General features: G+C 29.5%; 50 protein-coding genes and 8 tRNA genes (2 of these 58 cut by a window edge). 42 read left to right on the top strand and 16 right to left on the bottom strand.

Annotated features, from left to right (window positions below; translation table 11 throughout):
- Nucleotides 1-290: the 5' portion of a PASTA domain-containing protein gene (locus ACEG17_RS02105; protein ID WP_299573711.1), read on the bottom strand. The gene continues 661 nt to the left of window position 1, outside the view; the window shows 290 of its 951 coding nt (coding positions 1-290); the start codon lies at nucleotides 288-290; its stop codon lies off the left edge, out of view.
- A 207-nt stretch (nucleotides 291-497) separates the two neighbouring features.
- On the opposite strand from ACEG17_RS02105, the gene ACEG17_RS02100 reads away from it, so the two are divergent.
- The gene (locus ACEG17_RS02100; protein ID WP_299573612.1) at nucleotides 498-1,751 is read left to right on the top strand and encodes a Glu/Leu/Phe/Val family dehydrogenase; all 1,254 of its coding nucleotides are present in this window, start codon (nucleotides 498-500) and stop codon (nucleotides 1,749-1,751) included.
- A gap of 139 nt (nucleotides 1,752-1,890) precedes the next feature.
- On the opposite strand, the gene ACEG17_RS02095 is transcribed toward ACEG17_RS02100, so the two are convergent.
- The gene (locus tag ACEG17_RS02095; protein WP_372582372.1) at nucleotides 1,891-2,190 is read right to left on the bottom strand and encodes a YciI family protein; all 300 of its coding nucleotides are present in this window, start codon (nucleotides 2,188-2,190) and stop codon (nucleotides 1,891-1,893) included.
- Between the two features lie 242 nt (nucleotides 2,191-2,432).
- Here ACEG17_RS02095 and ACEG17_RS02090 point away from each other — a divergent pair, with 242 nt between their 5' ends.
- From ACEG17_RS02090 to ACEG17_RS02015, 16 genes are all read left to right on the top strand, one after another.
- Nucleotides 2,433-4,913 (top strand): AMP-binding protein, encoded by a 2,481-nt coding sequence (locus ACEG17_RS02090; protein ID WP_372582371.1) that lies wholly within the window; start codon nucleotides 2,433-2,435, stop codon nucleotides 4,911-4,913.
- A gap of 352 nt (nucleotides 4,914-5,265) precedes the next feature.
- A tRNA-Leu gene (locus tag ACEG17_RS02085) sits at nucleotides 5,266-5,353 on the top strand.
- Between the two features lie 12 nt (nucleotides 5,354-5,365).
- Nucleotides 5,366-5,438, top strand: a tRNA-Gly gene (locus ACEG17_RS02080).
- 9 nt (nucleotides 5,439-5,447) lie between these two features.
- Nucleotides 5,448-5,523, top strand: a tRNA-Lys gene (locus ACEG17_RS02075).
- 17 nt (nucleotides 5,524-5,540) lie between these two features.
- Nucleotides 5,541-5,617: transfer RNA gene (locus tag ACEG17_RS02070), tRNA-Arg, on the top strand.
- 3 nt (nucleotides 5,618-5,620) lie between these two features.
- Nucleotides 5,621-5,697, top strand: a tRNA-Ile gene (locus tag ACEG17_RS02065).
- Between the two features lie 13 nt (nucleotides 5,698-5,710).
- Nucleotides 5,711-5,785: transfer RNA gene (locus ACEG17_RS02060), tRNA-Glu, on the top strand.
- Between the two features lie 82 nt (nucleotides 5,786-5,867).
- Nucleotides 5,868-5,954: transfer RNA gene (locus tag ACEG17_RS02055), tRNA-Ser, on the top strand.
- 4 nt (nucleotides 5,955-5,958) lie between these two features.
- Nucleotides 5,959-6,034: transfer RNA gene (locus ACEG17_RS02050), tRNA-Phe, on the top strand.
- Between the two features lie 696 nt (nucleotides 6,035-6,730).
- Nucleotides 6,731-7,708, top strand: coding sequence for a type I phosphomannose isomerase catalytic subunit (locus ACEG17_RS02045; RefSeq protein WP_372582370.1), 978 nt, complete (start codon nucleotides 6,731-6,733; stop codon nucleotides 7,706-7,708).
- 414 nt (nucleotides 7,709-8,122) lie between these two features.
- Entirely contained in the window at nucleotides 8,123-8,659 is a 537-nt protein-coding gene (locus ACEG17_RS02040; RefSeq protein ID WP_372582369.1) for an FxLYD domain-containing protein, read from the top strand.
- Nucleotides 8,660-8,675: 16 nt separating this feature from the next.
- A complete protein-coding gene (locus ACEG17_RS02035; RefSeq protein WP_372582368.1) occupies nucleotides 8,676-9,350 on the top strand; it encodes a 5'-methylthioadenosine/adenosylhomocysteine nucleosidase in 675 nt (224 codons plus the stop codon).
- A gap of 32 nt (nucleotides 9,351-9,382) precedes the next feature.
- Complete coding sequence (locus ACEG17_RS02030) at nucleotides 9,383-10,234, top strand: SPOR domain-containing protein (RefSeq protein WP_372582367.1); 852 nt, start codon at nucleotides 9,383-9,385, stop codon at nucleotides 10,232-10,234.
- A 47-nt stretch (nucleotides 10,235-10,281) separates the two neighbouring features.
- The gene (locus ACEG17_RS02025; protein ID WP_372582366.1) at nucleotides 10,282-11,298 is read left to right on the top strand and encodes a DHH family phosphoesterase; all 1,017 of its coding nucleotides are present in this window, start codon (nucleotides 10,282-10,284) and stop codon (nucleotides 11,296-11,298) included.
- Between the two features lie 38 nt (nucleotides 11,299-11,336).
- Nucleotides 11,337-11,555 carry a hypothetical protein gene (locus ACEG17_RS02020; protein ID WP_147004837.1) on the top strand — a complete coding sequence of 73 codons (219 nt, stop codon included), beginning with the start codon at nucleotides 11,337-11,339 and terminating at the stop codon, nucleotides 11,553-11,555.
- Complete coding sequence (locus ACEG17_RS02015) at nucleotides 11,555-11,857, top strand: hypothetical protein (protein ID WP_147004838.1); 303 nt, start codon at nucleotides 11,555-11,557, stop codon at nucleotides 11,855-11,857. Before ACEG17_RS02020 ends, ACEG17_RS02015 begins: the two co-directional genes overlap by 1 nt.
- A 44-nt stretch (nucleotides 11,858-11,901) precedes the next feature.
- Here the strand turns inward: ACEG17_RS02015 and ACEG17_RS02010 are convergent, their stop codons facing one another.
- A complete protein-coding gene (locus ACEG17_RS02010) occupies nucleotides 11,902-12,810 on the bottom strand; it encodes a TetR/AcrR family transcriptional regulator (protein WP_372582365.1) in 909 nt (302 codons plus the stop codon).
- A 100-nt stretch (nucleotides 12,811-12,910) separates the two neighbouring features.
- Here ACEG17_RS02010 and ACEG17_RS02005 point away from each other — a divergent pair, with 100 nt between their 5' ends.
- A complete protein-coding gene (locus tag ACEG17_RS02005; protein ID WP_372582364.1) occupies nucleotides 12,911-14,101 on the top strand; it encodes a MalY/PatB family protein in 1,191 nt (396 codons plus the stop codon).
- Between the two features lie 192 nt (nucleotides 14,102-14,293).
- Nucleotides 14,294-14,815 carry a peptide-methionine (S)-S-oxide reductase MsrA gene (msrA, locus tag ACEG17_RS02000; protein ID WP_372582363.1) on the top strand — a complete coding sequence of 174 codons (522 nt, stop codon included), beginning with the start codon at nucleotides 14,294-14,296 and terminating at the stop codon, nucleotides 14,813-14,815.
- A 9-nt stretch (nucleotides 14,816-14,824) separates the two neighbouring features.
- Here msrA and ACEG17_RS01995 read toward each other — a convergent pair whose 3' ends face one another.
- The 3 genes from ACEG17_RS01995 to ACEG17_RS01985 form a co-directional block, all read right to left on the bottom strand.
- A complete protein-coding gene (locus tag ACEG17_RS01995) occupies nucleotides 14,825-16,663 on the bottom strand; it encodes an acyltransferase family protein (RefSeq protein WP_372582362.1) in 1,839 nt (612 codons plus the stop codon).
- Nucleotides 16,664-16,977: 314 nt separating this feature from the next.
- Nucleotides 16,978-17,565 carry an SGNH/GDSL hydrolase family protein gene (locus tag ACEG17_RS01990; RefSeq protein ID WP_372582361.1) on the bottom strand — a complete coding sequence of 196 codons (588 nt, stop codon included), beginning with the start codon at nucleotides 17,563-17,565 and terminating at the stop codon, nucleotides 16,978-16,980.
- A 572-nt stretch (nucleotides 17,566-18,137) separates the two neighbouring features.
- Nucleotides 18,138-18,608 carry a pantothenate kinase gene (locus ACEG17_RS01985; RefSeq protein ID WP_372582360.1) on the bottom strand — a complete coding sequence of 157 codons (471 nt, stop codon included), beginning with the start codon at nucleotides 18,606-18,608 and terminating at the stop codon, nucleotides 18,138-18,140.
- Nucleotides 18,609-18,864: 256 nt separating this feature from the next.
- On the opposite strand from ACEG17_RS01985, the gene ACEG17_RS01980 reads away from it, so the two are divergent.
- From ACEG17_RS01980 to ACEG17_RS01935, 10 genes are all read left to right on the top strand, one after another.
- Nucleotides 18,865-21,030, top strand: coding sequence for a Tex family protein (locus ACEG17_RS01980; protein ID WP_372582359.1), 2,166 nt, complete (start codon nucleotides 18,865-18,867; stop codon nucleotides 21,028-21,030).
- Nucleotides 21,031-21,214: 184 nt separating this feature from the next.
- A complete protein-coding gene (locus ACEG17_RS01975) occupies nucleotides 21,215-22,792 on the top strand; it encodes an L-lactate permease (protein WP_372582358.1) in 1,578 nt (525 codons plus the stop codon).
- A 216-nt stretch (nucleotides 22,793-23,008) separates the two neighbouring features.
- Nucleotides 23,009-25,801, top strand: a complete 2,793-nt coding sequence (gene ileS / locus ACEG17_RS01970; protein ID WP_372582357.1) for an isoleucine--tRNA ligase — start codon at nucleotides 23,009-23,011, stop codon at nucleotides 25,799-25,801.
- A gap of 73 nt (nucleotides 25,802-25,874) precedes the next feature.
- Nucleotides 25,875-26,375 carry a signal peptidase II gene (gene lspA, locus ACEG17_RS01965; protein WP_372582446.1) on the top strand — a complete coding sequence of 167 codons (501 nt, stop codon included), beginning with the start codon at nucleotides 25,875-25,877 and terminating at the stop codon, nucleotides 26,373-26,375.
- Nucleotides 26,376-26,979: 604 nt separating this feature from the next.
- A complete protein-coding gene (gene glyQ / locus ACEG17_RS01960) occupies nucleotides 26,980-27,852 on the top strand; it encodes a glycine--tRNA ligase subunit alpha (RefSeq protein WP_071123992.1) in 873 nt (290 codons plus the stop codon).
- A gap of 137 nt (nucleotides 27,853-27,989) precedes the next feature.
- Entirely contained in the window at nucleotides 27,990-30,026 is a 2,037-nt protein-coding gene (gene glyS, locus ACEG17_RS01955) for a glycine--tRNA ligase subunit beta (RefSeq protein WP_372582356.1), read from the top strand.
- Nucleotides 30,027-30,372: 346 nt separating this feature from the next.
- Nucleotides 30,373-31,473 carry an OmpA family protein gene (locus ACEG17_RS01950; RefSeq protein WP_372582355.1) on the top strand — a complete coding sequence of 367 codons (1,101 nt, stop codon included), beginning with the start codon at nucleotides 30,373-30,375 and terminating at the stop codon, nucleotides 31,471-31,473.
- Nucleotides 31,474-32,125: 652 nt separating this feature from the next.
- A complete protein-coding gene (locus ACEG17_RS01945) occupies nucleotides 32,126-32,419 on the top strand; it encodes an HPr family phosphocarrier protein (protein WP_372582354.1) in 294 nt (97 codons plus the stop codon).
- Between the two features lie 61 nt (nucleotides 32,420-32,480).
- Entirely contained in the window at nucleotides 32,481-34,283 is a 1,803-nt protein-coding gene (locus tag ACEG17_RS01940; protein WP_372582353.1) for a S1 RNA-binding domain-containing protein, read from the top strand.
- 168 nt (nucleotides 34,284-34,451) lie between these two features.
- Nucleotides 34,452-35,390, top strand: a complete 939-nt coding sequence (locus tag ACEG17_RS01935) for a branched-chain amino acid transaminase (protein WP_372582352.1) — start codon at nucleotides 34,452-34,454, stop codon at nucleotides 35,388-35,390.
- Between the two features lie 329 nt (nucleotides 35,391-35,719).
- On the opposite strand, the gene ACEG17_RS01930 is transcribed toward ACEG17_RS01935, so the two are convergent.
- The 3 genes from ACEG17_RS01930 to ACEG17_RS01920 form a co-directional block, all read right to left on the bottom strand.
- Nucleotides 35,720-37,174: a glycoside hydrolase family 1 protein gene (locus tag ACEG17_RS01930; RefSeq protein ID WP_372582351.1), complete on the bottom strand. Its 1,455-nt coding sequence runs from the start codon at nucleotides 37,172-37,174 to the stop codon at nucleotides 35,720-35,722.
- 68 nt (nucleotides 37,175-37,242) lie between these two features.
- Nucleotides 37,243-38,475 (bottom strand): PTS transporter subunit EIIC, encoded by a 1,233-nt coding sequence (locus tag ACEG17_RS01925; protein ID WP_372582350.1) that lies wholly within the window; start codon nucleotides 38,473-38,475, stop codon nucleotides 37,243-37,245.
- Nucleotides 38,408-38,629: a PTS sugar transporter subunit IIB gene (locus tag ACEG17_RS01920; protein ID WP_372582349.1), complete on the bottom strand. Its 222-nt coding sequence runs from the start codon at nucleotides 38,627-38,629 to the stop codon at nucleotides 38,408-38,410. Before ACEG17_RS01920 ends, ACEG17_RS01925 begins: the two co-directional genes overlap by 68 nt.
- Before the next feature lie 152 nt (nucleotides 38,630-38,781).
- Between ACEG17_RS01920 and ACEG17_RS01915 the strand changes: the two genes are divergently transcribed.
- On the top strand, nucleotides 38,782-39,774 hold the full coding sequence (locus ACEG17_RS01915) for an AraC family transcriptional regulator (protein ID WP_372582348.1): 993 nt from the start codon (nucleotides 38,782-38,784) through the stop codon (nucleotides 39,772-39,774).
- 86 nt (nucleotides 39,775-39,860) lie between these two features.
- Here the strand turns inward: ACEG17_RS01915 and ACEG17_RS01910 are convergent, their stop codons facing one another.
- From ACEG17_RS01910 to trxA, 6 genes are all read right to left on the bottom strand, one after another.
- Nucleotides 39,861-40,325 (bottom strand): low molecular weight protein-tyrosine-phosphatase, encoded by a 465-nt coding sequence (locus tag ACEG17_RS01910; protein ID WP_372582347.1) that lies wholly within the window; start codon nucleotides 40,323-40,325, stop codon nucleotides 39,861-39,863.
- 21 nt (nucleotides 40,326-40,346) lie between these two features.
- Entirely contained in the window at nucleotides 40,347-41,081 is a 735-nt protein-coding gene (locus ACEG17_RS01905) for an NAD-dependent protein deacylase (protein ID WP_372582346.1), read from the bottom strand.
- 81 nt (nucleotides 41,082-41,162) lie between these two features.
- The gene (locus tag ACEG17_RS01900) at nucleotides 41,163-42,095 is read right to left on the bottom strand and encodes a dihydroorotate oxidase (protein ID WP_372582345.1); all 933 of its coding nucleotides are present in this window, start codon (nucleotides 42,093-42,095) and stop codon (nucleotides 41,163-41,165) included.
- 37 nt (nucleotides 42,096-42,132) lie between these two features.
- Entirely contained in the window at nucleotides 42,133-43,173 is a 1,041-nt protein-coding gene (locus tag ACEG17_RS01895) for a tetratricopeptide repeat protein (protein WP_372582344.1), read from the bottom strand.
- Between the two features lie 348 nt (nucleotides 43,174-43,521).
- Entirely contained in the window at nucleotides 43,522-44,469 is a 948-nt protein-coding gene (trxB, locus tag ACEG17_RS01890; protein ID WP_372582343.1) for a thioredoxin-disulfide reductase, read from the bottom strand.
- Between the two features lie 142 nt (nucleotides 44,470-44,611).
- Nucleotides 44,612-44,923, bottom strand: a complete 312-nt coding sequence (gene trxA, locus ACEG17_RS01885) for a thioredoxin (protein WP_372582342.1) — start codon at nucleotides 44,921-44,923, stop codon at nucleotides 44,612-44,614.
- A 300-nt stretch (nucleotides 44,924-45,223) separates the two neighbouring features.
- On the opposite strand from trxA, the gene ACEG17_RS01880 reads away from it, so the two are divergent.
- The 4 genes from ACEG17_RS01880 (at nucleotide 45,224) to ruvA (ending at nucleotide 49,015) form a co-directional block, all read left to right on the top strand.
- On the top strand, nucleotides 45,224-45,880 hold the full coding sequence (locus ACEG17_RS01880) for a metalloregulator ArsR/SmtB family transcription factor (RefSeq protein WP_147004860.1): 657 nt from the start codon (nucleotides 45,224-45,226) through the stop codon (nucleotides 45,878-45,880).
- A 354-nt stretch (nucleotides 45,881-46,234) separates the two neighbouring features.
- Complete coding sequence (locus tag ACEG17_RS01875) at nucleotides 46,235-47,488, top strand: D-alanyl-D-alanine carboxypeptidase family protein (protein WP_372582341.1); 1,254 nt, start codon at nucleotides 46,235-46,237, stop codon at nucleotides 47,486-47,488.
- A 71-nt stretch (nucleotides 47,489-47,559) separates the two neighbouring features.
- Nucleotides 47,560-48,345: a glutamate racemase gene (murI, locus tag ACEG17_RS01870; protein ID WP_147004862.1), complete on the top strand. Its 786-nt coding sequence runs from the start codon at nucleotides 47,560-47,562 to the stop codon at nucleotides 48,343-48,345.
- Nucleotides 48,346-48,373: 28 nt separating this feature from the next.
- Nucleotides 48,374-49,015 (top strand): Holliday junction branch migration protein RuvA, encoded by a 642-nt coding sequence (gene ruvA / locus ACEG17_RS01865; RefSeq protein WP_147004863.1) that lies wholly within the window; start codon nucleotides 48,374-48,376, stop codon nucleotides 49,013-49,015.
- A gap of 317 nt (nucleotides 49,016-49,332) precedes the next feature.
- Here the strand turns inward: ruvA and ACEG17_RS01860 are convergent, their stop codons facing one another.
- The gene (locus ACEG17_RS01860; protein WP_372582340.1) at nucleotides 49,333-49,545 is read right to left on the bottom strand and encodes a hypothetical protein; all 213 of its coding nucleotides are present in this window, start codon (nucleotides 49,543-49,545) and stop codon (nucleotides 49,333-49,335) included.
- A 209-nt stretch (nucleotides 49,546-49,754) separates the two neighbouring features.
- On the opposite strand from ACEG17_RS01860, the gene ACEG17_RS01855 reads away from it, so the two are divergent.
- The 8 genes from ACEG17_RS01855 to ACEG17_RS01820 all read left to right on the top strand — a co-directional run.
- The gene (locus tag ACEG17_RS01855; RefSeq protein ID WP_372582339.1) at nucleotides 49,755-50,189 is read left to right on the top strand and encodes a DnaJ domain-containing protein; all 435 of its coding nucleotides are present in this window, start codon (nucleotides 49,755-49,757) and stop codon (nucleotides 50,187-50,189) included.
- A 16-nt stretch (nucleotides 50,190-50,205) separates the two neighbouring features.
- On the top strand, nucleotides 50,206-51,033 hold the full coding sequence (locus tag ACEG17_RS01850) for an FHA domain-containing protein (protein WP_372582338.1): 828 nt from the start codon (nucleotides 50,206-50,208) through the stop codon (nucleotides 51,031-51,033).
- A gap of 34 nt (nucleotides 51,034-51,067) precedes the next feature.
- The gene (locus ACEG17_RS01845; protein WP_372582337.1) at nucleotides 51,068-51,712 is read left to right on the top strand and encodes an FHA domain-containing protein; all 645 of its coding nucleotides are present in this window, start codon (nucleotides 51,068-51,070) and stop codon (nucleotides 51,710-51,712) included.
- A gap of 150 nt (nucleotides 51,713-51,862) precedes the next feature.
- Nucleotides 51,863-51,991, top strand: coding sequence for a hypothetical protein (locus ACEG17_RS01840; protein WP_021744732.1), 129 nt, complete (start codon nucleotides 51,863-51,865; stop codon nucleotides 51,989-51,991).
- Nucleotides 51,992-52,154: 163 nt separating this feature from the next.
- Nucleotides 52,155-54,524 carry a PP2C family protein-serine/threonine phosphatase gene (locus tag ACEG17_RS01835; RefSeq protein WP_372582336.1) on the top strand — a complete coding sequence of 790 codons (2,370 nt, stop codon included), beginning with the start codon at nucleotides 52,155-52,157 and terminating at the stop codon, nucleotides 54,522-54,524.
- A 15-nt stretch (nucleotides 54,525-54,539) separates the two neighbouring features.
- Nucleotides 54,540-55,955, top strand: a complete 1,416-nt coding sequence (locus ACEG17_RS01830) for a hypothetical protein (RefSeq protein ID WP_372582335.1) — start codon at nucleotides 54,540-54,542, stop codon at nucleotides 55,953-55,955.
- Entirely contained in the window at nucleotides 55,912-56,811 is a 900-nt protein-coding gene (locus tag ACEG17_RS01825) for a serine/threonine protein kinase (RefSeq protein ID WP_372582334.1), read from the top strand. Before ACEG17_RS01830 ends, ACEG17_RS01825 begins: the two co-directional genes overlap by 44 nt.
- 164 nt (nucleotides 56,812-56,975) lie before the next feature.
- Nucleotides 56,976-57,671, top strand: partial view of a molecular chaperone gene (locus ACEG17_RS01820; RefSeq protein WP_372582333.1) — the 5' portion only. 1,968 nt of this gene lie beyond the right edge of the window; only the first 696 of its 2,664 coding nucleotides appear in the window; its start codon is at nucleotides 56,976-56,978; its stop codon lies off the right edge, out of view.

Raw genomic sequence — 57,671 nt, 5'->3', positions numbered from 1 at the left:
CTGTTTACTTTAACTTCCTTACCTGGACGTGGATCTTGGTTATAAACCGTATCCAGTGGTACTTTTTCTGTTTTGGAATTAATAACTTTGACTTTCAACCCAGCTTTTTTCAAATATTTTACAGCATCCTTCTTGTCAAGGTTCATAACATCAGGAATAACTGTAAGCCTAGTGTTAAAAAAATGACGTTCAAAAACATCTTTTCCAAATCTTATTAATGCCACTAAACAAAGCAGTACAATAATAGTTCTAAAAAATTTTCCATAATTAAATTTATATCTTGTGGCCATTTTTCACCTCATTATTTTTATTGTTAATTCTTTACTCTATATAATATCATAAATATTGAAAAAATGATATAAATTATTTTTCTTTATCTTACTAACAAAAAACACTTGCAATTTTATATAGAATTGTAGTATGATGTAACAGTAGAGAAGATTTTTAACAGAGAGTTTAAAAATCAGAACAGACTAGAGAAAAGTGAGGTAGAAACAATGGCAAAAGAAACATTAAATCCATTTGAGATTGCTCAAAAACAAATCAAATCAGCTTGTGATAAATTAAATGCAGATCCAGCTGTTTATGAAATTTTAAAAAATCCAATGAGAGTATTGGAAGTATCGTTCCCAGTAAAATTAGACGACGGAACAGTTAAAACATTTGTAGGATACAGATCGCAGCACAACAATGCAGTAGGTCCTTTTAAAGGTGGACTTAGATTTCATCCAGGTGTAACAAGAGATGAAGTAAAGGCATTGTCTACTTGGATGACATTTAAATGTTCAGTAGCAGGAATCCCTTATGGTGGTGGAAAAGGTGGAATGGCAATTAACCCTAAAGAATATTCTAAAGCTGAGTTAGAAAGAATCTCTAAAGGTTTTGCAAAAGCAATTTCACCAATCATTGGAGAAAAAGTTGACATACCAGCTCCAGACGTTAACACAAATGGACAAATCATGTCCTGGATGGTTGACGCTTATGAAGAAGTTGCAGGAAAATCAACAAAAGGTGTATTCACAGGAAAACCTTTAGAATTTGGAGGATCACTTGCAAGAACAGAAGCCACTGGATACGGAGTTCATTTAACAGCTAAAAAAGCATTAGCAAAATTAAACATTGATGTTAAAGGAGCAACATATGCTGTACAAGGATTTGGAAATGTTGGATTCTATACAGCTTATTATGCATATAAAGATGGTGCAAAAATTGTAGCATTTTCGAATTCAAATGTTGCAGTTTACAATGAAAATGGAATCGACATGGAAGCTGTAATAAAAGATTTTGAAGAAAATGGACGTATTGCAGCAAACAAAGGATATGGAAAAGATATTACAAATAATGAATTGTTAGAATTAGAAGTTGATGTTTTAGCACCATGTGCCTTAGAAAATCAAATTACTTCTGAAAATGCTGATAGAATTAAAGCAAAAGTAATAACAGAAGGAGCAAATGGACCAACTACTCCAGAAGCTGATGAAATCTTATTCAAAAAAGGAATTATAGTTATTCCTGACATTCTAGCAAACTCAGGTGGAGTTGTAGTTTCATACTTTGAATGGGTACAAAACTTACAAAGTTACTACTGGCCATTTGAAGAAGTTCAACAAAAAGAAGATGTATTATTGTCAACAGCATTTGAAGATGTATGGAACTTAGCGGATGAATACAAAGTAGATTTAAGAAATGCTGCTTATATGAAGAGTATCGAAAGAATTTCAAAAGCAATGAAATTAAGAGGATGGTATTAATTTTTTAAATTCTTGATTTAAGTTAAATGTAAAAAAAGAACCTATTTCTATTTTATTGATTATAGAGTAGGTTCTTTTTTTATTAAATTAATGCATATTAGATAATTTAAATTCTATAATTGACAATCTAAATTAATAATTATTTTTCTTGTAATTTTTTTAAATCCTCATCAAATAGTGCAGGTGTAAATTCAGTTATTACAGTTTCTATTAAATCATTTTTATAATAAGGGTCTTCTTTTAATATTTCCTCAAGTTCTGATTTTGTTACATTGTATGCTAAAATAAGTCCGCCAGTTGGTGGATTTTGTCTCCCTCCAGCCATAAATTTTCCAGCATCAATATTTTTTTGAATAAAATTAAAATGTTCCTGTCTAAATTTTCCCACTTCTTCAAGCGATTTTGTATAAGTTGTAGATATAACAAAAATTGGTTTCATAGTTTATTTTCCTTTCTTAAATTATTTTTTTCACGCTATTATAATTATATTTTACAGTATATTTCAAAATAATCAATAAAAATATTTAATTTGTTAATAAAACTATAGTAAAAATTTCTTCCAAAATCATATTTTATGAACAAAATTTTTTATACACAAAGTAATGTGAAATTGAATTTTATTTATGATTATGGTATACTAAATTGAATTTTGGATATGCCAATAAAAAGAGGAGGCAAATTATGTTTTTAGAGAGAACGGAGCGACTGGCATTAGTTGACTTTGACAATAAACATATTAATTATATTGATTTGATAAATAATATAAAGTATTTTTCTGAATATGTAGTTGAATTGGAAAAAGAAAAATTTGGGCTGATTGTTATGGAAAATCGTCCAGAATGGATTTACAGTTTTTTTGCAGTATGGGATAAAAAATCAGCTGGAATAGCCCTTGATGCTAATAGTAATTCAGATGAAATTTTATATGTTTTAGAAGATTCACATCCAAACCTAATTTTCTGCTCAAATGAAACAGAAGCAACTATTTTTGAAGCAGTTGAAAAATATAGTTCAAAAAATACTGTAAAAGTAATAAATGTGGATAAAATTACAATTGAACAGGAAAAAATGAATGTTATAAAAAATATGCAGTTTGAGCTTGAAAATCCAACTGGAGATGAAACAGCGGCTATGCTTTATACTTCAGGGACAACTGGAAGTCCAAAAGGTGTAATGCTGTCTTTTAATAATTTAAATACTGAAATGGAAGGACTTTATGAAAAGGGAATATTTGATCATAGAGATCAGATTTTGGCAATATTGCCGTTTCACCATGTTCTGCCATTGACGGCAACTGTACTTTTGATGTTAAAATATCAAACTTCAATTGTATTTGTAGAAAAAATTGCAAGCAAGGAAATATTTGACGCTCTTGAAAAAAATAGAGTAACTGCAATAATAGGTGTGCCAAGAGTATTCAAGCTATTTTATGATGGAATAAAGCAGCAAATTGACGCAAAATTTATTACACGATTTATTTACAAAATGATGAGCAATGTCAAATCATTGAAGATAAAAAGAAAAGTCTTTGCAAAAGTCCATAAAAAATTCGGTGGACATCTTGACTTCATTGTTGTCGGTGGAGCAAAAATGGATCCTGAAATTTCAAAGTTTTATGAAACATTGGGATTTTATGCTCTTGAAGGTTATGGACTTACAGAGACTTCACCAGTTATTGCTGTAAATTCAAAAAAAGAAAGAAAAATTGGAACAGTTGGGAAAAAATTATACAATGTTGATGTAAAAATTGTAGATGAAGAATTGTGGGTTAAAGGCCCAATTGTTATGAAAGGTTACTATAATAAACCTGATAAGACGGCGGAAGTTATTACTGAAGACGGATGGTTCAAGACAGGAGATTTAGCAACAATTGACGAAGAAGGATATGTTACAATTCGTGGAAGAAAAAATACAATGATTGTCCTTTCAAATGGTAAGAATATTGACCCTGAAACGCTTGAAAATAGAGTAATTGCACAAAGTAATGGATTAATCAAGGAAATTGGTATTTTTAATTACAAGAACAAGTTAGCTGCAATAATTGTTCCAGATTTATTAGAGCTTAGAAAACGTGGAATTACAAATACAAAAGCCTACATCAAAAATATTGTAGAGGACTATAATTTAAAGGCACATAACTATGAGAAAGTACTTGATTACAAACTGTTTGAAGAAGAACTGCCAAAAACACGTGTTGGGAAGGCACGTAGATTTATGTTGCCAGATTTATACGAAAAAAATGAAATTGTAAAAAAAGAAAAAACACCTGAACCTACAGACGAAGCATATAAAATTTTAAAAGAATATGTCAAGAAAAATAAAGGGATTGAACCACAGCCCGAAGAAAATCTGGAACTTGAAATCGGAATGGATTCACTTGACATTGTAGAATTTTTTGCATTTATAGAAAATAGTTTTGGAATTCAGCTAGATGAAGAAAAATTTGCTGAAATGCCAAACCTGAAACTATTATCAGAGTACATTAATCAAAAAGCAACAAAATTTGAAGATAGTGATGTAGACTGGAAACAGATTATAAGTGAAACAAAACCTATACAAGATGATAAAAACCGATGGGTAACAAAACTGTTGAAAGTATTTCAGCCAATAGTTGACTTATATTTCAGAGTAAAAAAAGTTGATAGAAAAAAATTAACAGACAATCCGCAAATCTTTGTATCAAACCATCAAAGTTTTATAGATCCATTGATTTTAGGATCACTTTTTCCAAATAAAATTGTTTTCAATACATTGTTTTTAGCAATTGACTGGTATTTTAAAAAAGGTGTAATGAAACTTCTTGTTTCAAATGGAAATGTTGTTTTAATTGATATTAATAAAAATATTAGAAAAAGTGTAGAAGAAATAGTTGGATATCTAAAAAGTGGTAAAAGCATCGTAATTTTCCCAGAAGGAGCAAGGACAAAAGATGGAAAAGTTGCTCAATTTAAAAAAGTATTTGCTATAATTGCAAAGGAACTAAATGTAGATGTTCAATGTCTTGGAATAAAAGGAGCATTTGAAGCATATTCAAGATACATGAAGTTCCCAAAACCGAAAAAAATCGAAGTATCAGTGCTGGAAAAATTCTCGCCAGAAGGAAGCTATGATGAAATTACACAAAAAGCAGAAAAAATTATAAGAGAGTATGTTGAGAACTAATAAAAGTTAGTACAAGAGAATGTCTTGCAAGATAGAAGAATCCAATTGTAAATTTTATATATCTGCTGTTTTATAAAATCAGTAAAAATAATATTTTTTAATTTTTATAAAATATATGATATTTAGTCAGTAAAATTATTTCTAGGTGTGAGACATTCTTTTATTGCAAAAACAAGAGAAAGAACGGCAAGCCTTAGTTTTTGTTATATATTTTAGCGTTGTATTTGAGTATGCGGTAAACCCAAATGAGAAAATAAGAAAAATTTTAAAAAAGGTGTTGACAATAAAAATTAATTATGATATACTAATTGAGTACTTGTGAGTTAAAAAACAACAACAAATACTTATAAATGCCTTGGTGGCGAAATCGGTAGACGCACAGGACTTAAAATCCTGTGGGAATTTATCCCGTGCCGGTTCAAGTCCGGCCCGAGGCACCACAATCATATTATGCGGGAGTAGCTCAGTTGGTAGAGCGTCAGCCTTCCAAGCTGAATGTCGCGAGTTCGACCCTCGTCTCCCGCTTCAAAATATGAGCCATTAGCTCAGTCGGTAGAGCACTTGACTTTTAATCAAGGTGTCACTGGTTCGATCCCAGTATGGCTCACCATTTAAATTTAACCATATGTGCCTGTAGCTCAGTTGGATAGAGCAACGGCCTTCTAAGCCGTGGGCCAGGAGTTCGAATCTCTTCAGGCACGCCATATGGATCCATAGCTCAGCTGGTTAGAGCACTCGGCTCATAACCGAGCGGTCGCTGGTTCAAGTCCAGCTGGATCCACCATTGAAAAACTTGTGCGGCCTTCGTCTAGTGGTTAGGACCTCGGGTTTTCATCCCGGTAACAGGGGTTCGATCCCCCTAGGCCGTACCATTTATTTTTTTAGAACCATAATTTAAAATTGTGGTATTTTTTTTAGAAAATTTATAATATTTAATTATTTGATTAAAGTTGTGGGTGGATGTCCGAACGGCTAAGGGACCGGTCTTGAAAACCGGCGAAATCGCAAGATGTCTGGGTTCGAATCCCAGTTCACCCGCCATTATGCCCAGATAGCTCAGTCGGTAGAGCAAGGGACTGAAAATCCCTGTGTCCGTGGTTCGATTCCGCGTCTGGGCACCATTAGAATAACTAAAAATGTGATATATAGTGCAAGTCAGTGTTTATGCTGAAATGCACTTTTTTCTTTTATTTATGGTACTTTACGGTTTTATCTTGTTTTAATCTGTTTCTATTTATTTCAATACATTAAAAATTTATTGGCAACTTACTGGCAACTTACTGGCAACTTACTGGCAACTTATTGGCAACTATTCTAATAAACTAATTTATTTATAACGTTTCTTAATTCTTTAATAGTTCAATGAGTATGTATACTAATTATTTAAATAGTAAGAAATATCTATTTTTATTAAGTTTGATATTGTTTCAATAGAGATATTTTTAAATAAATTTTTGTAAAAAAATCTATTTTATATATTTTTAAAATATGTATTGATTTGTTGACACACATACATGTATAAATGTATAATGTACTTATATCAAGACAGGAGGAAGTAGGGATAATGGCAAAAAAGAGCAGTAAAGGAAATTACATTGGAAATCAGTTTGTTTCTTTTAAAAGCTCTGCGTAAAAACTATTTTCAAGTAGGTTTTAGGACAAAAATCTTATCATAAACATGAAGGTTGTTGAAGTATATTTAAACATAGTGTAGTAAAATATTAATATTAAAATTATTGTAAAATTTAATTCAAAATGTTATTATAGAATAAATAAGTTATTGGAAATTAATTCTATAAATAAAGGAGAGATTTTTTATGTTATATCCAATGAAGTTTAAAAAATTTTTTGTGGAAAAAGTGTGGGGCGGACGTGAATTTGAAACAAAGTTAGGAATGAAACTGCCTGAAGGTAAAAAAATTGGAGAATCTTGGGAAGTGTCAGCACATCCGCATGGAATGGGAATTGTCGAAAATGGTGCTTTAACTGGACAAAGGCTAGATAATATTTATAAGAAATATAAAGGGGAGCTTGCTGGAAAAAAAGTTTATGAAAAATATCCAGATAAATTTCCACTTCTTATAAAATATTTGGACGTAAATGACAGACTTTCTATCCAAGTGCATCCAAGTGATGAAGTTGCCCTAAAAAAACACAATGAATTTGGGAAAAGTGAATCTTGGTATATAATGGAGGCAAGTGATGATGCAACTTTAATTATGGGAATGAAGCCTGGTATCACAAAAGAAAAATTTTTGGAAAAAGTAGAAAAAAATGATTTTGACGGACTATTTGAAGAAAAAATTGTTAAAAAAGGTGATTTTATTGATATTACACCAGGAACAGTCCATGCCTCATTAAAAGGAAGCATACTTTTCGCAGAAGTTCAGCAAAACTCAGATGTAACTTATAGAATCTATGATTTTGATAGAATTGATGAAAATGGGAAAAAAAGAGAACTGCATTTACAGGATTCGGCAGATGTAATTGATTTTGGAAAAGAAGTGGAAATTAAAAATACTGATTTTAATGATTCTGAAAACAGAAAAAGTATTTTGAGAAAACATATTATAAAAAAAGAATATTACTCAATTGATAAATTAAAATTTTCTGATTCTTTTGAAGATGTGAACAATGAAAGCATGACAATTTATTCTATATTGGAAGGAGAAGGAAAAATTGTATGGGGAGAAAATGAAAAGCTTTCAATTAGAAAAGGAGAAACAGTTTTAATCCCTGTTGGAATTAATACAAAAACTATCGGAAACTTTGAAATTTTAAGAACTGTAATTTAAATAGATAAAGGCAAGGATTCTAGTTTACTTTTTAGGTAAAATTGGATGATTTGCCTTGTTTTTTTAGTAGGAATATGATATTCTAATGTTATACTAATATCGTTTTATAATCATATATTGTATAATATATAGAATTTTCGAAAAATGTGTTATTGTTAGTAAATATTTTTTATAGTTTTTATATTATTAAATTAAAGAGGAACAATTACTATTTTTTCGGCATATTTCACTTTTATTTTCAAGCAGTAATCAATTAGATATGTAAAAATAAGGCATAGTGAACTCGGATATTAAAATAAATTAAAGATATAAAATAAACACATTTATTAATTAAAATAAAAAAGCTAGATGATTAAATAAATATAGCTAGGGAAAATTTTATAAAAAATAAAAAAGGAATAAGGATTAAGAACAGTGAAAAGAAGAATTTTGTTGATTGGAATAATGGTTTTGACTTCATCTTGCGGAATTATTGGTGGAGTTGGAAGTGTAGTCGGAGGGACTATAAAAGCTGCTGGTGGAGTTACTGGGGCAGTTATTGGGACAACTGGAAAATTGATTGGGGGTATTATTGGTGGAAATGATGGAGAAATAAAGGCTAAAAATACAAAATATAAGTTTTCGAATGCAGAAGTAGAAGTGACTGGAGGAAAAACTATTGTTACAGGAATTTTGATGCATAATGGAGTAGGAAAAAGAAATCTGACAATAGAAATCCCATGTTTTGATGAAAATGGAGCAAAAATAGGAGATGCAGTTGACAGTATAAGCTCTCTTGGAAAAAATGAAAAATGGGAATTTCAGGCAGTTCTTAATACAAACGAAACAAAAACTTGTAAACTTAAAGATACATATATTTATGAGGGAAATATAAATACAACTATTGAAAACAAAGATAGTGATACTGAAAATGTTAATCATGAAAGTAATAATATTGAAAATGAAAAATAAAAACGGGAGGAAATAAATGATAGGAATTATTGGGGCAGTAATTGAAGAGGCTGAGGCTATAAAAAAGGAAATTAAGGATATTAAAGAAAACATTATAAACGGAATATCGTTTTTTACTGGGAAATTTAATGATAAAGATGTTGTTTTTGTACAATCTGGAATTGGGAAGGTAAATGCTGCGATTACTGCTACTTTATTAATTGAGAGATTTGGTGTAAGTGAGGTTATTTTTTCAGGAGTTGCAGGTTCGCTGGATGAAAGACTGAAAGTTGGAGATGTTGTTATTGGACGAGATGTTGTTCAACACGATGTTGATGCCACAGCATTTGGATATAGAATGGGACAGATTCCTCAAATGAAGGAATGGGCATTTGAGTCAGATAAGGGACTTATTGAAAAAACTGGAACTATAACTAATTTTGAACATCAGATATTGCTAGGAAGAATTTTGACTGGGGATCAGTTTGTGAGTCAAAAAGATGTAAAACTTCAACTTGGAAAGGATTTTGAAGCACTTTGTGTGGATATGGAAAGTGGAGCTGTAGCTCAGGTTTGTACAAGACTAGGTATAAAATTCTTAATAATCCGTTCAATTTCAGATTCGATTACAGATGATTCTGGAATGGAATACACAAGTTTTGTAAAACTTGCAGCAGAAAATTCTAAAAGGATATTAAAAGAGATTATTTAATAAAAATAAAAAGGTAAAAGAAGGGAGAAAAAATGAGTTTTCGATTAAATCCGTTTAAAGTAATGAGAGCAGTTGGAATTGTTGCAGTTGTTACTTATGGTGTGGTGCTTGCAACAGGCTATAAAAAATCAAAAGAAACTACGACTGAAAGTATTACAAAAGAAATGAAAATTAGAAATAAGAATTTTTATAATTCCAAAGATTATAAGAATAATCTGACTTTACCAAATCAGGTTGTAGAAAATAATAACGAAACAGTTACAAAAGAACTTGAGCAGACAAAAAGTTCACAGCCAATTAATTTACAGCAAGATCAAGCAGAAATTAATCAGAAAAATACATCATCGCAACTACAAACAAATGAAAAAACAACAGAGGATGTAAAAAAGAAAAAAGAGCATGCTAAGCAGGAAGCTAGAAAATTGGAACAGAAAAAAAAGGAAGAAGCTAGGCTAATCGAACAAAAACGTAAGGAAGAGGCAAGGGCAGAAGCACATCAGGCTGAAATACGAAAACAGCAACAAGAGGAGACTAGAAAGGAACAAGCAAGAGCAGAAGCCGCAAAACAGCATGCTAGAGAAGAGGCGGCAAGAAAATCAAAAGAGGAAGCGGCAAGAAAAGCTAGAGAAGAAGCGAAGAAAAAACAAGTGAAAAGTAGTTCTAAAAAGTATATTCAGGTAGCTTCGGTAAATTCAGAATCTTCAGCAAGAGAAATAGCTAAAAAGCTAGGTGGAAATTTTTACTATAAAAGAACTTCAGTAAATGGGAAAACAGTTTATGTAGTGATGTCAAATATGACAGACAACCCGAATACTTTAAAAACTATGGAAAATCAAGCTAAGAAAGCAGGAAGTGGCTATATGATTCGTTCTGTTGGAAAATAATAGCTAAGAATTATAAAAATTTAAGAACAGGAATAAAATAAAAATATATGAAAAAAAATTACAAAGGAAATATTTTTCCAAAAGAAATCGTAAATGAAATAAAACTATCTAAAAGCATTATTTTAACAGCACATATTAATCCCGATGGAGATGCATTAGGCTCGCTTTTGGCATTTTATTTTATGATAGATGATTTTTGTAAAAAAAATAATATGGAAAAAATGATAAAAATCGTTGTTGATGATAAGCTGCCTAAGTATATGCGACATTTTGAAGATACAGAATTGATTTGGAGCTATGAAAAATTTAGTGATGAATTTAAGCATAATTTTCAAAATAATGAAAAATTTGACTTGTTTATAAGTGTAGATTGTGCAAATGAGGAAAGATATGGAAAGGCTATAGAAATAAAAAAACTTAGTAAAAAGTCTATAAATATCGATCATCACATTAGCAATACTGAACATGCAGATTTTAATTATGTGGAAGACATTTGCAGTACAGGGGAGCTTTTGTATCAGTTTTTAGAGATTTTTGAGATTGAATTGAAAGAGAAAATCGCTAAATATATGTATCTTGGAATAATCAATGATACTGGCAACTTTAGGCATGACAATGTTACAGAACATACTTTTTTTGTATGTTCCAAGTTGATTGGAGCAGGTGTTAATAATCACAAGATTGCTAATATTATTTTTGAAGTTAGTGAAAAAAAAGTTGGATTTATTGGAGAGCTTTATAAAAATAAACAAATTAATGAGCACTGTAAGTTCATAAGCTACTATTTGACACAGGAAAAAATGAAAGAGCTAAGTATTGAAAAAGATGATACGGATGGTGCAGCAGAAATGCTTTTAAAAATTGAAGGAATGGAACTTTCGCTATTTGTAAGGGAAGATGTTGATGGCTCATTAAAAGGAAGTTTTCGTGCAAATGATAAATATAACGTAAATAAAATAGCTTCAATTTTTGGCGGTGGAGGACATATAAAAGCCGCTGGTTTCAAGACAAATTTATCTTTTGAGGAAATTTTGGAAAAAACATATCAAGAACTTGAAAAATAAATTTAAATAAAAATCTTTATTTAAGAAAGGAGAATTTTATGTATGACTTTAATATGTTTAATTATCTTAAAATAAAGGGATTTTCAAATGCTCAGCTTGCGGAAAATTTTCATAAAATAGAGAAGGCAAATCAAAATATTAATGAAATTCTTGATAATAATCCAAATGCTGTTTTGAAAAAAATAAAATATACTTATTTAGATAAAGAAAAAAAGGATTTACAATTTGATATTAAAATAGAGGTAGTGAATAGTTAATGGAAAAGAAAATACGAAAAATAATAATAATTTTATGTTTTGGAATGTTAATAAGTTGTTCATCAGTTGGAAAAAGAGTTGTACCAGATTCGGCGGTTGTATCGAGAGATACAGTTGTTAGCAATAGCATCGAAGAGGTAAAGAAAAAATTTAATGAGGCAGTTGAAGCTCAGCATGTTGGATTGTATAAAAAAGGATTTAGAAATTGGAAAGTTATTTTGTATGGTTCAGAAGCATATTATCAGGTAATTGTTTCAGAAGATGGAAAAATTGTTTCAAGCGAAAGACTTGACTATAAATAGAATAAAAATAAGAAAAAGGGAGTTTTTTATTCTCCCTAAATTTTTTATTCATTATTCTCTTCTTCATTTTTTTGGTAATTGTCTAAATCATCGAAAACATTAATTAAACTATTTGAATCGAGTTCATAATAAATATCATCATCGCTATTAATTTTAGATTCAGAAGCAGTATAGATTTCCTTTTCTTGATGAATTTCGTCAATATTAATATTTGGTATTGTTTGAAAATTTTCATTAGAATCTTGGTTATTAATATTTGACTCATTTATATCTGTTTCAATTGTTTGGTTTTGGATAGAATCAGGAATGTACATTTGTTTTATTTCAGAAGTTTTTGGTTCTGTTTCGCTATCCTGTTCTTCTGCTTCTTTATTGTTATCAAGTTTGAAAAGATTATTAAAGAAGACAAAGAAGTCGTTAATTGCAGAACTTTCTTTTTCAGTTTTTAACATAAGAATAGTTCCTTCGAGTAGAGCTATCAGAAGTCTTGCCGTTGTTTCTGGAACGATATCATCGTATTTTTCAGGAAAAGAATATTTTAAAGTAGTTATAAAAAAAGAAAATCTAAGTTCTATTTTTTTGTAGGATTTTACAAGCTCTTCACGTATATTATTTTTTAAATCTGCTAGCTCTAAAGCCAAATTTCCAAGCGGGCTTCCACCATGAAACTTGTTATTTACAATATTTTCAAAATATTTTTCAAAAAAATAGTGAAATTTATGGATTGATAAGTCATCTACATTGCTGTTAAAGAAGTTTATAAGATTTTCAGTATGATACTTTATAACAGCAATAAGCAATTCTTCCTTGCTAGAAAAAAACTTGTAAAAAATATCGTTAGGCATTTCACAAGCCTTAAAAATATCCGTTAATTCGGTGTTTTTATAGCCTTTATAATAAAAAAGCTTTGCACTTTGCTGTATTATAAAATTTTTATTATATTCTTTAGTCATTTAAATTTACCTCTTTATAGTATTTTAGATATATTTTATAATTTAATTTGAGGATTGTCAACAAAAAATAATTAAAAAATAAATAAAAGGATGTGATTTTATGAAGTACAATTTTGATGAAATTATTGATAGAAAGAATAATCATTCTGTGAAATACAATGAACTTTTAAGAAAATTTGGAGTGGATGATGTAATTCCACTTTGGATTGCGGATATGGATTTTAGGACAGCACAGCCTATAATTGATGCTCTTGAAAAAAAAGTTCAGCACGGAATTTTTGGTTATGTTTACCGTCCAGATGAATATTTTGAGTCGTTTATAAACTGGCAGAAAAGAAGATTTGGATGGGAGCCAAAAAAAGAACTGCTTAGTTTTAGTATTGGAATTGTGCCAAGCCTTGGAGCATTGGTTCAGATTTTTTCTGAAAAAGGTGATAAAATATTAATTCAGACACCTGTTTATTCAGAATTTTATGATATTAATGAAGACAATGCAAGAGTTGTCATTGAAAACAGGTTTATTGAAAAAAACGGAGAATATTCACTTGATTTAGAAGATTTGGAAAATAAATTAAAGGAAAATCCCAAATTATTTATTTTGTGCAATCCTCACAATCCGCTGGGGCACGTATGGACTCATGATGAACTGGAAGCAATTGGGAATTTATGCATAAAATATAAAGTTCCTGTAATTTCTGATGAAATTCATGCTGATTTGACATTGTGGGACAATAAACATATTCCGATGGCAAGCGTTTCAGAAGAAATTAGACAAAATACAATAACTTGCACTTCTACTGGAAAAGCTTTTAATCTTGCAGGACTTCAAAGTGCAACAATTATTTTCAATAATTTAGATGTAAAATCAAAATTCGACAGATTCTGGAAAGATCTGGAAGTTCATAGAAACAATCCTTTTAATTTGGTTGCCACAATTGCTGCATATTCTGACGGTGGTGAAGAATATTTGAAGCAGTTAAAAGAGTATCTGGAAAACAATATTTTATTTTTAAATAGTTTTTTCAAGGAATATATTCCAGAAATTACCCCAAACATTCCACAGGCAACATATCTAGTATGGCTAGACTGTCGAAAATTATGTGAAAAATTTGGATTTAATCAAGAACAGCTGGAAAAATTTATGCTTACAAAAGCAAAACTTGGACTAAATGAAGGACGTGTATATCAGAAGGGGCTAGAAGGATTTATGAGGCTGAATGCCGCTTGTCCAAGAGCAGTTTTGGAAAAGGCTGTTAATCAGTTAAAAGAGGCTATTTCAAAGGAAAAGTAAAAAAATTACATTTCAATGTTGCTTATACAAAAACCAACAAAAAAATAATATAATTAAAAGATATTATTAAATAATTTCTATTTATCAACTTGTATAATGACATAATAAATTATATGGTAACTTTTTAAATTGAACTAAATAATTAACTTTACTAATTCAATTTAAGAGCGAAAATAAAAGGAGGTGTAATTTATGGGAAATTTTAAAGAAATTTATTTGGCAGGAGGCTGTTTCTGGGGAGTGGAAAAGTTTTTTAAAATGGCTCCAGGCGTTATAGAAACATCAGTTGGTTACGCAAATGGACAAACTCTTGACACTAATTATGATATTTTAAAAATGACTGATCATGTTGAAGCAGTGTATATAAAATATGATGAAGATATAATTTCTTTAAATCAACTTCTTGATTATTATTTTTCGATAATTGATCCAACAAGTATCAATAGACAGGGGCTTGATGAGGGGCGACAATATCGAACTGGAATTTATTATGTTGATAAGGAAGAATCACATACAATAAAAGAAAAAATAGAAAATGAACAAAATAAATATTCAAGAGAAATCCAAGTGGAAGTGAGACCATTAAAACATTATATTTTAGCGGAAGAATATCATCAAAACTACTTGGATAAAAATCCTAATGGTTATTGTCACATTGATTTAGAAAGTGCAGTAAAAATTTTTGGGAAAAATAAAGATATTAGACAAAGTTAAAAAGTCGGATTACTCCGACTTTTGTTGCTTATTATTGCTTGAATTTAAAACGTCTTTACTTAGAACAGAATATAGTAGATTAATATATCTTTTGGCAGCATGAGGTTTTGGATGTGTTCCATCTTTGTAGAAATACTCCTGTTTACCTTTTGAGTATGAATACCAGTCAATTACCTTTATATTTGGATTTTCAGCGCTTGCCTTCTTAATTTCCGCATTAACGCTGTCTTGCCATGGATCAGGCATAACTGTGTTTATAAAGTAAAGTTCATGCCCTTTCAATGTTTCCAAAACAGATTTCATATCCTTTTCGTAAATTGTACCATTTGTTCCAAGTGCAATTACAATTATTTTTCTTAATTTACCATTTTGAGCATAGTTTTTTAACATATTTGGCAATTCATAAAATTGACGTCCAACTTTTGTTTCAATAATTGCATTTGGATATTTTTTCCTTAAATCAATTTTTGTCATATCTAGTACAGAATCTCCGATAAACAATATATCTCTCTCATCATTTGGATACTTTTTCAAAATTTCATTTTGTATTTTTGATTCTTCTTCGATACCTTTTGATGGAGCATTTATAGCATTAAGAAGTTCATCCATTGTAAGATTGCCATTTTGTGTATTTTCCGTTGGTGCTGGCGTTGTAGATTGGGTAGGTTCAGGCTCTTCTACAGTAGCTGCTGCTTGTGCTGCTTTCATTTCTTCCAAGTCTTTGTTTTCATAGACTGGAGAATATATTAAAATTGCAAAAATAGAAATTAAAAGGGGATAACTTACATATTTTATACTTTTTTTCTCGAATAAAAGGTAACTTAGCTCCGAAATAGCTACTAAAACAATAATTTGCATAAAAAATTGCTGTGTATTTGAAAGTTTTGTCCATTTAAAATATTCACGTGCAAATATCATAACTGGGTATTGCCATAAATAGTATTGATATTGATGCTGTCCTAATCTTATAATAGGATTAAATATTTTAGGATATTTTGAAAGATTGAACTTTCTCAATTCAGGCTTTGAAAATAAAACAATTGTAAATCCAATTAAAATACTTGATAAGAACATTAATCCATAATAATTGTAGGCACTTCTATAGTCTATACCGAAGCAAAAGAAAACTAGTACAATTAATCCTAGAATACCTAAAATAAATATGATTTTTTTCTCAATATCTTTTTTTATATCTCTATTTGTATAAAAACATGCTATCCCTGCTGGAATAAAGAAAGCAAAAGCTCTTGTATCAGTTCCATAATATATTCTTGAAAAATCAGCTCCTTCTGGAGATTTTGAGGTTATATAAAATACATAAGCCATCATTAAAGCAGAAATTGTTCCCAGTCCTAAAAAAATCATACCAATTATATTATTTTTCAATTTAAGTTTTTTTAGACCTTGTATTAAAATAGGGAAAAATACATACATCTGTATCAAAAAAGACAATGCCCAGATGTGTGTTAATGGCAAAATAATCCCAAAATTATCAAAATACGACATTTTTGAAAAAATTTGATAAATATTATTTAGTCCAAGTACTGAAAATAAAGCACTATATTTATATTTCATTTCAAGTCCATTGTTTACAAAATATAATGCAATAGTTGAGGCTAAAATTACAATCAGAAGACTTGGATAAACTTTTCTTAATCTTTTGTCAATTACTGTAAAGATTGAAAAATCTTTCGAAAGAAGTCCGCTTGTAACTAAGTAACCACTTAATGCAAAAAATATAACAACACCGATATAAGTTCCTTTATAGGAAAACCAGTGATAAACACATATAAGAACAAGTGCAATAGTTCTTAATATGTCAAGGCTCTGTATTCTTTCCTTTTTCATAAAATAAAAAAATTCCTTTCTATCAAAAATATATTTTTATAAAAATTTAACTGTATGATTTATTTTTTTGTTTAAAATTTAAAGATTATCTAATTTTGCTAGTGTGATTTTGAAAAAATTTGAGTATATTTGAAATAAAAATTTAATAAAAAAAACTACTTTAAAACAAACAGCTCAAATTACATAGAATACTATGTTTTGTGATACAGCTTAACTTTCTTAGTTTGAAATTAAAGTAGTTTTATGAAATTATTATTTTTTAATCAATTGTTTTGTTTATTGTATGTATATTTGTGTTTTGTGTACTTGAAGAATTATCTTTCTAGAGTATTATTTTTATTATTTTCTCCAAGATAGTGTTTTTTAATTTCGTTAGTCAAGAAGTCTGCATAATATCTTTGCCCTTTGTCATTCGGATGAGTTCTATCTTTGTAGAAATACTGATTTTTACCTTTTGCGTAAGAATACCAGTCTATTAAATAAGCGTTTGGATACTGGGCTACTTTTTCTTTAAGTTTTCTGTTTACTTCTTGTTCCCAAGGATCTTTGTGAGCAGTATTCATAAAGAATACATCTTTTCCATTTGCCATTTTCATAACATAATCAAAGTCCTTGTCTGTAAATTTTCCATTTGTTCCAAGATGTACAACTAATGCAGTCTTTAACTTGTTGTTTTCAACTAATTTTGTAACAATTCCTGGAAGTGTTGAAAATTGACGTGATATTTTTGTATCAAAATACGGATTTTTAAAATTAGGACCGATATACTGCTTGCTGCTGTTCATTATTGAATCACCTACAAACACAATATCTTCAGGCACTTTTCCACTAAACATCTCTTTGGCAATGATAATTCCAGAGCCAAAAATTAATACTACTAAAACAAATAAAAATTTTTTCATAAATCTTTCTCCTTTTTTATTTTTTACTAAATTTTTGCCTAAAAAAATTTTTTATTTATCAAAAAAATATTTTAAACAAATCATTATAAAACATTACTTTTCTTTTGTCAAATTTTTAAGAAATCAGATTTTTAAGTAAAAAATATATTGGGAAATAACTAATTTAGTTAGCTATAAGCATTATTTTGAATTTATTATATGGATTTATAAATACGACTTTTTTCAATTTTGTATCATAAGCATAAGCTAAATTTCTATTGTCTATTAATTTTAATCTCACAATTTTTTCTTTTAGAGGACTTTTTTATGCAAGATAATATTCCAATGGCCAATATTGTTATAAGAATAAATATTTTATATATATTTCCTCCAACCATTATTTTAAAAGTAAATAATTTTCTGTTCTAAAACACAAAAATATTATACTATATTTCTTTTTAAATGTCAATGATCTTTAACAGTAAAAAAAATACTGTATAGAAATAAGATTGTTTATTAAAAAAGAGAAAATCAATTTTATAAACAAAATTTGCTTTAAAATCAATTTTCTCCTTATTCTTAAATTATAATTTTTAATCAACAATGAACATTATTCTATAGTTGTTAGCTGGATTTATAAGCACTACTTTTTTTAGTTTTGTGTCATAAGCATAAGTTAAACCATCACCATTTACTTCTGTCAGAAAAACATTTTTTACTAATTTTAGCCTAAGCTTTTCCTCTTTTATTGATCCAGAACCATCTTTTTCTTCTGAATCATCGATGTACTGTGTTACAAAGTATCCTTTACTATCTTTTTGAATTTTGAAACTGTCTGATGTATCTGTATAACCGAATGTTTTATTTAAAAATTTTTCTTCGTGTAATTTTCCATCTGTTGTAAATTTCTGATCTATTCCTTTTGCTAATCCACCTGGAAATTCTTCGTCTTGCTGAATGCTTTGTGTATTATTTTCAGCAATAACACTTCCATTTGCATAAGCTGCTGCTCCCATTGCTAATATTCCCATTAGCAGACATAATTTTTTTAAATTTTTATTCATTATAAATTCTCCTTTTTATTTATTTTCAGAAAAACAATTTTTATACTGTTTTTTAATGAAAATAATTATATAATATAATTTACCGTAATTCAATACATATTTTTTAATTTTTTAGAGAAAAAGAAAGTTTTATACAAAATATAAACTTGCTTTCTAATTTATAAAATTATTCAACTGGTTATTTTTTATAAATTATGCTAAAATAGATTTTGATAAATTCAAATAAAAAAATCAAACTGTAAATGGAGGAAAGACATTGGATATTGTAGCTAGTGTGGCAAAAGAACTGAACTTTAAAGTACCACAAGTGGAAAATACGATAAAACTTTTTGATGAAGGGGCGACTGTACCGTTTATTGCTAGGTATCGGAAGGAAGTTACAGGAAATTTGGATGAGGAGCAGATTCGGGATGTAATTGAAAAAATTACGTATTATAGAAATTTAGAAAAGAGAAAAGAGGAAGTTATAAGGCTGATTGAGGAGCAAGGAAAACTAACTGAGGAATTGCATAAAAGTATTGTAAATGCGATGAAATTGCAGGAAGTTGAAGATCTGTACCTGCCTTATAAGAAAAAGAAAAAAACAAAGGCGGATATTGCAAAAGATCAAGGATTGGAGCCTCTTTCAGAGTTTGCATTAGCCAAAGGGACTACAATGGAACAACTGGAAAAAGAAGCCAAGAAATATGTTACGGAAGAAGTGGCGGATGTTAAGGCTGCAATTGAAGGAGTACATTTGATAATTGCTCAGAATATTTCGGAAAATATTAAAATCAGAGAATTTTTAAGGGATAGAATTGCAAAATTTGGGATTTTGACTTCTAAAGTTATTGAGAAAAATAAAGAAAATGATGAAAAAGGTGTTTATCAGGATTATTATGAATATTCGGAGCAGATTGGTAGAAGTGCTTCAAATAGGATTCTTGCGTTAAATCGTGGAGAAAAGGAAAAAATATTGAAAGTTGACATTGATATTGATGAAAAAACAGAAGAAGTTATAACAAACTTTATTCTGAATACTTTTGAAAATAAAAATTTAACTGAATTTTTTAAGGAAATTATAAAAGATTCGCTGGACAGACTGGCTTATCCGTCTATAAAAAATGAAGTGAGAAATATCTATACAGAAAAAGCGGAAGAGGAAGCAATCAATATTTTTTCTGAAAATCTGGAAAAACTGCTATTGCAACCACCTTTATCCAAAAAAACGCTTATGGGATTGGATCCAGGATATAGAACAGGCTGCAAGATGGTAATTATTAATAAAGATGGATTTTATGAAACAAATGATGTACTTTTTCTTGTAGATGGAGTACATAACGAAAGACAGCTTGCTGCTGCAAAGAAAAAAATATTGGATTATATAGCAAAATATGACGTGGATATTATTGCAATTGGAAATGGGACAGCTTCGAGGGAAACGGAGGCTTTTGTTGCCGATGTAATAAAGGATTCTAAGAAAAAAGTTTCGTATCTGATTGCAAATGAGGCTGGGGCTTCAATTTATTCTGCTTCCAAAATTGCTATTGAGGAGTTTCCTGATTTGGATGTTACGGCAAGAGGTGCGATTTCCATTGCGAGAAGGATTCAGGATCCGATGGCAGAACTTGTAAAAATTGATCCAAAATCAATTGGAGTGGGAATGTACCAGCATGATGTAAATCAGAAAAAGCTAAATGAAACTTTGGAGCAGACAATTGAACATGTGGTAAATAACGTAGGAGTCAATATTAATACAGCTTCGTGGGCATTATTAAGTTTTGTTTCTGGAATCAAGAAGAATGTGGCAAAAAATCTTGTGGATTATAGACACGAAAATGGTGATTTTAAAGACAGAAAACAGCTTAAAAAGGTAAAAGGGCTTGGAGATAAGGCATTTGAGCAGATGGCAGGATTTGTTGTTGTTCCTGATAGTGAAAATCCGCTTGATAATACGATTATCCATCCAGAATCATATCAAATTGCAGAAATTATCTTGAAGGAAGCTGGATGTAAAGTTGAGGATTTAAAAGAAGATTTGGATGTTGTAAGACAAAAATTGCAGAAAATAGATTTGGAAAAAATTATTAAGGAAAATGATTTTGGAAGGGAAACTGCGAAAGATGTTTACGAAGCACTATTAAAGGATAGACGTGATCCTCGTGATGAATTTGAAAAACCGCTTTTACGTTCAGATATTTTGAATATGGATGATTTGACAGAAGGGATGGTTCTGGAAGGAACTGTTAGAAATGTAGCAAAATTTGGGGCATTTGTTGATATAGGGTTAAAAAATGATGCGTTGATACATATTTCTGAGATAGCGGAAAAATTTGTTTCAGACGCTACAAAGGAACTTTCTGTGGGACAAATTATAAAAGTTAAAATATTGTCGCTGGATAAAGAAAGAGGAAGAGTTGGACTTACAAGAAAGGGGCTTTAAATAAGAGTTTGAAAATTAGATTTAATTTGTTCAAAGTTAGAATTGTTTAATTTTATTTGTTTAGTTTTGGAATAGGCTAAAATTTAATTTAGAAAAAAATTTGTACTTTTTAAAAAAATTTGATAAGATATATTATAAAATGTTAATTATTTTAACAAAATCATAGAAAGAAGGTTTAGAAAGAATGGAATTTTTAGTAGGTTTAATACCAATAATTTTATTTTTAATTTTGTTAGCAGTTTTAAAAAAATCTGCGTTGTTTAGTACTTATGCGAGCTTGATTGTAGCGATTATTTTGAACTTTGTCATGTCAAGTTGGCGAATTCCAGTTCAAGGGATTATTGCTTCACTTTTTGAAGGGTTTGCAGTGGCTTGGATGCCAATTGGATTTGTAATAATAGCAGCTATTTTTGCTTATGACTTATCAGTAAAAAATGGTAAAATTGAAATTATCAAAACGATGTTAGGAAACATTACATCAGATAGACGTGCACAAGCTTTAATACTTGCCTGGGGATTTGGTGGATTTATAGAAGGTATTGCAGGATATGGGACAGCGGTTGCAATTCCAGCGGCAATTATGATTTCTTTAGGATTTTCTCCTATGACAGCGGCGATGATTTGTTTACTTGCAAATTCGACACCAACAGCATTTGGAACAGTGGGACTTCCAGTTACAACAATGATTTCAAACTTTGGATTAAATGCTCAACAGACAGCATTATTTACATCATTGCTATTGTTACTATTAACTTGTGTTATTCCTTTTATTTTAGTAGTTTTTGCAAATAAAGAAATAGATGGCGGAAAAAATCCAGCTTTCGGAAAAGGGATTTTACCAGTAGTTATCGCATCAATTATTGGATATATGGTACAGCCATTAATAGCTATGACGACTGGAGCTGAACTTCCTACAATTATTTCAAGTTTAATAGCAATGATTTTAATGATTGTCGCAACAAAAATGTTTGTTAAGGCGGAAGAAGGATTTGAAACTGTGGCAGTTTCTACTAAAGATGCAATTTTAGCTTGGCTTCCATATATCTTAATGGTAGTTTTAATTGTAGGGACAAGTCCAGTTGTTAAAGTTATAAATGAGCCTTTACACGAGCATACAATTTCAACGATTGATTTTTCATTTGGGCATTGGGCAACTTGGTTTAGAGATGCAAAAAGTGCAAAAGAAGCTGGAGTTGCGTTTAAATGGATTTTGGCACCAGCTGCACCCTTATTTATAGCAACAGTTATCGCAGGATTTATTCAAAAAGTAAAAGTAAAAGACATGGTTGAAGTACTAGGTCATACAATTTATCATAAATTAGATAAAATGTTGGTAATCATGGGGATTGTAGCACTTTCAGTAGTTATGAAGCACAGTGGAATGACAGCAAGCATTGCAGATGGTCTTAAAACATTGACTGGATCAGGATTCCCATTCATTGCACCATTCTTAGGTACAATTGGAACGTTTGTTACAGGAAGTGATTTATCATCTAACTTGTTATTTGGTGGAATTCAAGTAGGAGTAGCGAAAGGATTATCACAAAATCCGGCATTGCAATCATTGTTAATTGCGGCTAATACCGCTGGAGCTACAGGTGGTAAAATGATTTCACCACAAAATATCGCAATTGTAACATCAGTTTCTGCAGCATTAAATGGAAAAGACGGGGAACTTTTAGGAAAAACGATTAAATATTCTGTACTATATGGACTTGTCTTAGGTGTTTTGACATTTGTTGGAGCAGGAATGATACATTAGTAATCAAAAATTTGAATAAAATTTAAAAATTTAGATATAATAATTAAAGAAAAAGGAGAATACTAAAAATTTGGTATCTCCTTATTTGTATATTTAAGGATAATAACTAAGAGAAAAATAATATATAAAGCGAGTTATTTTAAAATGTATAAAATTATGATATAATAAAAAATATAAATAAAGAGAATAATTTAAAAGAAAAATATAGGAGGAAAAATGTCGGAAAATAATAATGTGGAAGACAAGGTAGATTATGCAAAAACGCTAAATTTACCAAAGACGAGCTTTAAAATGAAAGCTAATTTGGCACAAAAAGAACCTTTAACATTAAGGGACTGGAAAAAAGCTGAAATTTATGAAAAATCATTAAACGAAGGGGCACCATTTTTTGTGTTACATGATGGGCCTCCATATGCAAATGGAGATATTCACATTGGGCATGCATTAAATAAAATATTAAAGGATATTATCTTAAAATATAAAAGATTAAGAGGTTATAATGCACCATATATTCCAGGATGGGATACACATGGTCTTCCTATCGAGTGGAAAATAATGGAAGAACTTGGAGAAAAGGCAAAAAATATGACTCCATTGCAAATTAGACAAGAATGTAAAAAATATGCTTTGAAATGGGTAGAAAAACAAAAAGAAGGATTCAAAAGACTTGGAATTTTAGGAAATTGGGATAATCCTTATATCACTTTAATGCCTGAGTATGAAGCGGAACAGTTAAAAGTATTCAAGGAAATTTACGAAAATGGTTATGTTTATAAAGGGCTAAAACCAGTTTACTGGTCTCCTACTACTGAAACAGCTTTGGCTGAAGCGGAAATTGAGTACAAGGATGTAGAATCTCATTCAATTTATGTAAAATTTGAAGGGACACAGGACTTATTAGATAAATTAGGTGTGGAAGAAGCAAGTATTCTTATTTGGACAACAACACCTTGGACATTGCCTGCAAACTTGGGAGTATTTTTACATCCTGAATTTGACTACGGATTATACAAAACAGAAAAAGGTAATCTTGTAGTTGCAAAAGAATTGGCTGAAACTGTATTTAATACACTTGGAATTTCTTATGAATTATTGAAGGAATTTAAAGGTACTGAACTTGAGAAAACTCATTATAGACATCCGTTCTTAGATAGAGAAGGGCTGGTAATGCTTGGAGATTATGTTACAGCTGATGCAGGGACTGGAGCAGTACATTCGGCACCTGGACACGGGGCGGACGATTACAATTATTCACGAAAATACGAACTTGGAGTATTGTCGCCAGTTGATGACAGAGGGCATATGACAAAGGAAGCTGGAAAATACGAAGGAATGTTTTATGCAAAAGCAAGCAATGTAATTGTGCAGGACTTGACAGAAAGCGGACATTTATTGCATCACAGCAAATTTGTTCACTCGTATCCGCATGACTGGAGAAGTAAAAAACCTGTAATTTTCAGAGCGACTGAGCAATGGTTCATTAGCATTGATGAAAGCGATATTAGGGAAAATGCTATAAAAGCACTAGATGATGTAGAATTTGTACCATCTTGGGGTAAAAATAGAATTGGTTCAATGTTAGAAACTCGTCCAGACTGGACTATTTCAAGACAAAGAGTATGGGGGGTACCAATACCATTGTTTTACGACAGAGCGACTGATGAAGTTATTTATGAGCCAGAAATTATGGACAGAGTAATTGAAATGGTAAAAAAAGAAGGAACTGACATTTGGTGGAAATATGAAGCCAAAGAAATTATCGGGGATGAACTTTTAGAAAAATATAACTTGAAAGATGTGGACATTAGAAAAGAAAGAAGTATAATGGACGTCTGGTTTGACTCAGGAGTTTCACATAGAAGTGTGCTAGTGCCAAGAAACTTGCCAAGACCAGCAGACTTATACCTTGAAGGAAGTGACCAGCATAGAGGTTGGTTCCAATCTTCGTTATTGACATCAATCGCAAGTACAAAAGATGCACCTTACAAGAGAATCCTAACTCATGGATTCACAATGGACGGTCAAGGAAGAAAAATGTCTAAATCTTTAGGAAACACAATACTTCCAAAAGATATTACAGAAAAATATGGAGCAGATATTTTAAGATTGTGGGTATCTTCAGTAGATTATAGAGAAGATGTAAGAATTTCGGAAAATATCTTGCAGCAAATGTCTGACGCTTATAGAAGAATCAGAAATACAGCCAGATTTTTGATGGGTAACTTAAATGATTTTGATTATGCAAATGATAAAGTTGACTACAAGGATATGTTTGAAATTGACAAGTGGGCAATGCACAAACTGGAAGAATTGAAGGCTAAAACAACAGAATTTTACGATAAATACGAATTTTACAGTCTATTCCAGGAAATTACATATTTCTGCTCAATGGAAATGTCTTCATTCTATCTGGACATAGTAAAAGACAGACTTTATTGCGAAGGAACAACTTCAATTGAAAGAAGAAGCACACAGACTGTATTGACAGAAGTTCTAAAAGTGCTAGTAAGAATGATTTCTCCAGTATTGTCATTTACAGCTGATGAAATTTGGGAAAGAATACCAGAAACGTTAAAAGAAGAAGAAAGTGTACATTTATCAAAATGGATTGAAGCAAGACCTGAATACTTGAATGAAGAATTAGCACAAAAATGGGATAAAATTGCACGTCTAAGAAGAGAAGTGAACAAAAAGCTGGAAGCAGAAAGACAAAATGGATTAATAGGACATTCTCTTGATGCAAGAGTCCTTTTAAACATTGCCAATGATGAATATTCATTTATAAAGGATTATACAGAAAATGAAGTTTCTGACTTATTTATCGTATCTCAAGTTAAATTTGTAAATGATAATTTAGCAGAAAGCGAAATCGAAGGAATAAAGATCGCTGTGGAAAAAGCGTCTGGAGAAAAATGTGAAAGATGCTGGAAATACGATGAGGAAGTTGGACACAACCACAATCATCCAGATGTATGTCCAAGATGTGCAAGCGTTCTGGAAAAAATGTAACATAAAATTTATTTTGTAAAATAGGACTAAATATAGCTAAATAAAAATAACTTATTTAGTTCGTTTTTTACAAATATGTGTTAATAAAAAATGTGAGGAGAAAAGAATGCCTTATATAATTATTATTTTGGTTTTAGCTGCATTAGATCAGATTACAAAGCAGCTGATGTTCAATGTATCAGGTGGAGTGCAAGGTTTTTCTATACCAGTAATAGATAAATTTTTTCATTTGACTTATGTTGAAAATCACGGCGGAGTTTTTGGTCTATTGCAAGGGAAAATCAATTTATTTACAATAGCAAGTGCAGTTCTAATTATATACGTAATCGCTGTAGAATATAAAAACTTTAAGAATTACAGCAAATGGACAAAAATAGGAGTAGCAGTAATTGCGGCTGGAGCTACGGGAAATATGATTGACAGGCTTCTTCGTGGATACGTAATTGACATGATAGATTTTCGAGGAATCTGGGCTTTCGTATTTAATGTGGCAGATATGTATGTGCATATTGGTATTTATATTATTATAATTGATTATTTAGCAAGAAAATATTTGAAAAATAGTAAAAAGTAGTTACGAATATCTAAATTAAACTTTATTGATTAATAATACTTTTTTATGTAATTTATATATTTTTCCTTTTTTATAAAGCAAAGGGGAACAGTCGCCATCCCCTTTGCAAACCCCGCTTGTCTAAGCATTTTTTTGAAATAAAATTGAAACTCGCTTTTTAATAAAGATTATTATCAACTCTTAAATTGATTATAATTTAAAAGTTTTGAAAAAGCTCAGACAGTCAATTTCATTTCAAAAAAATCACGACAGTTTTAGTTTAGTTACACAAGATAATTTAATTAAATATGAATTAAGCAAAATTTCGTTAAGGAAAAAATAACTGTCTGAGATTTTGAAATATGTTTTGAATTATATGCAGTTATTTGAATTAAAATAACCTTGGTTCAAAATCGAGTTTTATTTTTTCTTTATAAGAAAGTTTTGCGTAAAGCGGGGTTGTAAGGGCATGGTGTTTGATGCCCTTACGTTAAAAATAAATATAAAAAAGAAAAATATTTAATAAATTTGATAAATATAAAGTTGTTATGTTATTTATAGATTTAATTTAGTAAAGATATTTTAGATACGAAAAATAGGAAAAATAGAGAAAGGATAGAGAAAAATGACTTTTCAGGAAATTATATTAACTCTTCAAAAGTTCTGGGGAGATAAAGGGTGTATAATATCAAATCCGTACGATATTGAAACAGGTGCGGGAACGTTTAATCCAGATACTTTTTTAATGTCGTTAGGTCCTGAGCCTTGGAATGTTGCCTATGTTGAGCCATCACGTCGTCCCAAAGATGGAAGATACGGTGAAAATCCTAACAGAGTGTATCAACATCATCAGTTTCAGGTAATTATGAAACCATCACCAGAAAATATTCAGGAACTTTACTTAGAAAGTTTAGTGGCATTAGGAATTAATCCTAAGGAACACGACATAAGATTTGTGGAAGACAACTGGGAAAGTCCTACACTTGGAGCATGGGGATTAGGATGGGAAGTTTGGCTGGATGGAATGGAAATCACACAGTTTACGTACTTCCAGCAAGTTGGAGGACTGGAAGTTGACATTGTTCCATCTGAAATAACTTACGGACTTGAAAGAATTGCACTTTATTTACAAAATAAGGACGATGTAAAAGATTTAGAATGGACAAAAGGCGTAAAATACGGAGAAAGAAGATTCCAGTTTGAATACGAATTATCAAAATACAGCTTTGAAGTGGCAGACGTTCCAATGCACTTCCAACTTTTTGATATGTATGAAAAGGAAGCTCAAAACTGCCTAAACAATGACTTAGTATTCCCAGCCTACGAATATGTCCTAAAATGCTCACACACATTCAACAACCTTGATGCAAGAGGGGCAATCAGTACAACAGAAAGAATGTCCTACATTTTAAGAATCAGGGATTTGGCTAAGAAATGTGCTGAAAAATTTGTGGAGGCAAGGGAAAGATTGGGATTCCCATTATTGAATAAAAAATAAATGGGGAATATTTTTTCAGTAAAACAAATATTTAATTACTAAAGAAGAATTTCTTAAAAAAATGTAATATTCTAGATATTATTTAGAGAAAAAATCGTTAAAAGAAAAATGTAAATTTGTAAAGGAGAGAATTAATTATGAATTTTCTTTTTGAAATAGGATTGGAAGAATTGCCTGCACGATATGTGGATCAGGCGGAAAAAGATCTGAAAAAAATAATAGAAAATGAATTAAAGGCTGAAAGAATAAAGTTTTCAGAGATTGAGTCGTTTAGTACACCTAGAAGGGTTACTGCGATTATAAAGGATTTGGCTGAAAAACAGGATGACTTGGATAAGAAAAGCGTAGGGCCTTCAGTTGAGATTGCTTATAAGGATGGGCAGCTTACGAAAGCTGGAGAAGGGTTTGTGAAGTCGCAAGGTGCTACGATTGATGATATAAAAATTATTGAAAATGAAAAAGGAAAGTATATTTCAATTGAAAAATTTATTGCAGGAAAAAATACTAAGGAGATTTTACCTGAAATATTGAAAAATGCAATAAAGAAAATAGAGTTTGAAAAGTCAATGAAATGGGCGGACAGAACATTTAGATTTGTAAGACCGATTAAATGGTTTGTAACTTTGTTTGATAATGGAGAAATTTTACCTTTTGAGTTTGAAGGTCTAAAAGGCGGTAATAAAACTCGTGGAATGAGATATTTTGCTTCTCAGGACATTGAGATTAATAATCCGATTGACTATGAAAAAATATTGCTTGAAAATTTTGTTATCGTAGATGGTGAAAAAAGAAGAGAAGAAATTTTGAAAAGCATAAGGGAAAATGGTGAAAATGATGGCGATACAGCGATAATCAATAAATATTTATTGGATGAAGTAGTTAATGTAGTAGAATATCCATATGCAATAAAAGGTGAATTTAGCAAGGATTATTTGCAGCTTCCTGAAGATATTATCACGATTACATTGGAAACTCATCAAAGATATTTTCCAGTAAAAGATAAAGACGGAAAATTATCGAATAAATTTATTGTTATAAGAAATGCACCTGAATATTCGGAAACTGTCAAAAAAGGGAATGAAAAGGTTGTAGAGCCAAGGCTTGCTGATGCAAAATTCTTCTTTGATGAAGATTTGAAAAATAAATTTGCAGATAATGTGGAAAAACTAAAGGAAGTTACTTTCCAAAAGGATATGGGAACAATTTTTGAAAAAGTTAAAAGAAGTGAGAAAATTGCTGAATATTTGATTTCAGAATTGAACTTGAATGATAAGAAGGAAAATATTATAAGAACAGTGGATTTAGCAAAAGCCGATCTTGTTTCAAATGTAATTGGAGAAAAGGAATTTACAAAATTACAAGGGTTTATGGGTTCGGTTTACGCTGAAAAGCAGGGAGAAGATAAAGATGTAGCACTTGGGATTTTTGAGCATTACTTGCCACGTTATCAGGGAGATGAACTTCCAACAACTGTGGAAGGTGCTATCGCTGGAATAGCTGACAAGATGGATACAATAATTGGATGTTTTGCAGTTGGACTAAAACCAACAAGTTCGAAAGACCCTTACGCATTAAGACGTGCTACACAAGGAATTATCCAAGTCACATTAAATTCAAAATTATCCTTTGACTACAAAAAATTAATTGAAAAGGCTTATGAAATTTTTTCGGCTGATAAAAAAGTACTGGAAAAAGATGTTGTGAAGGATGTGACAGAGTTCTTTAAACAAAGAATAATTAACGTACTTTCTGAAAAATATAAAAAAGATCTTATAAATTATGAGATAAATCTTGAAAGCAATGTTGTGGAACTTGATAAAAAATTATCTGAACTTCTGAAATTATCACAAACTGAAAATTTTGAAATTTTGATAAATCTTTTGAAACGTGTAAAAAATATTGTGAAAGATGAAAAAAATGAAAATCTAAATATTGACAGTACTTTATTTGAATTGGAAGAAGAAAAGACATTGTATAATTTAGCAAATCAATTGGAAAGTATTGAAAATACAGAATTTTCAAATTATATTGAAACATTGCTAAATAATGCATCTGCGATTAATCAATTTTTTGACAATGTAATTATTAATACTGATAACGAAAAATTGAAAAAAAATCGTATCGCATTATTGAAAAAATTAGAAACTTCTATTGATAAATTAATAAGTATATAGAAAATTTTTTGATAATGTTAAAAATAACCAGTGATTATAATTATAAAATATCAAAAAAAAACAAAAAATTTAATGACTTATAAGTCAATAAAATTAGGATGTTTTAATAGATGAATATACTAAAATAAAGGTTAAAATAGTGTATTGTTTAATTTTTTTGTTGACTTTTTATAAAAAAAATGATATTATAAATTGTAAACAAAAAGTTTTAGCTAAAGAATATAATTGTATGCTAAAGTGTTGCATTTTCTTCTAAAATGTTGTATAATCTTAATAGAGGATTAGAAGAAAATAGTAACAACTTAAAAAGTTAGAGAAAACAAAATGAAATTCAGGAGGAATTGAAATGAAAAAATTAGTAATTTTAGGAACAGCTTTATTAGCTTTAAATGCTGTAGCATCTGAATTCCAATTTAAAGGTGGATATGATTTCTACAGAAAATACAAAAACGGAACTAACCTTGCAGGAGAAGATGCTAGATTAAAAAATGGACCAACACTTGGTTTAGAATATATTGTTGACAACCAAGGTGAATTTGAATGGGGGTTAGGATCAGAATATAAATTCTCATCTAATTCAGGTAAATTGAAAACTAAATCTACACCGCATGAAAGAATTGGTAGAAGTGTACCAGTTTATGCTTTAGGTAAATTTAATTTAATTACTACTAACAGTGGAAATGACGCTTTATATGTATTAGGAAGAGCAGGGTATAATTTCGCTAAAGACTCTAAAGAGGTTAGAGCAAATGATGGAAAATTATCTGGAGGATTATATGCAGCAGCAGGGATAGGTACTGAATTTGGACCAGTTTCATTAGAGGCTATTTATGAAAGATCAGGATTTAAATATAAAGATACTGCTACAGGTCAAAGAGACAGAGATCATATGGATTCAGTAGGAGTTAGAGTAGGATATAGATTTGGACAATTGAAAAATGACAGAGCACCTAAAATCATAACTCAAACTGTGCAAGTACCTGTACCAACTCCAGTACCTACAGAACCACAAACAAAAGATATTAATCAACCAACAACTGCTACATTACCATTTAGCTGTTCAGCAAATGAGAAAAAATGTGTAATCAGAGGATTTAAAGTAGATGGAAGAGTACCTAACGAAAATGAAGCTTCAGACTTGAAAGCTATCGCTGGAGTAATTAACCAATTTGCTGAAGGTGGTTCAATTGATTTCGTTGGACATACAGATTCAACTGGATCAGCTGCTTATAACCAAAAATTATCAGTAGCAAGAGCACAAAACGTTGCTAGATTATTGAAAGATTATGGATTGAAAAACTCAATCTCTTATGGATCAATTACTGGACAAGGAGAAAGCAACCCAGCTGATACTAATGACACAGTTGAAGGAAGATACAACAACAGAAGAGTTGAATTATTCTTCCAAAACGTTGACTTTAGTAATGTAAGATTCATTAATCAATAATTGAATTTAAAATTTTTAAAATAAATTTGGAGAGTCATTTTATATGGCTCTCTTTTTTGTTTATTTTAAGAAAGTTATTTATTGGTATAGTAAAACTGCTTTAAAACTATATGACTATTTTACTCAAACCCTAAATCAATATAATTTTTAGTAGTTTAATTTTAAATAGGTTTGAGTATATATTACAATCCTAAGAATTAAAATTGTGCTAATTATTACGCAATAAACTATGGCTAGTCTACAGCATTTTTTGCATTAATAAAAAACTCCCTATGCTCAGTTTTTCCAGTATATAAAAATGCTATACGAATTATTTATACTAAACTTTATTTGAAAAAGGAAAATTGTATTTTAATTATTTGAAAATATTAGGTTTATACCTTTTATTAGAAAAATTTGTAATAATTTCGTTATTTAAATGAGAATAACATAAATATAATTACTGTGGTGTAATTTATTAAAAAATTTATAAAAATAAGAAGATAGACATTGATTTTTAACTGAATAAATGATATTATTTACATAGATTTACAATTAAAGTATAGTATAATTGTGTAAAAACTAAAATAAATAATTATAATTGATTTATTTAATTCTACAGTGTATTGCTTCACATAGATTTGGGAGTAGGTAAAGACAGGAAAGGCAAATTATGACAGAAATTATTGTGGAAATAAAAAATGAGCAAGGGCTTCATGCAAGACCATCTGGACAAATTGTCAATATCGCAAAGAAATATAATTTGACTTTGGAAATAGAAAAAGTTGGAGAAAATGAAATTGTAAATGCAAAGAATGTATTTGGAGTAATGATGCTTGGAGCAGCTAAGGGAGAAAAATTAAAGCTTAGAGCAATTTCAAAAAATGAAGAAAATATAGAAAATGAAAAGAAATTATTAGAAGAATTAAGAAAAATAATTGAAGTTGATAAATTTTTTGAAGAATAATTTTTATAAATAAAAAAGAAGGGAGAAGAACTGGCTTTTAATAGCAGTTCTAGAGTGCAAAATGAACGAAAAAGAATTTGAATTATTATTGGAAGATTATTTACCAGAAGAAAAAAAATCTGGAGATATAGTAGAAGGAGTTATTACTAGAAAAGAACTGGATTATGGTTTTCTTGATATGAATGCAAAGAAAGAAGGAAGAATTTATGCAAGCGAGGTTAAAGACTTTGAAATAGGAGATAAAATTGAAGTAAAAGTTTTAAGAGAAGATGATGAGAACATCATTGTTTCAAAATTTGTATTGGATAAGGCAAAAGAACTAGCATCATTTAATGTAGATGACATTGTAACAGGAGAAATTATTAAGAAAATTAAAGGTGGATACACCGTAAGAATCGGAAAAAATGAAGCATTTCTACCATTTTCACTTGCCAGATTTGACAAAAACAAAGATTACACAGGACAAAAATTTAAATTTTTAATAAAGGAAAAAAATAAGAGCAACATAACTATTTCAAGAAGTGATTTAATAAAAATTGAAGAAGAAAAATATTTAGAAAATGTAAATATTGGAGATGTTGTTACTGGTAAAATTAAAGAAATATTTGACTTTGGAATTATCTTGGACTTGGGAGCAACTAGTGGATTTATTCATATATCTGAAATTTCTTGGGATCAAGTGGATAATTTGACTGAAAAATATAAAATTGGTGATGAAATAAGTGCTAAAATTATTGAAAAGGATGCTGAGAAAAATAGATTAAAATTAAGTATAAAACAATTATCAGAAGATCCTTGGGTTGCATTTGCAGCAAGCCATAATGTAGGAGATGTAGTCGAAGCAGTCGTGAAGGATGTACTTGATTTTGGAATAGTTGTGACTGTTGACGGTAATTCTGGATTTGTACATGTTTCAGAGCTGGCTTGGCATAATGGTGCTAAAGAGCTTAAAAACTACAAGGAAGGAGACAAATTTTCTGCAAAAATTATTCAAATTGAAGATGAAAAGAAAAACGTTAAGTTAAGTGTAAAACAATTGTCAGAAAATCCTTGGGACACAGTCAAGGAAAAATACCATATTGGAGATATTATTGAAAAACCAGTAACAGAAGTATTTGACTTTGGATTATTAATTTCACTGGAAAAAGATATTGACGGACTTTTACATGTGTCTGACTTGTCATACAAGAGAGAAGCAAATTTAACTTCAAAATATAAAGCAGGAGACGTAATCAAATTTAAAATAGTTGACTTTAACGATGAAAAAAATAGAATTACTTTAAGTGCTAAAGCATTGCTTGATGACAGATGGGAAGTTCTTGAGGAAACTTATGACTTTGATAATACATTTAAAGGAAAGGTCATGAATGTTCAGGATTATGGAATTTTTGTGGAATTAGAAAAAGGAATAGAAGTTTTTATTCATAAAAACGAATTTTCATGGGATAAAAAAGAACATAAAGAATACAAAGTTGGCGATGAAGTCGAATTTAAAGTAATTGTAGTTGATAAACTTGATAAAAAACTTTCTGGAAGTATCAAGCAATTAGAAAAATCACCTTGGAAGGAAGCAATTGAACAATATAAGAAAGGAAATATTGTAAATACTGAGATTGTCGAAATTCAGGAAAACTTTGTACTTGTTAAATTAACAGACAGATTTAACGGAATTATACCAAAACGTGAGTTAACAGAGGAATTTTTGAAGGATATTTCTGAAAAATTCTCAGTTGGAGATAAAGTTGAGGCTGTAATTACGGATATTAATGAAAAAAGAAAATCAATTGCATTATCTGTAAAAAAAGTTCAGGAAATAGAAGAGAAAAAAGAACTTGATGAGCTTATGAAAGTTTATGGAGTCTAATTTTACAAATTCAAAGTATAATAAAATTAAGAAGGTGTTATAATTTTAACATTTAAACATATATAATATATATGATTGAGTAAAAAAAATAAATTTTACATAATTAAAAAAAAGTGTTAAAATATAAAAGTAAATATTAAAATACTGAAAATATGGAGGTAAAATTAGATGGCAAAGGCAGAATTTATGAAATTTGCATATTTCGATAAAGAAATAGTGGAATTTGAAAAAGCGACAGTTAGTATCGCTACACATAGTTTACAATATGGGACAACTTGTTTTGGTGGTATCAGAGGATATTATAGAAATGGGAAAGTAGCGATTTTTAGACTGAAAGATCATTATACAAGACTTATGAATGCGTCAAAAATGTTAGGATTTGAATATTTTATAACTTGGGATGAATTTAAAGATATTGTTACAGAATTAGTTAAGAAAAATGATGTAAAAGAAGATTTTTACATGCGTCCGTTCGTATTTTGTAAAGAGCCTAGATTGTCACCTAAAAAGGCAGGATTAGACTTTGATTTGGCAATTTACATGCTACCGCTTGCAGATTATGTAAGTACAGAAGGCGGACTAAACTTAATGAGTTCAACTTATAGAAAATACAATGATTCAGCAATTCCTACGAAAGCAAAAGCAGGAGGTTCATATATTAACTCGTTCCTTGCAACAAGTGATGCACAAAGAAATGGTTACGACGATGCATTAATGTTTGATGATGCTGGAAATGTGGTAGAAGTGTCAGTTGCGAATATAATACTGGTTTACAGAGGGCAAATAATAATCCCTGATACTGGAAACGCAGCTCTTGAAGGAATTACAGTAAGATCAGCATTGGAATTATTGGAACACAATGGATATAAAATAAATCGTGGAAAAATTGACAGATCAATGGTATTTACAGCAGACGAACTGCTAGTAACAGGAACAGCAATGAAAATTACTTATGCAGAATCATTGGACAAACGTCCTATTGGGCAGTTAGACTTTAATGCAAAACCACAAGCAGGTAAATTTCATAAATTGTTAAAATCAGAATATGAAAAAGTAATCAACGGAGAACACGAATTGTCTTCTGAATGGTTATTTATTGTAGAATAAAGGTTAAGTACACTGGAAGTGTTCTAAAAGAGCATGAAGGTGTACTTTTTATATTGTTAAAATAATTTTTTTATTATTTTGAAAAAAACTTGTATTTAAGATAAATTGAGAGTAAAATAGAGGTGAAAGAGAAGTGATGATGAGAGAAAATTATTGAAAAATTATAAAAAAATTGGAATTTAGATATAATTTTTTACGCTAATTAATTTAATTGTGAGAGAATTAAGGTATGCCAAAAGATTGAAACTTCTTGGGAAATTAAATAGTAATGTAAAATTTGGGAAGAGAGATGGTTATTTAAAATCGTCTCTCTTTTTATAATTATATTTTTATATATTTCCATTTTTTTCAATACATTCTTTGTACCAGTAAAACGAGTCTTTTTTATATCGCAAATTAGTTCCATTCCCATCTTCGTTTCTATCTACATAAATTACACCATATCTTTTTGACATTTCTAGCGTTCCACAGCTTACAATATCGATAATTCCCCACATTGTATACCCTAGTAATTCTACTCCGTCATGTATTGCTTCAGACATTTGCTTTATGTGTTCCTTTAGATATTCAATACGGTATTCATCGTGAATTTTTTTATCTTCTGTCAATATGTCTTTGGCTCCAATTCCATTTTCAGCTATAAAAATTGGAAGCTGGTATCTATCATACATATCATTTAGAGAAATTCTAAGTCCTATCGGATCGATTTGCCATCCCCATTCACTTGCTTTTAAATAAGGATTTTTATTTCTAGAAACTAAATTTCCGCTTGTTTTTTCAAGGGTTGAATCTGTTGAGGAAACCATTGACATATAGTAGGAAAATGATAAAAAGTCAACAGTATTGTCTGAAAGTATTTTTTCATCTTCAGGAAGAATTTTAATGGAAATATTTTTTTCTTCAAACGTTCTTTTTGTATAGGATGGATATTTTCCTCTTGCCATTACGTCAGTATAAAAATAATTTTTATAGTTCTCATCTAAAATTTTCTGCATAACATCGTTTGGATTACATGTTGCGAGATAAGTTGTAAAACGTGCTATCATTCCACCAAATTTTGCATTAGGTAAAATTTCTCTCCCTGTCTTAATTGCCAAAGCATTAGCTATAAACTGATGATGAATACATTGGAAAATTGCCTGTTCATAATCTTTTTCTTGATCTTTTATTAATGCACAGCCATTATAAGGGTTGAATTTACTACAATTAATTTCATTAAATGGAAGCCAGAAATCAACATAATTTCCTAATTTTTCAAATAAAGTTTTGGCATATCTCACATATAAATCAATTAGTTTTCTATTTTTCCAACCACCATATTTAGTAATTAAATTTACTGGAATATTGTAATGAAGAATTGTAGCAAAAACTTTTATATTTCTTTTCTGACATTCTTTAAATAAGTTCAGATAAAAATTTATTCCTGCTTCATTTGGCTCTTTGTCATCGCCATTTGGAAATATTCTGCTCCAGCTGATAGAAGTTCTAAAAATTTTTAATCCTAATTCCTGAAATAAATCCAAGTCATTTTTATAATTTTCATAAAAATCAATTCCCCATCTGAAAGGATAATGCTTATCATCCGTATCTTTTAAAGCCTTTTCAAATATTTTACTTGTCATATTTATATTTCTATTTTTATCTCTTTCTTCCCTTGTCCACAGAGAATCAAAATATCTCAAATCTTGTGTATCTATTCCTTTTCCATCTTTATTCCAAGCACCTTCTGACTGTGAAGCTGAAAATGCTCCGCCCCATAAAAAATTTTCTGTAAATTTATTCATAATTAAAATTTTTCCTTTCAATATTATAATATTTTTGTTATATTAATATAATAACTTTAGTTTTTTAGCTATTGTAAAGTATTTTTATTTTTGTATGTGAAATAAGTTAATGCAAATGAAGTGATAAAACTTATTACTAATCCTATAATTGCAAAGATAAAATTCATATTGTTTTTAGGATCAATGAAAATAGGAAGTGTTGCAAGTCCAGTAGGCCCAAAAACAACTCTTTTTACTCCTGCAATTCCACAAATAATTCCTCCAAGCAGTCCACCTGAGAGAGCGAAAAGGAAAGGTTTTTTCAATTTCAGATTTACCCCATACATTGCAGGTTCTGTTATTCCAAATAATGCAGTTAAACCTGAAGAAGCTGACATTGATTTAAAATCTTTATCTTTAGAAACAAGTGCTATTGCAAGTGCAGCACCAGCCTGTCCCATATTTGCCACCAAAAATCCCGGTCCTATCATATCAAATCCATTTGCATTAATTGCTGTGATAACTAATGGAATAGTAACAACGTAATGCATTCCAAACATAATAACTACTGGTGCAAAAGCTCCAAAGATAATTGGTAATGTCCATGGATAGTTAATTTGTAGCAAGTTTAACATTTTTTCTAATAATTGTCCTGCAATTGTTCCAAGAGGCCCAATCATGCAAAATGCCAATGGAATCATAATAAGTAAAGTTAATAATGGTTTTAAAAAGAAACGTATAGATTTTGGAGAAAGTTTATCAGATAATTTTTCTACATATGATGCAACCCAGATTATTAATATTATTGGGATAACTGTGGATGTATATGTTGCAAGAGTTACAGGTATTCCAAAAAAACTTATATTTTCTCCAAGTTTTACCATTTCCAGATATTTTGGATGAATCATCATTAATCCTAGTAGCATTCCCATCATAGGATTCATTTTAAATTTTACTGCTGCAGAGTACGAAAGCATAACTGGAAGAAAATAGAAAGGTGTATCACTGACAAAATTTAAGATAGTTTGTGTTTGTGACTTATCTTTCAATAGTCCTGTTATTGTCAATAAAATAACAATTACTTTTATCATTGCAGCTCCTGTAATTGCTGATAATATAGGAGTGAATATTCCTGAAATGGTGTCTAACATTTCATCAAATGAAAATTTCTTTGATTCTTTTGATACTTCACTTGAAGGATTTTTTTCTAAAGAAATATTATTTCCTAACTGAGATAATAAATTTCTTATTTCATTATAAACATGTTGTACATCTGGTCCTATTATAACCTGTTGCTGATTTCCGCTTACTACAGTTCCCATAATTCCATTTGTTTTTTTTTAACTCATCCTGATTAAATTTTGATGGGTCAATCAAGTTAAAACGCAATCTTGTAGCACAGTGAGTATAGCTTTCTATATTTTTTGAAGTTCCTATATTATTTAAAATTTTTTCTGCAAGTTCTTTATAGTTCATTTTTTCCTCCCTGATATTTTTTTGGATTATAGCTATTTTCCTTATTCTTTGAGTATATTATAAACTATAAAAAAGAAATAAATAATATCAAAAAACAACTTATATTATAACAAAAAGTAAGGTATAATAAAAAGTGGAAGGAGATGATGAAAATGAATTTGGAAGAATTTGACAAATACATTAGAAAAAATACTGCAAGAGAAGAGTTTTATTTAGAAAATCCAAATAATACTTCACCATTATATAAAAAATTGAAGAAAAAAACTGTCAATGGGAAAAAAATTATAATTTTTGAAGTAGATAAGTTAAAAAGCAAGGAAATTTCAATGATGAGGGATTCCAGATATACTTCAGTTCCTTTCCATTGCCATTCAAATGTAAATTTAAACTATATTTATTCGGGAAAATGTACTTATATTATTGATAACGAGGAATTGACATTGTATCAGGGAGATGTGTGTATTTTTGATAAAAATGTTGTGAGAGCAAAAACGGAAATAGAAGAAAACGACATCATATTTAATATCAGTATGAGTAACGATTATTTCTCAAGTTCATTAAGTAAACGCATACACGAACAGAGTATTCTGGCATCATTTATTATTAATTCGCTTTCAATGAATAAAATACACGATAACTACATAGTTTTTAGGACAGGAAAAAATGATAAGATTATTTATCTTTTTAATCAGGTTTTGCTTGAGTATCATAATAAAAATAAGTATAGTAAGGAAATCATTCAGTCTTATATTGACATTATTTTTATAGAATTGCTGCGGCTTTATGATTTAAACCATAACAAGCATATTGTGAAAATAAACGGAGATACTTCAAATATTATTTTTGAAATATTGAACTATATAGAATCTTTTTATAATGATTGCACAATAGAAAAAATGGCAAAACTTTTTGGCTATCATCCGAAATATTTATCTTCTTTAATTAAAGAAAAAACTGGGAAAAATTTTAAAGAATTGCAATTAATTCAAAGAATGAATATCGCTTCTTCATATTTGAAAAATACTAATTATTCAATACAGGAAATATCTGAAGAAGTCGGGTTTTCCAATCAGACATTTTTTTACAAAAAATTTTTCAAATTTTATAATATGACTCCAAAAGAGTTCAGAAATCAAAAAAAATAGAATAAAAAACTTTCAAGAAATTGTTCTCTCGAAAGTCTTTTTGTAGTAATCTTGTTTTATAACTTATTGAATATTGAATTATAAAATTAAATATTAAAGTCATTTTTTTTAATAAATTCTAACAATGCACTGCAACCTTTTACAACATCATCATAAGTTGTGTCAAAATCGCCAGTAAACCACGGATCTTTAATTTCTCGGTTTTCTCCTGCGTATTCTAACAGCATTTTTATTTCACCTTTATTTTTTCCATTTGTAAAAAGTTTTATATTTTCTATATTACTTTCGTCCATTCCAATAATATAATCGGCATCCAAATCATCATTATTCAAAATTCTGGAATACATTCCTTCAACACCGATTCCTTCTTTAGCAAGCCTAGTTTTAGTACCGTGATGAACTGGATTTCCGTGTTCCCAAGAACTTGTTGCAGCTGAATCAATAATAATTTTGTCAGATAGCCCTTCTTTTTTTACCATTTCTCGAAAGACTGCTTCTGCCATTGGAGAACGGCATATATTTCCTAGACAGACAAATAATACTTTTATCATTTTTACCTCTTTATTTATTTTTTATTTTAATTTTTTAAAAACTTCGCCTATGCTTTCGTGTATAACTAAATTTGCAAAATTATCCTGCTCAGTCTTGGATTTATTTATTAAAATGAGATTTTTTCCTTGAAAATACTGTACAAGAGAAGCTGCTGGATACACGATAAGCGAAGTTCCTCCGATAATTAGTGTATCAGCTTTGGATATTTCGTTTATTGCTTTTCTAAAAGTATCTGGATCAGGTACTTCTTCATATAAAGTAACATCTGGTTTTATAATTCCGCCACATTTTGAACAATGCGGGATATTTTCAGTTTCACAGATTTTTAAAAATTCTTCCATATTGTATTTTTGACTGCAAATAATACAAGTATTGCTGTCAACAGTTCCGTGAAGTTTCAGGACATTTTTACTTCCAGCCATTTCATGCAGACAGTCGATATTTTGGGTAATTACAGCCTTCAATTTTCCATCTTGTTCCAACTTTGCCAAGTATTTATGAGCGAAATTTGGTTTTGCATTTGGATAAACGAGATGTTTTTTATAAAAATCGTAAAATTCTTCAGGATATTTTTCATACATTGTGTGGGAAACAAGCTCTTCTGGAGAAAAATTTCTATCAAGTTTTAAATTGTAGACTCCATTTGCACTTCTAAAATCAGGGATGCCAGATTCTGTGGAAACTCCCGCACCTCCAAAAAAGACGATTCTTTTACTTTCATCAATTATTTTTTGAAGCAAACTTATTTTATCCATTTCTATCACCTTATTTCATTGTTTACTTTACTTTTTATTTTTTATTATTAAACCCACCATTAAAATAGTGGGTTGAAAAAATTATAAATATTTCAATTTTCCTCTGAAATCTTCGATAGTTTTGTATCCTTTTTTATCCATAATAGCTTTTAATTCGTTAGTTATTCTTTCAAAAGCACTAGGACCTTCTTTATGTAAAGTCGTACCGATTTGAACCATGCTTGCTCCACAAAGAATATGTTCAAAAGCGTCTTGTCCCGTAAGAACTCCTCCCGTTCCAATAATTTTGATAGAAGGATTTAATCTTTTATAAAATGCGTGAACATTGGCAAGAGCAGTTGGCTTTATATATTCTCCTCCAATTCCGCCAAATCCATTTTTAGGCTTTATTACAACGCTTTCATCTTCAATCACAAGCCCATTTCCAATACTGTTTATACAGTTTATAAATGTTAGTGGAAATTTATTAAATACTGCAGCTGCTTGATCGAAGTGGACAATATCAAAGTAAGGAGGCAATTTTACTCCAAGTGGTTTTTTGAAATATGAAAAAATATCTGTTAATAATTTTTCAGTAGTTTCCAAATCATAGGCAATTTGAGGTTTTCCTGGCACATTTGGACAAGACAGGTTAAGTTCTGTTATTCCTTTAAAATCACTTTCCTGAACTTTTTTTAGTAATGCGTGAGTGTCTTCTGTCGACATTCCTACAAGCGAGAAAAAGAAAGTTCTATCAGGATGTGTTTTCTGTAATTCTAATAAATATTCTAAATAGTAATCAAATCCTAAATTTGGGAGACCCATTGAATTTATACTTCCTAAATTTGTGTCGTGGTATCTAGGTTCAGGATTTCCAGGACGTGACTGTAATGTCGCAGTTTTGGTAACAAATGTTCCAGCTTGTGAATTTATCACTTGTTCCAATTCGTTTTTGTCATAACAGTAAACTCCAGCAGCATTCATAAAGCAGTTTTCAAACTCAAAATCACCTATTTTTGTTTTTGTAGTTGCCATTTTTCCTCCTAAAATTTAATATTTATTTTTATTTAAATTACAAATGTAAAGCTAATTTGTAGTATTGGATAGCCAATTTCAACTGATCTGCTTCTTCGTAAAGTTTTGCAACTTCAATTACATTGTCAGAAATTTTCAGATATTCACTATCTTTTAAATTTTGTTCAGCAATGTCAAATTTTCCAAGTTTTATACAGCATTTTCCAAAATTAAATTTAAGTTTTGCATCGTCAATTTTTTTCATATCAACTTTTGCATTTTCTCGTTTTTTTCCTTCAAAAAAATGTCCATAATTTGTGTAGGCAAGATTATAGTTTTTTTCATCAGCAAAAATGTTTCCAAGCAGTGCAAAGGCTTCCAAATGATTTTCATCTGCAAGCAATTTTAAATAGTGTTTTGCAAGAGTAAGATTGTTTTTGTCTGTATAAAGGTTTGAAAGAACTTCCTGCGCTCTTTTATTGTCATAGTCATCTGCTGCTGTTTTTAAATGTTTTTCAGCAGTTTCAATGTCCTGTCTTTCGCCATACAGTTTTCCAAGAAGATAATATGCTTCACCATTATCTTTTGCCTTATGTAAATATTCTTCAGCCAAATCAACTTGACCATTGTCATAGTAAATTTTTGCAAGCAGTACTTGAGCTTCTTGATCTCTTTCATCAGCTACAGGTTTTAAATAATCTATTGCTAAATTTTTCTTTTTGAATAAATAATACAATTTCCCTAAGTGATACTGTGCTCTTTGATTTCCATTGCTTATAGCTTGTTTATAATAATACTCAGCTAATTCAAAATTTGATTTTCTTTTATAAACTGTTCCAAGTTTATCTTGCAGTTCAAAATCTCCGCCATCAGCAATTTTTTTTAAATATTTTTCTGCTAAATTTAATTTGTCATATTTTAGATAAATATCAGCAAGTAAAAGAAAAGCCTTTCTATTTCCACCTTTAGCTGCTTCTTTCAAGTATTTTTCAGCAAGTATGTCAGAACCGCTGTCGTAGTAACTTTTTCCCATTTCATACAATCGTCCTGAATCATCATTTTCAATATTATCGAAACTTTCAAATTCAATATTTTCCATAAAAAGTAACCTCCTATTTTTAATGTTTTATTTTTTGCCTCCAAATTTATTATTTAAAATTTGGAGTTTTAATTTAAAATTATTACATTATTATATTATACTATATTTTTTTATATTTGTCATATTATTTCAGAAAAATAAAAAAATTTAATTAATTTTTTATAATTTTATTTTTTCGATTAATAAATTTTATTTGGATCAGTTGGATAATTAAGTTAAAAAATAGATTTAGAGTATATTTTATTATAAAGTAAAATATAAAACAAAAAATGTACCTTAAAACTTTCTAATTATTATTATCCAGTTTATTGGTACATATTTAATATTTTATTTCTTTAAGTTTTAGAATTATAAATTATTTTCTCTTAAATATTCTTCTACATCAAGTCCCGCAATAGCACCACTTCCAGCCGCAATTATTGCCTGCTGATATTTGCTGTCTTGAACATCTCCTGCTGCAAAGATTCCAGGAGTACTTGTTTTAGAGGATTTTCCTTTTGTTATAATGTAGCCTCTATCGTCAATTTCGACTTTTCCTTCAAGAAATTTTGTATTTGGAGTTCTTCCAATCGCTACAAAAATTCCATCTGTTGCTAAAGTTTCGATTTCGCCTGTTTTGTTATTTAAAAGCTCTATTCCTGTAACTTTTTCATCAGCTAGCACTTTTTTTGGAGTATAATCTAATTTCCACTCAATTTTTTCGTTATCTCTTGCTCTTTGTTGCATAATTGCAGAGGCACGTAATATATCTCTTCTGTTAATGATAGTAACTTTGTTTACAAATTTTGTTAAAAATATAGCTTCTTCCATCGCAGTATCTCCACCGCCAATTACAACAACATCTTTTCCACGATAAAAAAATCCGTCACAAGTCGCACATGCACTAACACCTTTTCCTATATTTTCTTTTTCATTTTCAATTCCAAGGTATTTTGCACTTGCCCCTGTTGATAAAATTACTGTTTTTGCTTCTATTATATTTCCGTTATCTAAATGCAATTTAAATGTTTTCTTACCACTATTTTCTACATTTTCAATATCTTTTACAACTGCCTGTAGAAATTCAGTTCCAAAATTTTTTGATTGAGCTTTTATATCCTCTATTAGCTGTGGACCTGAAATTCCTTGTGGAAATCCAGGAAAATTTTCAACTTCTGTTGTAGTTGTCAATTGTCCACCTGGTTCCATTCCATTTATTATTATATTTTTTAATCCAGCACGGCTTAGATAAATTGCGGCTGTCAGTCCTGCTGGTCCTGATCCTATAATTACTGAATCATACATATTTTTCACCATTCCTTTTTTACGATTTTTCGTTTTATAAACTATAACTTAGTTAAATTTATTTTTTAATATTAAAGCCTAGCAGAATTAAAAAATAACCGCTAGACTTTTTTATAAATAAATATTTCTTTAAATAATATATTTTGCCCAAATTCTATAATATTTGGTTTACTTCTTCATAAAGTGCTTCTTTTGAATGTAATCCAACTAATTTTTTTACAGGTTTTCCATCCTTGAATAAAATTAATGTAGGGATGCTTTGAATTCCGAAAGATTGTGCTAATTCTAGTTCTTCATCTACATTTACTTTTCCTATTGTAGCTTTTCCTTCCATTTCTCCTGAAAATTCTTCAATAATAGGAAGTTGCATTTTACAAGGTCCACACCATTCTGCCCAAAAATCTACTAGAGCAACTCCATTTGCAATACTTTTTTCAAAATTATCTTTATTTAAACTTAATGCCATTTTACATCAACCTCTTTCTTAAAATCATTTTTGTTAAGTTTTATAATTTATAGTTTATTTTTTAAAAAAATTGTGTTATACTGTTTTTAGAAAATCAACTATTCAATCAAGTAATTGAATAGTATCATATTTAAAATAAATTGTCAACACTTTTATTATAATTTTTAAAAGTATACTCAAATTTACTTTAAAATTCAGTTATTTAAGCATAAATGGGGACTTAGGAGCTTAATAATAATTTTTAAATTTAGATTTTATGAGATTTAGTATAAATGTAAAAGTAGAAAGGAGCTGAATTAAATGGATAAGATATGTCAAAATTACAAAAATAGCCTGTATTTGGGATTATCAAAAATTGGAAAATGCTTATCCAGTGAAAAAAGAATCGAAATACTGGATTTACTTGTGCAAGGATCAAAAACTGTGGAAAGTATTTCGAATGAAACAGGAATGAGTATCGCTAATACTTCAAGACATTTGCAGATTTTAAAGGATGGTAATCTGGTTGTTTGTGAAAAAAAGGGAAACTATGTTGTTTATGAGATTGCAAATACACAGATAATAGATTTAGTGTATCTTCTGATTGGAGTAGGAGAGCAGCAACTAGCAGACATTCAACGGATACACAGCGAGTTTAATGACAGCTGCATGAAAATCCGTCCGATTACTTTGGAACAGGCTTATGAAATGGCAAAAAACAAAGAAACTTTAATAATAGACTTACGTCCGGCAGATGAATTTAATTCAAGCCATATAGAAAATGCAATAAATATTCCAATGAAGAATCTGGAAGAAAATTTGAAGAATTTACCCCAAAATAAAGAAATAATTGTTTATTGCAGAGGACGAAACTGTGCCTATGCAAATTTAGCTTCCAAACTTTTGAATGATAATGGATTTCATGCCTACAGCTTGAATCAGAGTTATTATGACTGGCAAAAGTATGATAATTTTTAGTTCATATATTGTAAAAAAGGAGAAGATATTTTATAAATATAGAAATTTTTTTAAATAAAAACTAAAATAAAAATATAAATATAATTAATTTTTTTTAATATATAGACATTAAAATTAAAATGCAATTGTAAACAGATAAAATAAATTTAACTTTAGGATTTATTTTTGAAATAATTTAGAGTGTAAATTGAAATTTTTTATAGATAATTATTGAGAATTTTTTAAATACATTCAGGCAGATAGCAATCAAATCAAACAAGTTTTATCAATAAATTTACAAATGAAAAACTAATATGAAAATGTTATATTACTCTTTAGGAAATTTATCAGATAGAAAAGAGGAAAGAAAGGAAAATGGGAAAGAAAATAAAAAATAGAAATAAAAGTAAAAAAATAATATTATCCATAGCATTTATGATTACATCAGCATTTTCATTTGCTGAAGGGGAGAATTATCATGACTATAAAGCTTTATTAATAGGAGATGTTAATGGAAATATTATAAAGGAAGATAACAGTTCAGCAGTTCGTCCATTAGCGTCTGTTACAAAAATTATGACATCAATATTGACATTAGATAAAATTAAGCAAGGTTCAATTTCATATGAAGACAAGGTAACAGTTTCATCAAAAGCGGCTTCTGTTCCTTATGGAATAAAATTAACTGCTGGAAAGCAATATACAGTAAGGGATTTATTAAAGGCAACTATTATAAAATCATCAAACAATGCGGCTTATGCACTTGCTGAATATGTTGCAGGCGATGTGCCAAGTTTTGTAAATTTAATGAATCAGAAAGCAAGAAGTTATGGGCTAAATTCTCTTCGATATTGCTCTCCGCACGGATTACCGCCTAAGTATACAGGTTCTTGTATGGATCAGGGGAATGCTAAGGATTTGTATAAATTGGCTCAAATCACATTAAGGGATTATAGTGAATACTTAAATTTCTCAAAAAACAAAACAGATTATGTAGATAACGGAAATACAAAAGTAAGTTCTACAAATTCACTTTTAGGAAATGTTTTGGGAGTAGATGGAATAAAAACAGGCTATCATGAAGCGGCAGGTTCAAATATAGTTTTGACAGCAAACAGAGGCAATGATAGAATGATAGCAATTATTTTAGGTTCAGACAGAGCGAGAGACAGAAATGCAATAGGTGCAAAAGAGATAAATGATTATTATGCAAATGGCTATGCTAGAAAGACTCGCGGAAATAATAATTATGCAAGCAGTTCTGCTAACACTGGTAATGCTGTAAAAGTTAATGAAAGTAATAAAGCCGAAAATAATAATGCTCCAAAAGGAAACAAGGTAGAACAATTTTTTAATACAATTTTTGGAAAAAATAACAATAATAATTCAGCTAAGAAAATGAAAATTATAAGCAGAAATGATGTAGTAGCAGTAGCAACAATTGGAAATAATAAATATAATTTATACCCAACAAAAGATGTAGAAATAACTGCAACTCAAAGACCAAATCTAACTTACACAGTAAACTTGAATTCAGGAGTAACTAAAAATAGCAGGGGAAAAATTGTAGGAACATATATTGCAACTGACGGGACGTTGACTTATAGTGGGGAACTGATTATGAAATAATGTAAAAAGAGCTGTTGTTTTTTAACGGCTCAATTTTATTTTTTAAAATATAACAACAGGAAGGAAATAAAATGTCTATTGGAGTATTTGATTCGGGAATTGGGGGACTTACGGTATTAAAAGAGATTAGAAAAGTATTGCCAAATGAAAAAATATATTATCTCGGAGATACAGCAAGAGTTCCTTATGGAGAAAAGACAAAAGAACTGATTGTAAGGTACTCAAAAGAAATTGTTGAGTTTTTGCTGGAAAAAGAAGTAAGCGCTATTGTAGTGGCTTGCAATACAGCTACTGCCCTTGCATTAAAGGAACTGAAAGAAACTTTTAAAATACCAATTATAGGAGTAATAGAGGCTGGAGCAAGAACAGCAATAAATACTACAAAAAGTAATAAAATTGGTGTAATTGGAACGAAAGCAACTATAAAATCGGGGAAATACGAAGAAGAAATAAAACTTTTTAATACAAAGGCAGAAGTATTTCAGAAGGCATGTCCACTTTTTGTTCCAGCTGTAGAAGAAGGAATTTTAAGCGGTAAGCTTGTTAATCAGATAATAAAGACATATTTAGATGATTTTGAAGGAAAAGTTGATACATTAATACTAGGATGTACTCATTATCCGCTTTTAAAAGAGGCAATTGGAAAAATTTATCCAGATATAAAAATAGTGGATCCGGCAAGGGAAACAGCATTAGATTTGAAAAAAATTTTACAAAAAAATGAATTTTTAAAAAATGATGCTAAGAAAAATGAAGAAGTAAAATATTATGTAACAGATGGGCAAGAAAAATTTAAAGAAATTGGAATTATGTTTTTGGAAGAAAATATTTCAAAAGTTGAATTAGTAAAATTATAAATTACAAATTTAAAAAGAAAGGGTATAAATGTTTGAATATATTTTAGGAAAATTAGCAGTGAAGAAAGTTGATTATGTTGCTTTAGAGATAAATGGCTTGGCATACAAAATTCATATATCCCTAAAAACATTTGAAAAAATAGATAATATTGGAAGCAACGAAAAATTATACATTTATACAAATGTAAAAGAAGATGATATTTCTCTTTACGGATTTAAAACACAAAATGAAAGGGAACTTTTTAAAGCACTAATAAGTATAAGTGGAGTAGGACCGAAACTTGCAATTGCAATACTTTCTACTTTTAATATGAGAGAAATTATTGATATTGTTACAGAGAACGAATCAAAAATTTTTACAAGAGTTCCAGGACTGGGTATAAAAAAAGCTCAAAAGATAATACTGGATTTGAAAGATAAAGTGAAAAAACTGGATGTAGTAGAAGTTATTGAAGAAAATAGCAATATATTAAGTGGAAAACTGATAACATCAGAAGTATCAGATTCTAGAGTTTTGTTAATGAAGGAAGATTTGAAATTGGCTTTAGAGTCTTTAGGATATGTAAATACAGATGTTTCTAAATGGATAAAAGATAGTGAGTTAGTTCAAATAAAAGATATTAGTGAAGCTATAAAAATAGTTTTGCAGAAAATTCAAAATAAAAAATAAAGAATATAAACTTTATTTTAAAATAAGAGTGGAATATGAGTTAATTACTTTTCACATATTTTCACTCTAATTTTTTTAGATTGACTATAATTACAAAAATGTACCTTTAAACATTGCAATTTTTATTGCTTTGTCTACAGGTACATATTTTTTGATGTTTACATAATTTTATAGTAAAACTTATTTAAAACTAAACTCAAAAGCTATGACTATTTTATTCAAACCATAAATTTATATAATTTTAGCAGTTTAATTTAAAATAGGTTTGAGTATAATTTGTATAAATTTTTATGAGTAATAATTTTATAAATTTAATTTTATTTGTGATGTCTTTTATTAATTCTTTTTTCATGAGGTTTTGTTGCTTGTTTTCTTGTTGGCTTTTTGTTTATCGATTTTCTTTTTGGTTGAACAACAGTTGCTTTTGGTTTTGGTCTTTGTTCTTTAGGCGGAATGGCAAAAGATACAATGGACACTCCTGCTATTCCTAGAATTGCAACCGTTTTCTTAAAAGTATTTTTCATATTCATATTAATCATCTCCATTTCAATTTGCTCTTATCTTTTGAACAAATACATAATACCATTTAATTTTGACAAAAATATGTAAATTTTATGTCTTTTTTATGAAATTTAAAACCAAAAACATTAATTATAAATTAAAAATATATTGACAAAAATATAATAATATAGTATTATTTAATTAAAATTAAAGAAAAATTAATAAAGAAGGAAGAGAAATGGATTATTACAAAATACTGGAAGTACCTGAGAATGCAGATGTTTCTGAAATAAAAAAGAAATATAGAAAAATGGCAATCAAATATCATCCTGACAGAAATACAGGAGATGAAAAAGCTGTAAAAAAATTTCGAGAAATAACAGAGGCGTATGAAGTTCTTTCAAATGATAAAAGACGGAAAGAGTATGATTACAAAAGAAAAAATGCGAGAAATCATCTAAAAAATAAAAATAATAAAGAAAATTTTAAAAGTAAATCTTTTCAAAATAATTTTACTTTTGGAAAAGAATTTTTTAAAAGTGCAACCGAAATGAAAGGAATGTTTGAAAACAGTTTTGGGCTAGATAAAATGGGTAAGAATAAAGCAAAAGCTGAGAAAGAAAGTGTGAAAAGCAGATTTGAGAGTTTTTTTGATATGAAAGAGAAAAAGTAAGAAGGGGAAATTAGAAATGTTGTGGGGAATCAGAAGAAGTTTTACAAATTGGGGAAATATTTTTAGGCGTTCATTTGGACGTGGAAGTATTTACAGGCTGGAAAGGCTTAGAAGCGTAGCACGGCTTGGAAAAAATAGAGAAAATGGAAAAATTAATGATGAAAGAAATAAAATTAGTGTAGATAAGGGAATTAAAAAATATGAAAAACGTAAATTGAATGCAAAAAATCAAAAAAGTTACAAATTTTTAAATATAAAAAATATTTTAATAATGACAGTTTTAATATTTACATTCATTTTTGTACATCTTTCAGGATATTCTACAAAAAGTCTTTATTTTTCAATTTTTATTTATATTGGAGTCACACTTTACCTGCTTATTGTGGAAAGATTTTTTGAAAAGGTGGAAGTCGAGGAGGAAATCAAAAATATAAAGCATGAGAGAGAAAGGGAGCATAATGTATTTTTAGAAAGGGTAAAGGAAATTGAGGATTTGGAGAAAAAGCAGATTGAGCATATATTTTTGAAGGATTCAGAAGATTATGATATGAAAATTTGGAAAATTGGGAGGGCAACATCGCTTCTTATTGGTAAGCAATCGCCAAGAAACAGGGTGGATATAGATGTAAGTGAAGGAATTTACTCAAATTTAGTCAGCAGGGCTCACGGAATCTTAAATCGTGTCAACGGAATCTGGTATTATGAGGATTTAGGCTCACAAAATGGAAGTGGAATTGAAAGAAGTTTAGATAAACGGAAAATAAAGCTGAAAAAAAATATACCAGTAAAAGTGGAATCAGGAGATATAATTTATTTAGCGACTACAAAAATATTATTAAAATAAATCTATAAATAAAAAAAGAAAGGAAAATTTTAAAATGAAATTGGATAGATGTAAAAATGGGCATATATACGATGTTTCAAGATACAGCTCGTGTCCTTACTGCAAATCAGAAGGGCTGGAAACAGAAAATCTGGATGATAAAATTAATCTAGTTGAAGAAATGAAAGATGAAGACAGAACAACAGCCTACTGGTCTAAAGACAGCACGGTAGATCCAGTCGTGGGTTGGCTTACGTGTATTGAAGGGCATGATAAGGGAAAAGACTATAGGATTGTGAGTGAACGCAACTTTGTTGGGCGTGGAGAAAATATGGATATACAAATTTTAGGAGATACTATGATTTCCAGAAAAAACCATTGTTCAATAAGTTATAACCCTAAACAGAGAAAATTCATGCTAACTCCCGGAGATTCCAACGGACTTATTTATCTAAATGGAGAAGCAGTCTACAACACAGTAGAATTACGAGCTTATTCAGTAGTGGAAATGGGAGAAAGTAAGTTTGTATTTGTAAATCTGTGCGGAGATTATTTTGACTGGGAAAAGGAAAAATCAAGAGAGGAAAGAGTGAAAAGGAAATATGAAAATTTAAATGATGAAAAAATTGTGAAAAATACGAATTTTCAGAATAAAAATAATGATTTAGAAGTAAAAATCGAAGATTATGAAGAAATTTAATAAATTTATACTAAACCCCTTTTAAATAAAGAATTTATTACAAACTTTTCTAATAAGAGATATAAACCTAATGTTTTCAATTAATTTAAGATATAATTCTCATTTTTTAAACAGAGTTTAGTATAGATTAATCCGTCGGAGCATTTTTATGTGCTGGCAAAACTGTCTGAGCATAGCGAGTTTTTTGTCAGTGCAGAAAAATGTCGTAGACTAGCCATAGGTGGTAGGATTTGCGGCGATGAGCAATCCTACGAAAATAAAAGAAAAAATATAATATAAAATAGGAAAAACTGTTATTAAACAAAATAATCTAATACTAAATCTTATTAGAAAATAGAATACAATTCAAAATTTATTAGATATTAACCTTTTTAATGGGGAATAGTATAAAAATATATTTTATAAAGTTGAATTAACCAAAAATAGAGGGAGAAATTGAGAAATGAGGAAAGATGAGGCAAAATTTATTACAGAATTTTTGAGTGAGGCTGGGACGAAGGCTGAAAATAACGATTATTTTGGGTATGTTTTGCTGGATAATTATGCGATTTGGGCTGTGGCGGATGGATTTGATGAGGAAGAAGGGGCAAAAGTTGCAGCAAGGATTGCTGTGGAATCTGCAATTGAATATTTTATGCTACGTCCACGATTTAACTATGATGTAATAAAGGAAATGATGGATTATGCCAATCTGAAAGTTAAGGAAAAACAGGAAGAAACTCAGAAATATTCTCTTATGCACACTTCTCTTTTAATCATTATAAGTAATTATAATTCAATTTTATATGGAAATATCGGAAATACAAGGTTTTATCATATTAGAGGCGGATACATCATTTCTCAAAGCAGAGATGACACGATAGCACAGCTTTTGGTGGATGAAGAGGCATTGAATATATCGGATATGAAATTTCACAGGCAAAGAAATGATTTGCTGCAGGCGATTGGGGATTTTGGGAAAATTAAGCTAAATATTATAAAAAAACCTGTAGAACTTATGGAAAAAGATGTTTTTTGCTTGACGACTGTAGGATTCTGGGAAAATATTGATGAGCATGATATGGAAAACGACTTTTCCAGATTTGAGGATAAGAAGCAATGGTTAAATTCATTAGAAAAACGGATACTTGCTTCACTTAGGGATAATATCGAAAATTATACGATTGCACAGGTAGAAGTAGGTGCTGTAGCAAGTCCAGAGCCGATGGAAAAGGACAAAAGGAAACTTATTAAAAAAATAATACTTGTAATGCTGATTATTGTTGTAATTATTTTGTTTGTTATAATTTGGAATGTAAAAAGGCGAAATGGTATTCTGCAGGCGGCAACACAGTATGAAAAGTTGGCAGATGAGGAGATTTTAAAGAAAAATTTTAATAATTCAATTGATAATTTGAAGCTTGAAATTGGAGAATACGAAAAACTAAAGCCTAAAAACAAGGGTATAATAGGATTTCTTACGAATGCTGAGAAAAAAAGAGCTGATGCAAGTAAGAAAATTGATGAGATAAATAAGAAAATTGGAGAAACTGAAAAAATTAAAAAGGCATTTTCGGATATTAATGAGGGAAATGAGATGTTTAACAGCGGAAATTATGACGAGGCGAACGTAAAATATCAGCAGGCTAAGTATAACCTGAATGACAATAGCTATAAACGGGATGAGCTGAACACGGAAGAGATTTTAACTACATTGGATTCGCGGATAAATTCAACTGTGAAATTAAAGGAAGCTAAGGCTTTGGAAACGGCTGGAGATGCAGCAGTTAATGAAGGAAGTTACAATTTGGCAAAGGTTAGCTATAAAAATGCGGCGGATATGTATTTGGCAAATGGAAGGGCAGATTATGTTTCGCAAGTTGAGAAAAAGCTGGAGGAAATAACGGATAAGGAAAAAACAGCATATAATGGGGCAATGCTTGCTGAAAATAAAGGGGATTCGCTAGCACAAAGCAATATTAATTCTTCAAAAGAGGCGTATTATCAGGCACGACAGATGTATCAAACACTTGGAGATACTGTGAAAGTGGGAGAAATTGACAATAAGATACAGGAACTTGATTCCCAGCAAAATGCTAATTTGCAGACTGCCAATAATCTTGTTCAGGAAGGGCTTTCGCAAATAACTGCTAATAATCCAGCACAAGCAATAAATATTCTAACACAGGCTAAAAATATTTATCAGAAAATGAAGGATACGAATAATGCAAATGTTGTGAGTAAATACATAAATCAGGCACAGGAATTTATTAAATTTGAAAGCCAGAATGCTGAAAAATTGAAAACACAGGAAATAGAATATTCGGAAAAGTTAAGACAGCAGGAAATTCAGATACAACAGCAACTGCAAATAAAAGAGGCTGAAATCAAGGCACAGCAAGAAGAAATGGAGCAGGAGAGGCAAAGGCGTGAAGAAATAACAAGGAAAATGGAAAATGCATCAAATCTGGAAATGCAGGCAGATCAGTTGGCTATAAACGAAAGATTTGAAGAAAGTATTTCAAAATATGAGGAAACGAAGAAACTTCTGGAAGAGGTGAATGCAGATGGGAACTTTGGAAATCAGATGTCTAAAATTGAGGATTTGAATAAAAAAATTGAAAAAAATGAGGGATATTTATTAAAGAGAAAAGCAGAAGAGGATTTTAAGAATAAAAAATGGAAGGAAGCTGTGGAAAAATTTACGCAGGCAAAGGAAAAGCTGGAAAAAAGCGGTACAAAACAAAATGAAATAGCCGAAATTGAGAAAAAGCTGAAAAAGGCTGAGAAAAAGGCGAATAAAAAATGGTGGCAGTTTTGGAAGATTTTTTAAAAGGGAGAAGGGAAAATGGTAAAAAATATAAAATTAAATACTTTCTTTTTTAAGGAATATGCACAAATTGCTGAAAAAAACACTTATTCGGCATATATTCCAAATGAAAGCAAAGGAATATGGTGTATTACTGACTTTGATGAAAAGACAAATGAAAAAATGCAGGAAAAGTTAGAAATATCTCAAAAAATTGAAAAAAGTAATGTTGAAAACAAGAAAATTGATAAGACAAATTTAGCAAAAATTGGAGTTCATAAAATTATTGAAAAATATTTGGAAAATAATGAATTTTCTCTAGAAAATATAAAACAGATTATACAGTCTTCCGTTGATAAAGTGATTTTTGAGAAAACAAAATTATATAAATTTCATAAAGCTGAAAAAGATTTTGATTTAAAAAATTTTTATTCGCAAATTGTTATTATTATTGAAAAAAATAATATGATTGTTGGAAATATGGGGAAAACTGAATTTGTTTTGTATAGGGAAAATAGAATTGTGGAAAAGATAAGTGGTAAGCAATTCAAAAAAATAAGACTGAAAAAATATGATTATTTGCTGGCTGGGAGTCCTGAATTTTGGAAAGTTGTTAATGAGAGCGAAATTGAGGAGATTTATGTTGATAGGAAAAGTAAATCAAATGTCGAGCAGAATTTAAGTCAACAGATAAAGGCTAGTGAGAAAAAATTGGGAAAAGTGATACCATTTTTGTCGATTTTTGTTGAAGATATTGAAATGGAAAAGAATTATGAATTGTTAGAAAAAGAAATTAATGAAAAAAATCAAAAACAGGAAAAAGTTGTAAAATATATATTTTTGGCTGTAATATTTGTGTTTATGTTTGTTTCTGTCGGGAAAAATATTCAAAAGGGTAACTTGAAAGGTGAAAGAAAAGAAAAAGTAAAAAATATAATGGCTGAGAAAATTATAGAAAAAGCAAATTTGATGAAAGCTAATTTAAACAAACAATCAGAGATAGAAAGAAATAAAGTTAGACAGAAAAATATTGAAGATGAAGTTGAAAAAACTTTGGAGAATAGTGATCTGGTTGAAAATGAGAAGGTAAAAAATAAAAAGATAGAAAATGAAGAAATAGAAAAAAACTATGCAAAAAATTTGGAAATTACTCAAAATATTATAGAAACTAAAGAGAAAGGAGCTGAAAAATTAAATAATTCAAGAATAAAAAAGAAAGTTTCTAAAAATAAAAAATATAATAGAAAAAATTTGAATGCAGATAATAGAAATTTTAAAAAAAATTATAAGGTAAAAAGTAATGGGATTTCAAAACTTGAAAAGGAAATTGAGAAAAACTGGGAAATTCTTGGGCGTGATAGGAATGGGAATAATTTTGTGAAAAATAGAGAATTTAAAAGGGAAAAGAAGAATGGATTTTTTATCAAAGGGAACAATATTGAATGGGAAGTATAAAATTTTAAATTATGTAGCTAAAAGTGATTTTTCCAATATTTATATGTGTGAAGATAGACAAGGAGAAAAAGTAATTATTAAGGAATGTTATCCTTCAGAAATTGTTATGAGAAATGGAAAAGAGGTTTTCACTGAAAAGTATAAGAAGGATTTTGAAAATTTGAAAGAAAGTTTTTGGAAAGAAAAATGTATTTTGGAGAAATTTTTGAAAAAATCTAAAAGAAGAAAACGGAAATTTGTGGATGATGTTGTTAAATTTTTAGATTTTTTTAGTGAAAATGGGACAAATTATATTGTTACTGAATATTTTCGTGGAGTTACCTTGAAAAAATATATTTTAGAAAATCGGATAAAAAATGGAAAAATGAGGATAAATCATATTTTGGAAATATTTTTTAAAATTGCAGAAGTAGTTTGTAAAATTCATAAAAAGGGAATTATTCATTGTGATTTGAAGCCTTCTAATATTTTGATTGATATTAGGGGAAATATTAGGATTATTGATTTTGGAGCGAGCTTGAAAAAGAAGGAAAAGGTTGAGTTTGTTAAGGTTTCAGATGGGTATTCGCCGATTGAGATTTATTCAGAGAAAGTAGAGATTGATGAAAGAACGGATGTTTATTCGCTTGCTGCACTTTTATATTTTATGCTTTGTGACATGAAAGTGGATGGGGCAATTAAGAGATTTTATAAGGCGGAACTCGAGTTTGATAGAGAGGTTATTTTGAGATTTGAGAAGATTGAGAAATTTAAGGAAGTGGAAGAAGTTATAAAAAAGGGGCTGGAGTTTGACAGGCAGAAAAGGTTTGGAAGTGTTAGGGAAATGATTGAAAAATTGAGAAAAATTTTTGCTTAAAATAAAAACGTTTTAATAGATTTGATTTTATAACAAGCTAGAGAAATTTCAATAAAATCTATGTTTATAACTTCATATTTTGGATTTTAAATTTACAAAATTAAACCAAAACTTGAATTTAAATAAAGTATTTATTATTGATAACTAAAGGGGACAAGGTAAAAATGAGATTATTTTATGAAGAGGAATTGCGAAGAAAATCTTATTATGAGATGTATCAGATTGCAATTGAGGAACATTTGGTAAATGTACATGTGGAAACGCCCACAAGAGAGGAGCTTATCTCACTTTTGATGAAATATAGAGGGATCAAGGAAAATTACTGTATTGACAAGTATAATAAAAACGGGCTTGTGAATGTTCAGGAACTTTTTGATAATAAACTTGGCGAGAGAATTCATCATGAGAATAAGATACGGGTGCCACACAAGATTATTTTATACAAGGAGCTTTATTTGATGAGGGAAGACAATTATAAAATTGAGATTCCTGAAAATGTGAGCAGTGCAAATGTTTTTCTTATAAATGCAAATAACTACTTGTGTGGGATTTTCCAGCTGGAAAAGGATTTAAATAGCAGAAATAAGTATTTTCTGATTAGTAAAAAGGAATTTTTTAGAGTCGAAACACTGAGAAATAATAAATTTTCATTTTTGTTCTTTAAAGAAAATGACTTAAAATTTATTCATAAGTTTTATAATTTGAAGGAAGACGAAATGATGCCGCTTTATCCATACCAGATGGATTATTATAAAGTTGAAATTGAAAATTTTGTTGTGAAAAATCTGGAAACTACGAATACACCGCTTTGTATTGATTTTGGGACAGTAAATACGGCTGTGGGGGCATATTTAGATAAA

Source organism: Leptotrichia hongkongensis (assembly GCF_041538065.1).
Taxonomy (GTDB): Bacteria; Fusobacteriota; Fusobacteriia; order Fusobacteriales; family Leptotrichiaceae; genus Leptotrichia; species Leptotrichia hongkongensis.
The sequence above is the reverse complement of the archived record's forward strand: the minus strand, read 5'-3'. Positions and strand labels throughout refer to the sequence as shown.

Bases quoted from the DNA above. Each gene is read 5' to 3' on its own strand.
- murI (WP_147004862.1), top strand. From the start codon at position 47,560: ATGTCTATTGGAGTATTTGATTCGGGAATTGGGGGACTTACGGTATTA.
- trxB (WP_372582343.1), bottom strand. From the start codon at position 44,469: ATGGTGAAAAATATGTATGATTCAGTAATTATAGGATCAGGACCAGCA.
- ACEG17_RS01950 (WP_372582355.1), top strand. From the start codon at position 30,373: ATGAAAAAATTAGTAATTTTAGGAACAGCTTTATTAGCTTTAAATGCT.
- ACEG17_RS01860 (WP_372582340.1), bottom strand. From the start codon at position 49,545: ATGAATATGAAAAATACTTTTAAGAAAACGGTTGCAATTCTAGGAATA.
- ACEG17_RS01920 (WP_372582349.1), bottom strand. From the start codon at position 38,629: ATGAACTATAAAGAACTTGCAGAAAAAATTTTAAATAATATAGGAACT.
- ACEG17_RS02030 (WP_372582367.1), top strand. From the start codon at position 9,383: ATGAGTTTTCGATTAAATCCGTTTAAAGTAATGAGAGCAGTTGGAATT.
- ACEG17_RS01905 (WP_372582346.1), bottom strand. From the start codon at position 41,081: ATGGATAAAATAAGTTTGCTTCAAAAAATAATTGATGAAAGTAAAAGA.
- ACEG17_RS01940 (WP_372582353.1), top strand. From the start codon at position 32,481: ATGAACGAAAAAGAATTTGAATTATTATTGGAAGATTATTTACCAGAA.
- ACEG17_RS02045 (WP_372582370.1), top strand. From the start codon at position 6,731: ATGTTATATCCAATGAAGTTTAAAAAATTTTTTGTGGAAAAAGTGTGG.
- ACEG17_RS02100 (WP_299573612.1), top strand. From the start codon at position 498: ATGGCAAAAGAAACATTAAATCCATTTGAGATTGCTCAAAAACAAATC.
- ACEG17_RS01900 (WP_372582345.1), bottom strand. From the start codon at position 42,095: ATGGCAACTACAAAAACAAAAATAGGTGATTTTGAGTTTGAAAACTGC.
- ACEG17_RS02015 (WP_147004838.1), top strand. From the start codon at position 11,555: ATGGAAAAGAAAATACGAAAAATAATAATAATTTTATGTTTTGGAATG.
- ACEG17_RS02025 (WP_372582366.1), top strand. From the start codon at position 10,282: ATGAAAAAAAATTACAAAGGAAATATTTTTCCAAAAGAAATCGTAAAT.
- ACEG17_RS02035 (WP_372582368.1), top strand. From the start codon at position 8,676: ATGATAGGAATTATTGGGGCAGTAATTGAAGAGGCTGAGGCTATAAAA.
- trxA (WP_372582342.1), bottom strand. From the start codon at position 44,923: ATGGCATTAAGTTTAAATAAAGATAATTTTGAAAAAAGTATTGCAAAT.
- ACEG17_RS01855 (WP_372582339.1), top strand. From the start codon at position 49,755: ATGGATTATTACAAAATACTGGAAGTACCTGAGAATGCAGATGTTTCT.
- ACEG17_RS01845 (WP_372582337.1), top strand. From the start codon at position 51,068: ATGAAATTGGATAGATGTAAAAATGGGCATATATACGATGTTTCAAGA.
- ACEG17_RS01850 (WP_372582338.1), top strand. From the start codon at position 50,206: ATGTTGTGGGGAATCAGAAGAAGTTTTACAAATTGGGGAAATATTTTT.
- ACEG17_RS02090 (WP_372582371.1), top strand. From the start codon at position 2,433: ATGTTTTTAGAGAGAACGGAGCGACTGGCATTAGTTGACTTTGACAAT.
- ACEG17_RS01910 (WP_372582347.1), bottom strand. From the start codon at position 40,325: ATGATAAAAGTATTATTTGTCTGTCTAGGAAATATATGCCGTTCTCCA.
- ACEG17_RS01995 (WP_372582362.1), bottom strand. From the start codon at position 16,663: ATGAAAAAGGAAAGAATACAGAGCCTTGACATATTAAGAACTATTGCA.
- ACEG17_RS01945 (WP_372582354.1), top strand. From the start codon at position 32,126: ATGACAGAAATTATTGTGGAAATAAAAAATGAGCAAGGGCTTCATGCA.
- ACEG17_RS01825 (WP_372582334.1), top strand. From the start codon at position 55,912: ATGGATTTTTTATCAAAGGGAACAATATTGAATGGGAAGTATAAAATT.
- ACEG17_RS02005 (WP_372582364.1), top strand. From the start codon at position 12,911: ATGAAGTACAATTTTGATGAAATTATTGATAGAAAGAATAATCATTCT.
- ACEG17_RS01915 (WP_372582348.1), top strand. From the start codon at position 38,782: ATGAATTTGGAAGAATTTGACAAATACATTAGAAAAAATACTGCAAGA.
- ACEG17_RS01935 (WP_372582352.1), top strand. From the start codon at position 34,452: ATGGCAAAGGCAGAATTTATGAAATTTGCATATTTCGATAAAGAAATA.
- ACEG17_RS01895 (WP_372582344.1), bottom strand. From the start codon at position 43,173: ATGGAAAATATTGAATTTGAAAGTTTCGATAATATTGAAAATGATGAT.
- ACEG17_RS01985 (WP_372582360.1), bottom strand. From the start codon at position 18,608: ATGAATAAAAATTTAAAAAAATTATGTCTGCTAATGGGAATATTAGCA.
- glyS (WP_372582356.1), top strand. From the start codon at position 27,990: ATGAATTTTCTTTTTGAAATAGGATTGGAAGAATTGCCTGCACGATAT.
- ACEG17_RS02095 (WP_372582372.1), bottom strand. From the start codon at position 2,190: ATGAAACCAATTTTTGTTATATCTACAACTTATACAAAATCGCTTGAA.
- ACEG17_RS01830 (WP_372582335.1), top strand. From the start codon at position 54,540: ATGGTAAAAAATATAAAATTAAATACTTTCTTTTTTAAGGAATATGCA.
- ACEG17_RS01990 (WP_372582361.1), bottom strand. From the start codon at position 17,565: ATGAAAAAATTTTTATTTGTTTTAGTAGTATTAATTTTTGGCTCTGGA.
- ruvA (WP_147004863.1), top strand. From the start codon at position 48,374: ATGTTTGAATATATTTTAGGAAAATTAGCAGTGAAGAAAGTTGATTAT.
- ACEG17_RS01835 (WP_372582336.1), top strand. From the start codon at position 52,155: ATGAGGAAAGATGAGGCAAAATTTATTACAGAATTTTTGAGTGAGGCT.
- ACEG17_RS01930 (WP_372582351.1), bottom strand. From the start codon at position 37,174: ATGAATAAATTTACAGAAAATTTTTTATGGGGCGGAGCATTTTCAGCT.
- ACEG17_RS02020 (WP_147004837.1), top strand. From the start codon at position 11,337: ATGTATGACTTTAATATGTTTAATTATCTTAAAATAAAGGGATTTTCA.
- ileS (WP_372582357.1), top strand. From the start codon at position 23,009: ATGTCGGAAAATAATAATGTGGAAGACAAGGTAGATTATGCAAAAACG.
- ACEG17_RS01875 (WP_372582341.1), top strand. From the start codon at position 46,235: ATGGGAAAGAAAATAAAAAATAGAAATAAAAGTAAAAAAATAATATTA.
- ACEG17_RS01925 (WP_372582350.1), bottom strand. From the start codon at position 38,475: ATGGGAACTGTAGTAAGCGGAAATCAGCAACAGGTTATAATAGGACCA.
- msrA (WP_372582363.1), top strand. From the start codon at position 14,294: ATGGGAAATTTTAAAGAAATTTATTTGGCAGGAGGCTGTTTCTGGGGA.
- ACEG17_RS02010 (WP_372582365.1), bottom strand. From the start codon at position 12,810: ATGACTAAAGAATATAATAAAAATTTTATAATACAGCAAAGTGCAAAG.
- ACEG17_RS01975 (WP_372582358.1), top strand. From the start codon at position 21,215: ATGGAATTTTTAGTAGGTTTAATACCAATAATTTTATTTTTAATTTTG.
- glyQ (WP_071123992.1), top strand. From the start codon at position 26,980: ATGACTTTTCAGGAAATTATATTAACTCTTCAAAAGTTCTGGGGAGAT.
- ACEG17_RS01880 (WP_147004860.1), top strand. From the start codon at position 45,224: ATGGATAAGATATGTCAAAATTACAAAAATAGCCTGTATTTGGGATTA.